The organism is Calditerrivibrio sp., assembly GCF_049968475.1.
GTDB classification, from domain to species: Bacteria; Chrysiogenota; Deferribacteres; order Deferribacterales; family Calditerrivibrionaceae; genus Calditerrivibrio; species Calditerrivibrio nitroreducens_A.
Genome location: NZ_JBMFQS010000010.1, coordinates 1 through 56296 on the forward strand (window position 1 = coordinate 1; position 56296 = coordinate 56296).

At 34.9% G+C, this 56296-nt stretch carries 61 protein-coding genes, 1 tRNA gene, 1 pseudogene and 1 riboswitch (1 of these 64 cut by a window edge); of the genes and pseudogenes, 34 read left to right on the forward strand and 29 right to left on the reverse strand.

Annotation, left to right across the window (positions count from 1 at the left end; all coding sequences use genetic code 11):
• Positions 1-169: 169 nt before the first annotated feature.
• The 17 genes and pseudogenes from ACP5Q2_RS08265 to ACP5Q2_RS08345 form a co-directional block, all read left to right on the forward strand.
• Positions 170-504: pseudogene (locus tag ACP5Q2_RS08265) on the forward strand (DEAD/DEAH box helicase family protein); the annotation flags it as partial.
• Between the two features lie 188 nt (positions 505-692).
• Entirely contained in the window at positions 693-839 is a 147-nt protein-coding gene (locus ACP5Q2_RS08270; protein ID WP_424606131.1) for a hypothetical protein, read from the forward strand.
• 110 nt (positions 840-949) lie between these two features.
• Complete coding sequence (locus ACP5Q2_RS08275) at positions 950-1135, forward strand: DEAD/DEAH box helicase family protein (RefSeq protein ID WP_428099203.1); 186 nt, start codon at positions 950-952, stop codon at positions 1133-1135.
• Between the two features lie 395 nt (positions 1136-1530).
• Positions 1531-2274, forward strand: coding sequence for a sulfite exporter TauE/SafE family protein (locus ACP5Q2_RS08280; RefSeq protein ID WP_428099088.1), 744 nt, complete (start codon positions 1531-1533; stop codon positions 2272-2274).
• A 93-nt stretch (positions 2275-2367) separates the two neighbouring features.
• The gene (locus tag ACP5Q2_RS08285) at positions 2368-2583 is read left to right on the forward strand and encodes an FmdE family protein (protein ID WP_428099090.1); all 216 of its coding nucleotides are present in this window, start codon (positions 2368-2370) and stop codon (positions 2581-2583) included.
• A gap of 110 nt (positions 2584-2693) precedes the next feature.
• Positions 2694-2783, forward strand: coding sequence for a TraR/DksA C4-type zinc finger protein (locus ACP5Q2_RS08290; protein ID WP_424606135.1), 90 nt, complete (start codon positions 2694-2696; stop codon positions 2781-2783).
• Between the two features lie 132 nt (positions 2784-2915).
• The gene (locus ACP5Q2_RS08295; RefSeq protein WP_424606136.1) at positions 2916-3326 is read left to right on the forward strand and encodes a thioredoxin family protein; all 411 of its coding nucleotides are present in this window, start codon (positions 2916-2918) and stop codon (positions 3324-3326) included.
• Positions 3323-4009: a cytochrome c biogenesis CcdA family protein gene (locus tag ACP5Q2_RS08300; RefSeq protein ID WP_428099095.1), complete on the forward strand. Its 687-nt coding sequence runs from the start codon at positions 3323-3325 to the stop codon at positions 4007-4009. Before ACP5Q2_RS08295 ends, ACP5Q2_RS08300 begins: the two co-directional genes overlap by 4 nt.
• Before the next feature lie 11 nt (positions 4010-4020).
• Positions 4021-4164 (forward strand): hypothetical protein, encoded by a 144-nt coding sequence (locus tag ACP5Q2_RS08305; protein WP_424606138.1) that lies wholly within the window; start codon positions 4021-4023, stop codon positions 4162-4164.
• Positions 4161-4382, forward strand: coding sequence for a rhodanese-like domain-containing protein (locus tag ACP5Q2_RS08310; RefSeq protein WP_428099098.1), 222 nt, complete (start codon positions 4161-4163; stop codon positions 4380-4382). Before ACP5Q2_RS08305 ends, ACP5Q2_RS08310 begins: the two co-directional genes overlap by 4 nt.
• 163 nt (positions 4383-4545) lie before the next feature.
• Entirely contained in the window at positions 4546-5832 is a 1287-nt protein-coding gene (locus ACP5Q2_RS08315; protein ID WP_428099101.1) for a TrkH family potassium uptake protein, read from the forward strand.
• A 3-nt stretch (positions 5833-5835) separates the two neighbouring features.
• Positions 5836-6483 (forward strand): potassium channel family protein, encoded by a 648-nt coding sequence (locus ACP5Q2_RS08320; RefSeq protein ID WP_424606141.1) that lies wholly within the window; start codon positions 5836-5838, stop codon positions 6481-6483.
• A gap of 54 nt (positions 6484-6537) precedes the next feature.
• A riboswitch (SAM riboswitch) is annotated at positions 6538-6642 on the forward strand.
• 59 nt (positions 6643-6701) lie between these two features.
• Entirely contained in the window at positions 6702-7832 is a 1131-nt protein-coding gene (metX, locus tag ACP5Q2_RS08325; protein ID WP_424606142.1) for a homoserine O-acetyltransferase MetX, read from the forward strand.
• The gene (locus tag ACP5Q2_RS08330; RefSeq protein ID WP_424606143.1) at positions 7813-8547 is read left to right on the forward strand and encodes a class I SAM-dependent methyltransferase; all 735 of its coding nucleotides are present in this window, start codon (positions 7813-7815) and stop codon (positions 8545-8547) included. The genes metX and ACP5Q2_RS08330 overlap by 20 nt, the downstream gene beginning before the upstream one ends.
• Positions 8544-9236 carry an ABC transporter ATP-binding protein gene (locus tag ACP5Q2_RS08335; RefSeq protein WP_428099105.1) on the forward strand — a complete coding sequence of 231 codons (693 nt, stop codon included), beginning with the start codon at positions 8544-8546 and terminating at the stop codon, positions 9234-9236. The genes ACP5Q2_RS08330 and ACP5Q2_RS08335 overlap by 4 nt, the downstream gene beginning before the upstream one ends.
• Before the next feature lie 2 nt (positions 9237-9238).
• Positions 9239-10006: an ABC transporter permease gene (locus tag ACP5Q2_RS08340; protein ID WP_428099108.1), complete on the forward strand. Its 768-nt coding sequence runs from the start codon at positions 9239-9241 to the stop codon at positions 10004-10006.
• Positions 9996-11780: a chloride channel protein gene (locus ACP5Q2_RS08345; RefSeq protein WP_428099111.1), complete on the forward strand. Its 1785-nt coding sequence runs from the start codon at positions 9996-9998 to the stop codon at positions 11778-11780. The genes ACP5Q2_RS08340 and ACP5Q2_RS08345 overlap by 11 nt, the downstream gene beginning before the upstream one ends.
• Positions 11781-11812: 32 nt before the next feature.
• On the opposite strand, the gene ACP5Q2_RS08350 is transcribed toward ACP5Q2_RS08345, so the two are convergent.
• The 4 genes from ACP5Q2_RS08350 to ACP5Q2_RS08365 all read right to left on the reverse strand — a co-directional run bounded on the left by ACP5Q2_RS08350 (position 11813) and on the right by ACP5Q2_RS08365 (position 14776).
• Positions 11813-11908 (reverse strand) — tRNA-Sec (locus ACP5Q2_RS08350).
• Positions 11909-11911: 3 nt separating this feature from the next.
• Complete coding sequence (locus ACP5Q2_RS08355) at positions 11912-13114, reverse strand: HD-GYP domain-containing protein (protein WP_428099113.1); 1203 nt, start codon at positions 13112-13114, stop codon at positions 11912-11914.
• 42 nt (positions 13115-13156) lie between these two features.
• Positions 13157-14074, reverse strand: coding sequence for a TerC family protein (locus ACP5Q2_RS08360; protein WP_428099116.1), 918 nt, complete (start codon positions 14072-14074; stop codon positions 13157-13159).
• Between the two features lie 9 nt (positions 14075-14083).
• Positions 14084-14776: a FecR family protein gene (locus ACP5Q2_RS08365; protein ID WP_428099118.1), complete on the reverse strand. Its 693-nt coding sequence runs from the start codon at positions 14774-14776 to the stop codon at positions 14084-14086.
• Positions 14777-14899: 123 nt separating this feature from the next.
• On the opposite strand from ACP5Q2_RS08365, the gene ACP5Q2_RS08370 reads away from it, so the two are divergent.
• The 9 genes from ACP5Q2_RS08370 (at position 14900) to ACP5Q2_RS08410 (ending at position 23881) form a co-directional block, all read left to right on the forward strand.
• Positions 14900-15418, forward strand: coding sequence for a hypothetical protein (locus ACP5Q2_RS08370; RefSeq protein WP_424606150.1), 519 nt, complete (start codon positions 14900-14902; stop codon positions 15416-15418).
• A gap of 13 nt (positions 15419-15431) precedes the next feature.
• On the forward strand, positions 15432-16871 hold the full coding sequence (locus ACP5Q2_RS08375; protein ID WP_428099121.1) for a hypothetical protein: 1440 nt from the start codon (positions 15432-15434) through the stop codon (positions 16869-16871).
• Positions 16872-16945: 74 nt separating this feature from the next.
• The gene (locus ACP5Q2_RS08380; RefSeq protein WP_428099124.1) at positions 16946-17527 is read left to right on the forward strand and encodes an LPP20 family lipoprotein; all 582 of its coding nucleotides are present in this window, start codon (positions 16946-16948) and stop codon (positions 17525-17527) included.
• 64 nt (positions 17528-17591) lie between these two features.
• Positions 17592-17999, forward strand: a complete 408-nt coding sequence (locus ACP5Q2_RS08385; RefSeq protein WP_428099126.1) for a hypothetical protein — start codon at positions 17592-17594, stop codon at positions 17997-17999.
• Between the two features lie 9 nt (positions 18000-18008).
• The gene (locus ACP5Q2_RS08390) at positions 18009-19151 is read left to right on the forward strand and encodes a murein transglycosylase domain-containing protein (protein WP_428099129.1); all 1143 of its coding nucleotides are present in this window, start codon (positions 18009-18011) and stop codon (positions 19149-19151) included.
• 23 nt (positions 19152-19174) lie between these two features.
• On the forward strand, positions 19175-20176 hold the full coding sequence (fbp, locus tag ACP5Q2_RS08395; RefSeq protein ID WP_424606155.1) for a class 1 fructose-bisphosphatase: 1002 nt from the start codon (positions 19175-19177) through the stop codon (positions 20174-20176).
• Between the two features lie 5 nt (positions 20177-20181).
• The gene (locus ACP5Q2_RS08400; protein WP_424606156.1) at positions 20182-21024 is read left to right on the forward strand and encodes a deoxyribonuclease IV; all 843 of its coding nucleotides are present in this window, start codon (positions 20182-20184) and stop codon (positions 21022-21024) included.
• Position 21025: 1 nt separating this feature from the next.
• Positions 21026-21328: a hypothetical protein gene (locus ACP5Q2_RS08405; RefSeq protein WP_428099133.1), complete on the forward strand. Its 303-nt coding sequence runs from the start codon at positions 21026-21028 to the stop codon at positions 21326-21328.
• Between the two features lie 102 nt (positions 21329-21430).
• Positions 21431-23881, forward strand: a complete 2451-nt coding sequence (locus ACP5Q2_RS08410) for an EAL domain-containing protein (RefSeq protein ID WP_428099136.1) — start codon at positions 21431-21433, stop codon at positions 23879-23881.
• A gap of 85 nt (positions 23882-23966) precedes the next feature.
• Here the strand turns inward: ACP5Q2_RS08410 and ACP5Q2_RS08415 are convergent, their stop codons facing one another.
• The 12 genes from ACP5Q2_RS08415 to ACP5Q2_RS08470 form a co-directional block, all read right to left on the reverse strand.
• Positions 23967-25388, reverse strand: a complete 1422-nt coding sequence (locus ACP5Q2_RS08415; protein WP_428099138.1) for a phosphomannomutase/phosphoglucomutase — start codon at positions 25386-25388, stop codon at positions 23967-23969.
• A gap of 8 nt (positions 25389-25396) precedes the next feature.
• The gene (locus ACP5Q2_RS08420) at positions 25397-26149 is read right to left on the reverse strand and encodes a DUF169 domain-containing protein (protein WP_428099141.1); all 753 of its coding nucleotides are present in this window, start codon (positions 26147-26149) and stop codon (positions 25397-25399) included.
• Complete coding sequence (gene larB, locus ACP5Q2_RS08425) at positions 26142-26903, reverse strand: nickel pincer cofactor biosynthesis protein LarB (protein WP_424606161.1); 762 nt, start codon at positions 26901-26903, stop codon at positions 26142-26144. Before larB ends, ACP5Q2_RS08420 begins: the two co-directional genes overlap by 8 nt.
• Positions 26896-27486, reverse strand: a complete 591-nt coding sequence (locus ACP5Q2_RS08430; RefSeq protein WP_424606162.1) for an RlmE family RNA methyltransferase — start codon at positions 27484-27486, stop codon at positions 26896-26898. The genes larB and ACP5Q2_RS08430 overlap by 8 nt, the downstream gene beginning before the upstream one ends.
• Positions 27486-29003, reverse strand: a complete 1518-nt coding sequence (locus ACP5Q2_RS08435) for an Rne/Rng family ribonuclease (RefSeq protein ID WP_424606163.1) — start codon at positions 29001-29003, stop codon at positions 27486-27488. The genes ACP5Q2_RS08430 and ACP5Q2_RS08435 overlap by 1 nt, the downstream gene beginning before the upstream one ends.
• Before the next feature lie 9 nt (positions 29004-29012).
• Positions 29013-29591 (reverse strand): GTP-binding protein, encoded by a 579-nt coding sequence (locus ACP5Q2_RS08440; RefSeq protein WP_424606164.1) that lies wholly within the window; start codon positions 29589-29591, stop codon positions 29013-29015.
• Between the two features lie 2 nt (positions 29592-29593).
• Positions 29594-30076, reverse strand: a complete 483-nt coding sequence (locus tag ACP5Q2_RS08445) for a roadblock/LC7 domain-containing protein (RefSeq protein ID WP_428099145.1) — start codon at positions 30074-30076, stop codon at positions 29594-29596.
• Between the two features lie 34 nt (positions 30077-30110).
• Positions 30111-30713 (reverse strand): recombination mediator RecR, encoded by a 603-nt coding sequence (recR, locus tag ACP5Q2_RS08450; protein ID WP_424606166.1) that lies wholly within the window; start codon positions 30711-30713, stop codon positions 30111-30113.
• Positions 30714-30716: 3 nt separating this feature from the next.
• Positions 30717-31031 carry a YbaB/EbfC family nucleoid-associated protein gene (locus ACP5Q2_RS08455; protein ID WP_424606167.1) on the reverse strand — a complete coding sequence of 105 codons (315 nt, stop codon included), beginning with the start codon at positions 31029-31031 and terminating at the stop codon, positions 30717-30719.
• Between the two features lie 8 nt (positions 31032-31039).
• Positions 31040-32632, reverse strand: a complete 1593-nt coding sequence (dnaX, locus tag ACP5Q2_RS08460; protein ID WP_428099152.1) for a DNA polymerase III subunit gamma/tau — start codon at positions 32630-32632, stop codon at positions 31040-31042.
• Positions 32633-32693: 61 nt separating this feature from the next.
• Positions 32694-33368: a dethiobiotin synthase gene (gene bioD / locus ACP5Q2_RS08465; protein WP_428099155.1), complete on the reverse strand. Its 675-nt coding sequence runs from the start codon at positions 33366-33368 to the stop codon at positions 32694-32696.
• Positions 33356-34285 carry an ABC transporter ATP-binding protein gene (locus ACP5Q2_RS08470; RefSeq protein WP_424606170.1) on the reverse strand — a complete coding sequence of 310 codons (930 nt, stop codon included), beginning with the start codon at positions 34283-34285 and terminating at the stop codon, positions 33356-33358. The genes bioD and ACP5Q2_RS08470 overlap by 13 nt, the downstream gene beginning before the upstream one ends.
• A gap of 49 nt (positions 34286-34334) precedes the next feature.
• Here ACP5Q2_RS08470 and dnaG point away from each other — a divergent pair, with 49 nt between their 5' ends.
• The 4 genes from dnaG to ACP5Q2_RS08490 are packed head-to-tail and all read left to right on the forward strand — an operon-like array spanning position 34335 to position 40006.
• A complete protein-coding gene (gene dnaG / locus ACP5Q2_RS08475; RefSeq protein ID WP_428099158.1) occupies positions 34335-36017 on the forward strand; it encodes a DNA primase in 1683 nt (560 codons plus the stop codon).
• A gap of 3 nt (positions 36018-36020) precedes the next feature.
• Positions 36021-37826 carry an RNA polymerase sigma factor RpoD gene (gene rpoD, locus ACP5Q2_RS08480; protein WP_428099161.1) on the forward strand — a complete coding sequence of 602 codons (1806 nt, stop codon included), beginning with the start codon at positions 36021-36023 and terminating at the stop codon, positions 37824-37826.
• 1 nt (position 37827) lies between these two features.
• Positions 37828-38931, forward strand: a complete 1104-nt coding sequence (locus tag ACP5Q2_RS08485; RefSeq protein ID WP_428099164.1) for an aminopeptidase — start codon at positions 37828-37830, stop codon at positions 38929-38931.
• Complete coding sequence (locus ACP5Q2_RS08490) at positions 38924-40006, forward strand: iron-containing alcohol dehydrogenase family protein (protein ID WP_424606174.1); 1083 nt, start codon at positions 38924-38926, stop codon at positions 40004-40006. The genes ACP5Q2_RS08485 and ACP5Q2_RS08490 overlap by 8 nt, the downstream gene beginning before the upstream one ends.
• Here the strand turns inward: ACP5Q2_RS08490 and ACP5Q2_RS08495 are convergent.
• Entirely contained in the window at positions 39957-40577 is a 621-nt protein-coding gene (locus ACP5Q2_RS08495; RefSeq protein WP_428099167.1) for a lytic transglycosylase domain-containing protein, read from the reverse strand. The two genes, ACP5Q2_RS08490 and ACP5Q2_RS08495, sit on opposite strands and share 50 nt — an antisense overlap.
• Positions 40578-40633: 56 nt before the next feature.
• Here ACP5Q2_RS08495 and metF point away from each other — a divergent pair, with 56 nt between their 5' ends.
• The 3 genes from metF to ACP5Q2_RS08510 are packed head-to-tail and all read left to right on the forward strand — an operon-like array spanning position 40634 to position 42547.
• Positions 40634-41491, forward strand: coding sequence for a methylenetetrahydrofolate reductase [NAD(P)H] (gene metF, locus ACP5Q2_RS08500; protein WP_428099170.1), 858 nt, complete (start codon positions 40634-40636; stop codon positions 41489-41491).
• On the forward strand, positions 41481-42116 hold the full coding sequence (locus tag ACP5Q2_RS08505) for a hypothetical protein (RefSeq protein ID WP_428099173.1): 636 nt from the start codon (positions 41481-41483) through the stop codon (positions 42114-42116). The genes metF and ACP5Q2_RS08505 overlap by 11 nt, the downstream gene beginning before the upstream one ends.
• 29 nt (positions 42117-42145) lie before the next feature.
• Positions 42146-42547 (forward strand): lytic transglycosylase domain-containing protein, encoded by a 402-nt coding sequence (locus ACP5Q2_RS08510; RefSeq protein ID WP_424606178.1) that lies wholly within the window; start codon positions 42146-42148, stop codon positions 42545-42547.
• On the opposite strand, the gene ACP5Q2_RS08515 is transcribed toward ACP5Q2_RS08510, so the two are convergent.
• The 3 genes from ACP5Q2_RS08515 to ACP5Q2_RS08525 all read right to left on the reverse strand — a co-directional run bounded on the left by ACP5Q2_RS08515 (position 42541) and on the right by ACP5Q2_RS08525 (position 44426).
• Positions 42541-43158, reverse strand: coding sequence for a 3'-5' exonuclease (locus tag ACP5Q2_RS08515; protein WP_428099176.1), 618 nt, complete (start codon positions 43156-43158; stop codon positions 42541-42543). The genes ACP5Q2_RS08510 and ACP5Q2_RS08515 overlap by 7 nt on opposite strands.
• Positions 43127-43858 carry an NlpC/P60 family protein gene (locus ACP5Q2_RS08520; protein WP_428099178.1) on the reverse strand — a complete coding sequence of 244 codons (732 nt, stop codon included), beginning with the start codon at positions 43856-43858 and terminating at the stop codon, positions 43127-43129. Before ACP5Q2_RS08520 ends, ACP5Q2_RS08515 begins: the two co-directional genes overlap by 32 nt.
• A 175-nt stretch (positions 43859-44033) precedes the next feature.
• Complete coding sequence (locus ACP5Q2_RS08525; RefSeq protein WP_424606181.1) at positions 44034-44426, reverse strand: acyl-CoA thioesterase; 393 nt, start codon at positions 44424-44426, stop codon at positions 44034-44036.
• A gap of 114 nt (positions 44427-44540) precedes the next feature.
• Here ACP5Q2_RS08525 and ACP5Q2_RS08530 point away from each other — a divergent pair, with 114 nt between their 5' ends.
• Positions 44541-45692, forward strand: coding sequence for an ATP-binding protein (locus ACP5Q2_RS08530; protein ID WP_428099182.1), 1152 nt, complete (start codon positions 44541-44543; stop codon positions 45690-45692).
• Between the two features lie 95 nt (positions 45693-45787).
• On the opposite strand, the gene aroF is transcribed toward ACP5Q2_RS08530, so the two are convergent.
• The 9 genes from aroF to ACP5Q2_RS08575 all read right to left on the reverse strand — a co-directional run.
• The gene (gene aroF / locus ACP5Q2_RS08535; RefSeq protein ID WP_424606183.1) at positions 45788-46801 is read right to left on the reverse strand and encodes a 3-deoxy-7-phosphoheptulonate synthase; all 1014 of its coding nucleotides are present in this window, start codon (positions 46799-46801) and stop codon (positions 45788-45790) included.
• A 343-nt stretch (positions 46802-47144) separates the two neighbouring features.
• Positions 47145-47903 carry a 3-hydroxybutyrate dehydrogenase gene (locus ACP5Q2_RS08540; protein WP_424606184.1) on the reverse strand — a complete coding sequence of 253 codons (759 nt, stop codon included), beginning with the start codon at positions 47901-47903 and terminating at the stop codon, positions 47145-47147.
• A 64-nt stretch (positions 47904-47967) separates the two neighbouring features.
• The gene (locus ACP5Q2_RS08545; protein WP_428099187.1) at positions 47968-49329 is read right to left on the reverse strand and encodes a 3-oxoacid CoA-transferase subunit B; all 1362 of its coding nucleotides are present in this window, start codon (positions 49327-49329) and stop codon (positions 47968-47970) included.
• A 10-nt stretch (positions 49330-49339) separates the two neighbouring features.
• Complete coding sequence (locus ACP5Q2_RS08550; protein ID WP_424606186.1) at positions 49340-50518, reverse strand: thiolase family protein; 1179 nt, start codon at positions 50516-50518, stop codon at positions 49340-49342.
• Positions 50519-50738: 220 nt separating this feature from the next.
• Positions 50739-52091, reverse strand: a complete 1353-nt coding sequence (locus ACP5Q2_RS08555) for a sigma-54 interaction domain-containing protein (protein ID WP_428099190.1) — start codon at positions 52089-52091, stop codon at positions 50739-50741.
• Between the two features lie 61 nt (positions 52092-52152).
• Positions 52153-53265, reverse strand: a complete 1113-nt coding sequence (locus ACP5Q2_RS08560) for a TRAP transporter large permease (protein WP_424606188.1) — start codon at positions 53263-53265, stop codon at positions 52153-52155.
• Positions 53228-53692 carry a hypothetical protein gene (locus ACP5Q2_RS08565; RefSeq protein WP_428099193.1) on the reverse strand — a complete coding sequence of 155 codons (465 nt, stop codon included), beginning with the start codon at positions 53690-53692 and terminating at the stop codon, positions 53228-53230. The genes ACP5Q2_RS08560 and ACP5Q2_RS08565 overlap by 38 nt, the downstream gene beginning before the upstream one ends.
• 16 nt (positions 53693-53708) lie before the next feature.
• Positions 53709-54953: a (Fe-S)-binding protein gene (locus tag ACP5Q2_RS08570; protein WP_428099196.1), complete on the reverse strand. Its 1245-nt coding sequence runs from the start codon at positions 54951-54953 to the stop codon at positions 53709-53711.
• Position 54954: 1 nt separating this feature from the next.
• Positions 54955-56296 carry the 3' portion of an FAD-binding oxidoreductase gene (locus ACP5Q2_RS08575; RefSeq protein WP_424606191.1) on the reverse strand. Its footprint extends 38 nt past the window's final position, so 1342 of the gene's 1380 nt are visible here — the last part of the coding sequence; its start codon lies off the right edge, out of view — the gene reads right to left on this strand; the stop codon is at positions 54955-54957.

The following is a 56296-nucleotide window of genomic DNA, read 5'->3' on the forward strand; positions in this document are numbered from 1 at the left end:
CAGGTAAAGATATTTACCTTGTGGGAATAGAATTTAGCTCTGAAGAGAAGAATATCGTAAATTTTGAGTGGGAAAAGGTAAAACGTTAGAAAGTTAAAACGTTGAACATTGGACTTATAACTTAGAACGTTGAAAAAAATACTGGGGGATTACCTAAAAAGGGTAAAGTATGTTAGGCAAAGAGGCTAAAGCAAGGATAAAAATCAATAAGCTTTTAGAAGAAGCCGGCTGGTGTTTTTTTGATACCGAACAAGGGAAAGCGAATATGCTATTAGAAAACAATGTTAAGATAACGGAAAAAAGCTCAACGAGTTTGGTAAAAATTTTGAATACACCAAAAATGGGTATATTGATTTTTTGCTACTCGATGAAAAAGCTTTTCCTCTTGTGGTACTGGAAGCCAAAGCAGAAAATGAAAATCCGCTGTTTGGGAAAGAACAAGCTAGAAAATATGCACAGACAAAAGGGTGTAGGTTTGTTATTCTTTCAAAAAGGAGCTTTTATGTCAACTGAAAGCGAATGGAAAACAAGAAAAATAAGGATTGATACAAAACTAAAAGCATTAATCCAGCTTGGGAAGTTATCCCATATAAAGAAAGTCTTGATTTTGCTTTACTAACACATCATGCCATAGAAGAGTTTCAACAGATAACGGACCGGCTGATTATGCACTTTTTGTCAAAGGAAAATTATTGGTTATTATTGAAGCAAAAAAAGTTTCTGTAGATCCTCAAAACGTATTGGGACAGGCAAAACGTTATTCCAAAGGTTGCAAAAGTATTGTTGGCGTCTGGAATTCTTTTAAAATTCCTTTTTTGTATCCTTCCAATGGTACATAAATTTGGTTTGTCGATGTTAGAGAGGACAATTATTATTCTCGTGAATTATTAAATTTCCATACAATAGATGCAATATGTAGAAGGCTAAGCAATGGCTTGTTATTAATCCTATTGATTCTAAAAGATTACGTCCTTATCGAAATGAGGCAATAAAAGCTGTAGAAAATGCTCTTATTGATAATAAAAGGAAAATGATGCTTGCTATGGCAACTGGTACAGGCAAGACATTTACCACCGTTTGTATGATATCCCTGTTGATAAAATCCAGTTATGCGGAGCGTATCCTTTGTGATTAAAATTTTTCTCACTATCAAGACTACGGAGGTGAAAAAGAGTTAAAGGATAATAAAAAGTTATAGTATAAAAGAGAATAACTAATGAACAGATAGAAAATAGTGTTCTACGTTAAATATTCTAAGTTCAACGTTCTAACGTTCCAGTTAAATTTCTATTGCATTTTTTGAATATAAATTTATATTATAATGAAAAATTAAGATTTGATACAATGAAGATAAAAGTATTAGTGACAGATTTTAGAAATTATTAGATTTAATACAAAACAACATTAGCTGCTGTAGAAGAGTTAGATATTGAATATGCAACTTTGGATATTGCATACTAAAAGGGGATAATCCCCCCCTTTTTTAGTCAAATATTTTTATATTTGTAGAAATATAGAAGGAGATCTGTTATGAATATTACAGTTAGTGTTTTGTCGTTTATCTTATCTTTTGTGTTTGCGTTGGGCGGAGTTGGATCTGCAGTAGTGCTTGTGCCAATAATGTTTTCACTTGGGATACCGATTAATGAGGCAAAACCGACAGGGTTGTTTATTAATACTACAAGCCTTGTGGCGGCAAGCTTTTCAAATATTAAACATAAAAGAGTAGATTTTAAATTGGGCATGCCGATTATCATATCGTCGATGCTTTTGGCACCTGTGGGGGCTTATTTGTCATTATTTATTAATAAAACTATTGTGATGATAATCTTTATAGTGTTTTTGCTATTTTCGAGTGCAGTGATGATCTTTTTTAATCCAAAGAAGTATGAAGATAAATTTAGAGATGATAGGCCACTTGGTTTATTGGTGTTTACTGGAATTATCGCAGGCTTACTTTCAGGGCTACTTGGAATTGGTGCTGGAGGCTTAATTTCTCCTCTGCTTGTAGTATCAGGGTTTAATCCTAAAAAGGTTGTTACAATTACCGCGTTGGTAGTTCCTTTTTCATCATTAACAGGTTTTTTGGCTTATTTGAAAATGGGGCATGTGAATATACAGTTGTTGATTTTTGCTGGTTTAGCTGCATATCTGGGAGGATACTTAGGCACACACTTTATGCATCTTAAAATGAAACCTATGACTGTTAAAAGATTTTTGGGCATTATAGTTTTTTTGATAGCCGTGGACTTAATAATAAAGTTATTTAAATAGGAGGTAGCTATGCTTAAAAGAAACAGAGAAATTGTAAACAGTATTGAAGGTTTGTAAGATCAAGAAAAAGAGTTTGTGTATTCTGCATTAAATATGCATGGACATGTTTGTGGTGGTATGCTTATGGGCTATGTGGCTGGGCTGTCAGCACTTAAGGCACTTAATGTGGAAAGAGAAAGAAATATGGACAAGATGGTAATCATTAAAGTTGGAGATAAGCATGCTGTCGGATTCTTTGCTGATGGTGTACAGTTTATGACAGAATATAGACAAAAAGGTGTCAAGACGGCTGATGTGCCGCTGAGGTAGCTGAGCCAGGATTTAAAAGACCTTTTTCACTAAAGATTGAAGAAATAATCGATGTAGAGGGTCCATTTGAATTTAAAGTACCACAAGGCAAAGCTTGCTTTAACCTAGAATTGTGTGAATCTTGTGGCGATGCTGTAGCTGAAAACTATTTAAGGGTAACTGATGTTAAGAAAATCTGCCTTGACTGTTTTCAATATTAATCAACTTATTGAGGCCTGGATATATTTTAAGGTCTCATTAATAATTTTGCAAGATTGTTTAAAAAGTAATTTTAGAGTTGACATACGTAGTTTAATTTTATATTTATAGAAATATCAATACGAGGTGCTACGATGAAAAATAAATTTATACTGTTATTTTCTTTTGTGTTGCTTTTATTTATTGGTTGTTCTAAGGAAAAGAGTATTTCTGAAAATGTTTCTGATGTAAAGAATGGATCAGATAGTCATCTAATTACTTTTATTGAGCTTGGATCGGTAAATTGTGTTCCTTGTAAGATGATGCAACCAGTTATGAAAAATATAGAAAAGAGATTTGGATCACAGGTAAAAGTTATTTTTTATGATGTATGGACAAAAGAACAAGAAGGTTATGCTAAAATTTATAATATAAATGGTATACCTACTCAAGTTTTTTTAGATAAAAATGGCAATGAGATTGCTCGACACGTAGGTTTTTATCCTGAAGAAGAGCTAGCTGATTTTCTAAAATCAAGAGGTCTCAAAGAAATAGGCACAAAATGATTGAGGCTATTTTTAACAATATTAATTATCTTGTAAGTCAGCAAATTGCCATTGCAATGGTGGCTGCTTTTGTGTGGGGGATAATAAGCGTCATTATCAGTCCATGCCACTTGAGCGGCATCCCTTTGATATGTGGCTACCTTATGAAAAGGACTGAAAACATTAAAAGTGCCTTCTGGTTATCATCTATTTTCTCTTTTGGAGTTTTAATTAGTATCGCCATAATCGGTGTAGTAACCATTTCTTTAGGGAGAATATTTGGTGATGTGGGGATTTTGGGAGATTTGTTGGTAGGTGCACTTTTTATAGTTTTTGGTGCATATCTTTTAGGTATTGTAAATCTTAACTGGAATGGTTTTCAATACAAATCTGCTAAAGTGGGCATCTTATCAGTCTTTGTTATGGGATTTGTTTTTGGTATGGGACTTGGTCCATGTACATTTGCTTACATCGCTCCTGTGGTAGGATTTACATTTAAAATGTCTTCAACAGAAATTTTAAGACCTGCTATACTGCTGTTATTTTACGCCGCTGGACACACATTAACTATTGCTATTGCAGGTGTGAGTGGGAACTTAGTTTCAAAGTTTCTGAAATTTAATGAAAAATTAAAATTTTTAAATCTATTTCAAAAAATTATCGGGATAGCTTTAATAATAATTGGTATATTTTATCTTTTTTAGGAGGTATAATTATGGAAAATTTGATCAAAGGTATGACTATGGAAAATGTATTAAAATTAAGATTAAGTACTGACAATGTGATTGAGCTTTTAAACAAAGGTGAGGCAATACTTTTGGATATCCGATACTCTTTTGAAACAGAAAATGGGGAATGAAATTTAGTTTAAATATCCCATTGAATGAGTTGCCAGATAGAATTAATGAACTTCCGAAAGATAAGGTTATAATATCTGCATGTCCGCAAGATTTTAGGTCAAATATTGCCTGTCAATTTTTAAAATTGAATGGTTTTGATGCAAAAGTTTTAGTTGGAGGACTGCTTGCTCTTGCAGATAGATTAAAGGCGATGGCTGCGAAGGATTTGATTTTATAAAATTATTGCTATTAGACATTAGTGATAATATTTTCATTACGATGTAGACAGTTTGTGACATCTGAAATTGTACTACTTGTGGCTTAATTGTATGGATAACGGTGCGACGGTAGATAGTATATTTCTGTTGACTAACTTTTTTTAAAATACTATACAATTTTTCATGAACAAAAATAATGTTTGGTCTGTATTTATCTCTACGTTTCTTTTTCTAATAGTTTCAGGGTCTATAGTTTTAATGATTCCTGGGATGTATAAAGGTAATCTACACTATATTGATGCACTTTTTACTTCAACATCTGCGGTTTGTGTTACTGGACTGGTGGTTACGAATACGTCTAATTTTACTTTGATGGGTCAAATTGTAATTATTACATTGATTCAGCTTGGAGGATTGGGTATTATGGTGCTTACTACATCTTTATTGCTTTTTCTCAGGGGGGAATTAGACCTCCAGCGTAGAGTTGTGATTACCAGTTTAATAGATGTCTATGCCCTAAACGAGGCTGAATATGTTTTAAGGTATATTGTACTGTATACTTTTTTCATAGAAATAATCGGAGCCATTTTGCTCACCATTGGTTTTTTAATGGATGGTCACAGTCTGATATCTTCTATTTTCCATGGCGTCTTTCATTCTGTTTCTGCTTTTTGTAATGCTGGGTTTTCGCCTTTTGATGATAGTATTATTGGTATGAATTGGTTAATAAAAGTTAGCATAATGCTTTTAATTATATTTGGTGGGTTAGGTTTTTATGTAATTTATGATCTGCACAACTATTTTAAAAAAAGAGACAATAAATTAAAACGTCTAAAGGTACATACAAAAATTGTATTAATTACTACAGCTTGTTTAATAATGTTTGGAGTAGTTATTTTAAGCATTTTGGAGCATGATATGTCCTTATTGGATGGTTTTTTTCAGTCGGTCTCCGCGAGGACTGCTGGATTTAATTCTGTTGACCTTACTAAATTAACGAATATAAGTAAGTTTGCGTTGATAATACTAATGATTATTGGTGCATCACCAGGTGGTACAGGTGGAGGTATAAAAACGTCTACGTTTGCAATAATGTTGTTATCTATAAAAAATATCTTGAAAGGTGACAATAGGATTCTACTTTTCAATAGAGAAGTCCACTACACAAACATTCTGAAGTCGTTTTCTATCACGGCAATGTATATATTCATATTAATAGTTGCTACTTTGCTAATGCTTTATTTTTATAATTATGATTTTATGGATATGCTATTTGAAGTGGCTTCAGCTCTTGGCACCGTAGGTTTGTCGCTGGGGATAACTATGAAAATTGGTTTGGCCGGAAAAATTATTCTTATAATATGTATGTTTGTGGGGAGAATAGGTGTCAGTGCTCTTGTACTTTCACTTGTGGGGTATGAGCATGTTTCAAATATAAGATATCCAGAAGAAAAAGTAATTTTGGGGTAAAATATGAAAAAGAGAGATGTTTTAGTTATTGGGCTTGGCATTTTTGGGTATGAACTTGCAGTGGAATTATCCAAAAAGGGTTTAAACGTTCTTGCTGTTGATAAAAATCCAAATATTATCAATAAAATCAAGGATTTTGTGTCGGAAGCAATTATTGCTGATGCGTCATCCGAAGAGACGCTGAGGGAGCTTGATGTTACAAGTTTTGATGAAATTATTTTGGGTATAAGCAGTAATTTTGAGGCATTGGTTTTATCAGCAACGATAATGCAGAAACTTGGTGTAAAAAAGATTATTGCAAAGGCAAATAGTGAGATTCAAAAGGAGGTTTTGCTAAAAATAGGTGTGAATGAAGTTATTTTACCTGAAAAAGAGGTTGCCATAAGGCTGGCTGATAAAATATCTAAACCTGGAATTCTGGATCTTTTCCATATGTATGACGATACCACAGTTGCTACGGTGAAAGTACCGGATAAGTTTGTGGGTAGATCATTAAAAGAGATAGATTTACGAAATAAATATGATGTAAATGCCGTCACAATAAGGAGAAACGGTGTTTCCAGAATAATTAAAAATCCGGATATAGTCTTTGAAGAAGGGGATGAAATAGTTGTTATTGGTGATGAGGATAAGATAAAAAATCTATTTTAGTTTTTCTTCATATCAAATTAATTGACATTTGCAAAATAAGTGGTATGATTTGATACCTTATCAAGAGTGGTTGAGGGACGGGCCCTGTGAAGCCACAGCAACCGGTTGGTATCCAATGTCAGGTGCTAAATCCCGCCTTTTTATAAGGAAAGATAAGGCTATGATAGCTATCACAGCCTCTTCTTTCTAAGAAGAGGCTTTTTTTGTGGAGGAATTTTATGGAAAAATCATCCGTTGGGATTGTAAAACCGAAAACAGTTTTCTTTAAAGATGATTTTTTTCTTGAAAGTGGACGAATACTATCCAAACTTACTGTAGCATATGAAACTTATGGGACTTTAAATAAAGAAAAAGATAACGCGATACTCATTTGCCATGCCTTGACCGGAAGTCACCATGCGGCAGGGTATTATTCTCCTGATGACCAGAAACCTGGTTGGTGGGATGATATGATAGGCCCAGGGAAGCCTTTTGATACAGATAAATATTTTATCATATGTTCAAATTTTCTTGGTTCCTGCTATGGGACAACAGGGCCGGCCTCCATCGACCCATCCACAGGCAAGCCTTACGGACTTAAATTCCCTGTTTTTACCGTAAAGGATATGGTAAAGCTCCAAAAGAAACTGATTGATCATCTTGGTATACCAAAACTATTATGTGTTGCAGGGGGGTCAATGGGTGGTATGCAGGCTCTGGAGTGGGCGGTAACTTTTCCAGAAAAGGTACATTCCATAATTCCGATTGCCACCGCAGGCAGGATAACACCTATGGCGATTGCTTTTAATACGATAGGCAGACAGGCAATAATGAAGGATCCGAATTGGCTTGGTGGTGATTACTATGGCAAAACATTCCCTAAAGATGGCCTTGCCATAGCAAGGATGGCTGGGCATATCACATTTATGTCCGATGCTTCGTTTCAGAAAAAATTTGGTAGAAAATATGCGACTTTAGAGGGTATTTATGATTTTATGGGGTATTTTGAGGTGGAAAATTATCTGAGATACAATGGTTATAAGTTTACAGAGAGATTCGATGCTAATAGTTATTTATATATCATAAAGGCTATGGATATTTTCGATCTATCGTATGGATATGGATCGTTTGAGGAGGCTGTCAGCAGAATTTCTTGCAAATCTCTTTTTATTACATTTACATCTGATTTCCTATTTCCAAACTACCAAACAGAAGAGATTGTAAGTATCTTGAAAAAATTAAACAGGGATGTGAAATGGGTTAATATTGAATCCGATTATGGTCATGATGCTTTTTTGCTTGAGTTTGATATTCAGGGTTCATCTGTTGCTAATTTTTTATGGGACGTTTATGACGAAATCAAAAAGTAGCAATGGGTTTGATAACTCTTTTGCTAATTATCTAATAAGCAGCGATCATAAATATGGCGATGATCTTGAGATTGTGAAGAATTATTTCAATAGTATAGTTTTTGAAACTGTTTTAGATGTTGCCACTGGAGCGGGTCATTTTTCGAACGTCTTTAATGCGAAAAGGAAATGCGCCGTTGACTTGAGCTTTAATATGGTGAAAACTGCTAAAGAAAAGTATAGTATAGATTTTGCTGCTGTTTGTGATTCTGGTGGTTTACCTTTTTCCGACCAGAGTTTTGATCTTGTAAGTTGTAGAATAGCATTTCATCACTTTACAATGCCTGTTTTATTTTTTGATGAGGTTTATAGAATTTTAAAAAAAAGTGGTTACTTTGTGTTGGTGGATAGTATTGTGGACATTGATGATGCATACCTCAATGCTATAGAATATATAAGAGACAACAGTCATATACGTAGTTACACCGTCAAAGAGATCATAAATTTTGGTAGCAATTTTTTTCGTTTGGAATATTTTACCAATATATATAAGAAACATAATTTTAAAGAGTGGGTCGGAAGGCTTGGGGCTGATGAGGAACATATTAAGTTTGTTGAAAATAGCTTTTTGAATCTACCTGATGATATCAAAGATGAGTTGAAGCTTGAAATAGTTGAGAATAGAATATGTAGTTATACCGATAAAAAAGGGGTATTTATATTTAAAAGATTATGAGTCTGTTGGAGATTGAAGATTTAAAAGTAAAAATTGAAAAAAGATGCCTTGTGGATATTAAAAGATTTTCATTTGAAAAGGGTTTTATTTATACTATATTTGGTAAAAGTGGAGCGGGGAAGAGTACTTTTTTAAAGGCTTTAGGCTCAATGATAAAATACGAAGGTAATATATATTTAAACGGTGAAAATCTTAAACAAAAGTATCCTTTAACAGAAATAAGAAAAAAGGTACATTACATAAGGCAGGTGCCGGAGTTTGTGCCGGGCAAGGTGATAGACAGCTTAAAGTACATTTTTTCTTTTAAGTCAAATAGAGATCTTGGCTTTGATGAAAACTACTTAAATGTATTAATTGATAAGTTTGGTCTTGATCGAAGTATACTTGGGAAAGATATAAAAAATCTCTCAGGAGGAGAAAAACAGCGTATAAGCATAATAAGGTCGCTGTTGATTAGACCGGAGTTTATATTGCTGGATGAACCTACTTCTGCCCTTGATGTATATACAGAAGATAATTTTATCACATTTTTAAATGGTATCAAAAATGAGTTTGGTGTTATCGTGGTATCCCATTCAGTAGATATGATAATATCATCTGATATAAAGCTTTTTTTTGATAAATGTAACATAAACAGAATTGAAGAAGATATCGATACGGAAAATATCCGTAAGTTGATAGGTGAATAGATATGTCTGATAGTGCAAAAGATATCAGTATTATTTCGATGGCCATTCTATATCTTTTTAGTGGTGGATTAGGTTTATTGATACATATTTTAAAGCTTGGTATCTTAAAAGATTTTATATATTCCCTGATAAGGATGTCTTTCCAGCTTTTTTTAGGTTCTTTTGTATTGATGTACATTTTCAAAATCAATACACTATGGATTGTTTTACTTTTTTTTACTTTGATGTCTGTGGTTGCTTCCCGTACGATTATTCAAAAGTCAAAGATAGGTGAGTCTTTTTTCATCTATCCGATAATTTTTTTTACAAGCTTCCTTTTGACCTTTATTTTTCAAGTGGTCATTGTGGGAACAGATACCTGGTATGATGCAAGATATTTCATTACTATTAGTGGGATGATTATGGGCAACTCCATGAATGCCTGTGCAGTTGCTTTGGATCGATTCAACAATGATTTGAAAGAGAATTATGATCTCATTGAGACGCTTTTTAGCTTTGGTGCTTCAAATTTTGAGGCGGTGTCAATATTTTTTAAAAAATCATTACGTTCAGCCCTTATGCCGATAATTACGAATATGAGTAGTGTGGGGATTGTTTTCTTCCCTGGTATGATGACAGGTCAGATTCTGGCTGGGTCCAACCCTACAGTGGCGGTAAAATATCAGATTGCAATTATGATTACAATTGCAATATCTGTGCTTATTTCCACGATGCTTAATTTATATTTTAATATGAAAATAACTTTGAGGAAATTTTTGGATGGCGTATAATATTGTAAAAAAATATAATCTGCCTATTGTGGGAAAATGGTTTATCTTAGGTACAATTGTTGGGATTGTGGCTGGAATTTCTGCAATTATATTTTACACGCTTTTACAGCTTACAAGCCAATTCTTTTTACAATATCTCGCAGGTTATATCCCACCAGAAGCAACAGGTGATGTTACAATCTTCCATTTTCCAGCAGGGGAGTTTAATCGCTTTCTTCTTATAGGGATGCCGGTGGTAGGTGCACTTATATCGGCTATATTAATTTTAAAATTTGCTCCGGAAACGGAAGGTGCCGGCCTTGATGCTGCAATATCTTCTATCCATAAGAATAAAGGTTTGATAAGATGGCAGGTGCCTGTGATAAAAACGCTCACATCTTCCATAACTATCGGATCTGGGGGTTCTGGTGGTGGTGAGGGCCCTATATCACATATAGGAGCAGGTGTGGGATCTGTATTATCGCAGATATTTCACCTTACGGAAAAAGAGAGAAGAATTCTGACGGCAGCTGGAATGGGGGCTGGGGTTGGGGCAATTTTCCGTTCTCCTCTTTCGGGTGCAATATTTGCTGCAGAGGTTTTGTATTCTAGTTCGGATATGGAATATGAGGCGCTTCTACCTTCTACAATCACCTCCATAATTGCTTACTCTGTTTTTTGTAGTATGTTTGGATGGAGCCCACTTTTTTACAGCTTAAATGCAAGTTTTTCCAATCCTTTGGAGCTTATTGGGTATACTATTTTGATCATCGGTTGCATCTTTGTGGGGCATTTTTATACCAAAGTTTATCATAAGGTTAAGTCATACTTTGATGTTTTAAAATTGAAGAAGCTTTATAAAATGCTTTTTGGTGCTTTACTTACAGGATTAATAGGTTTTTTAGTCCCTGATGTTATGGGGGCAGGTTATTCCATAATAGATAGAGCGATACAATCAGATTTATCTGTAAATATACTTTTGGTAATTATTCTTGCCAAAATCTTTGCCACAGCTTTTACCATTGGCAGTGGTGGTAGTGCAGGAACATTCGCTCCAACAATGGTGATTGGTGCTTCAACAGGAGGGGTAATAGGATTATTAATCAATAAATATTTTCCATTGCTGGCACCAATGCCAGGTGCATATGCTATAGTTGGGATGGCAGGGTTCCTTTCCGGGCTGGCCAAGACACCTCTTTCGGCGATTATTATGGTAAGTGAGCTGACTGGTAATTATCAGCTGATTGTTCCAGCTATGTGGGTAAGTACAATTACATTCCTGTCTTTAAGAAAGGTTAAGTTTTACAAAAGCCAAATGCAGTTTAGAAGTGATTCCCCCATACATAAGAATGAGTATTTTCTTATGGTATTACAGGAGATAAAGGTAAAGGATATTATGAAAAAAGATCCGATTGTCATAAAAGAGGATATGAAATTTGATGATATTATACATTTTATACCTACCACAAAGCACAATAGTTTCCCGGTGGTTGATAATGAAAATCGATTGGTGGGGGTACTTAGATTTGAAGAGATTAGGGAGTTTGTTTTTGAGGAGGGGCTGGAAGAACTTGTGGTGGCTAGCGAAATATGCGATAAGGATGCCCCCACAGTTATAAAGGAAAACAATCTGGCGGAGGCCATTGAATTAATTGGGACAAGAAATGTTGAGCTTTTACCTGTAGTGGATGAAGAGAACAGAGTTATCGGTATAGTAACAAGAAGGGATATAATAGCAACCTATAATAAAGAGATGCTCAAACAGAAAAAGCAGACAGAAGAGACTATCTTTTAAAAAAATAGATTAGATAATAGTTTTATAATATATGGCGGAAGTGTGAAGGAATCGAACCTTCCTCTCACTTTTGGTGAGACAGCCGAGGTTTGAAGCCTCCGGAGGGCACCAGCCACTCAACCACTTCCTTTTTAGTTCTGTTCATTAATTCTTTCTATTATATCGTAGATTTCTTTATCTATATTTATTTTTTCAGGATTTACGGGTCCGATGATCTTTTTGCTTAAAACAGATTTTTTTGACAAGTCCACCATGTATACGGGGATATCTTCACCTTTAGGATTTTTGAAAACTGCAACAATAGGTGAAGTGGGATTATCAGTAATTTTTGCTACAATAGCTAATTCATTTGTATTTAGAAGTACCAATGTCCCAACTGGGTATATCCCTATATGAGTTATGAAAAACTCAAAAATTTTTTTATTGATATGAGAGTCAGTCCATTTAAACATCATTTTAAGTGCTGAAGGAGGCTCCATCCCTTTGTGGTAAACTCTATCACTGGTGATGGCATCGTAAATATCCACCACTGCTCCAATTTTACCAAAAAGAGAGATGTCGGGATCTTTTAAGCCGTAAGGATACCCACTGCCATCGTATCTTTCGTGATGTTCAATTACTATTTTTAGCTCTGATGGATCTAATCCATTTTTGATCAAATAATCGTATCCGGCAGGGACATGATTCTTCATAATTTTAAATTCTTCATCGGTAAGTTTTCCAGGTTTGTTTAAGATCTCCTTTGGTACAAGCATCTTTCCCACATCATGCAAAAGTGCACTTGCAGATAACATATTCAATTCTTTTATCGGTATATTCATCAATTTCCCGAGGGAGGTGGCAAAAACTGAAACGTTTACACTGTGTTGAAATGTATAATCATCGTAGCTCTTTAGCTTTGCAACGCTTGATAGTAGATCACCTTTTTTTACAGTTAATTCTGTGATCTTGTCAGCTATTATCCTAACTCCTGTGTCATCAAAAAGCTTACCTGATCTGATATCTTCCATAACAGATCTTATTATTTTAACAGATTCTTCGTATATTTCTGATGCTTTTGTGAGGGATTGAAAGTCTATGTAATGTTTGGGCAATTCTTCGTATTGAACATTTTCCAATAAATCTTTGTTTTCTTCAATAACTTCTTTTATAGAAACCTCATCATTTCTTGGCTCAATAAATACATATTCTATACCATGTTTTTTCAATTTGTTGATATCGCTGATATCTTTTATTTTGAATTTATGTGATAAAAAGGGAGTTTCAAGCCAACTGGCGTCAAGCTTTAGTACCCTATCACCAATTTTAAGTTCATTTACATGTATTTTCTGCATCTGCTTAAAATATTAAATTAACGGTAATAAGTCAACCAATATTTATTTTTTATCTTTTGGTAATATAAGGGATAGAAATATTGAAACAGATAATACTCCTATAATTATTATCAATGATAGTATAGTGGGGATCTTGATGATGTCTATCAGGATCATTTTCAAACCCACATATCCTAAAACTATAGATAACCCATATTTGAGAAAGTGGAATATTGCTACAATACCCGAAATGGCAAAATAAAGAGATCTGAGCCCTAGGATGGCAAATATATTAGAAGTAAAAACTATAAAGGAGTCGGTGGTTATTGCGAATATTGCAGGTATTGAATCTATGGCAAATATTAAATCTGTAAATTCGATTGTAAAAAGGGCTAATAGTAGAGGTGTGATATGTCTTTTGTTGTCTATCATTATAAGAAACTTACCATTTTCCCGATCACTTGTAACCGGATAGAATTTTTTTAACAATTTTATATACCACTTACTATCAAAATCTATTGATTCATCTTCTTTTTTGAAAGCCATTTTCACTGCACTATAAATAAGAAGTAGCCCAAATATGTAGAATATCCAGTGGAATTTTTCTATTAAAGCTATCCCTAAAAAGATCATCACCCCCCTCATAACAATAGCCCCGAGGATACCCCAAAAGAGTATTTTATGCTGAAATTGTGGGGGGATTTGAAAGACATTGAAGATCATTATCATTACAAATATGTTATCTACACTTAACGCTTTTTCCACGATGTAACCTGTTAAAAACTCAACTGCCTGTTGTTCACCATTGAAAAAATAAATCCCTATATTAAACGCAAAAGCTACAGCTATCCATATTGCACTTGTAAAAACAGCTTCTTTAATTGATATAACGTGTGCTTTTTTATTAAATACACCAAGATCGAGTATTAGCAAGAATATAACAATAGTAGAAAATACCACCCATCCAATTGTGTGGTGCATAGAACAATCCTAAAATTTATTCAGTAATTCGAATTCATCGTCGAATTCTTTTGTATCTTTTATATCTCTTACTTCTTTACCCTTGATACTTATTGCCATTTCATCTTTCATGGTAAATTCCTTTACAAACTCCACAAATTCTTCCTGTACTTTTTTCTTGTAGTCTTCGTAGTCCTGTTTTGTATCCTGAGCAAATTTGTTGAAATCTTCCTCCTCTTTCTGTAGATACCTTTTGAATTCACCTTTTATGGCTGACACGGTGATTTCACCCTCTTTGAGTATAACATCCACTTCATCTTTATTAACATTTATTAAAAATTTCGTGCCTTTTACCCCTATTATGGCAGTTTTGGTAGCTATCTTTATCCCCTGTTTATCATCCTGCTTTTGAATTTCGAAAACGACTTTGCCATTCTTTAAGTTTAGATTTTGAATGTCTTTGATATAAAGGATTGAATTTTCATTTAAAACGATTTTGGATTTATCTATGAATTTTATAAATGCGGTTGATTTTTGAAAGGCTCTTATGGAGTCTTTTACCTTAAACTCGAGATTATTTTTGGCTGCTATTCCTCTTACGCTACCAGATGGATAAAGTATTACCTTTCCTTCAAATTTTTCTATATGTCCAGCCACCTGCTGCGCAAAACCTGTAATACTTATACCCAAAACCAAAACTATTGATATAATGAATTTTTTCATCACTGCCTCCGTAAAAGGAAATTTCCTGCTTTTATTATATTATTATAAAAATTTTTTTCAACATAAAGTTGCTTTTTTTAAATTTAGCCATATAATGATATTATAAAACCTAAGGGGGTTTTTATGTTTCTTGAAGCAATAGGACTATCATTAGTAAAAGCTCTATCCTCATTTCTTTTTTCCAAAATGCTCGTATACTCAGATATTAACATTCAGGGGGCACCCACATGGTTTCAAAAGCCTGAATCTGCTTACATCTGTATTTCCACTTACCATGAAGGGGATCTTGGATCTGTGGAGATTGCAAAAGATAAAGCTAAAAAACAGATGATTAATAAACTGAATGAGATAATGGAGATTGTTGTGTATGATAATTATAGAAATCTGGAGGACAAGTCCGAGAAAGCCTTTGTGAAAAGCTTTTTAAATGATGAGGATCTACCTGTATTTGTGAATAAAAATATTGAATTTAAAAATATTGAGTATGTGAAAAAGGTGAATACTACATTTGTTCGGGGGTGTATTAGCAAGGATACCGTTATAGAGTATGAAAAAGAGCGGATTGAGCTAATAAGGAAAAAATTGACTCACAAAAGGGCAGATAATGCATTTGAAGAGCTTGATAATTCATCTGCCAAATAATCTGGAGAAAGTTATGAAAAAGCTAATGTTTATATTCTTTATATTTTCATACACGCTAGTTGCATTTGCTGATGGAAATTTCGATCAATTTTTATCCAAAGAGATGGGTGGCTTTAATGAATTTAAAAGTGACTCTGATAAAGGTTTTTATGAATATCTTAAAACAGGTTGGGAAGAGTTTAAGGCTTTTTCTGCCATCAAAAGGGATGAGAAACCGAAGATTACTAAGCCTCCTGTTGTCAGTGTTAATGAAAAAAAGATTAATTTTGAAAAAAATACAAAGTTGTCAAATGATATTGTAATTGATAGAGGTAATCCTGAGAACATTAAAGATCAAAACCCTATTAAATTGGGTGAACAGATGGAAAATCATGCCACCAATCAGAGTGTGGAAGATCTTTATAGGATTGATCTGGATTTAAGTAAGTATTCTAAATTGTCTCTTATAGATAAACCTATAAAAGCGGAAAAAATTGCAGAAGTATGGAAAAAAATGGCCACAGGAAATTATGACATATTAGTTGAAGAAATTCATAAAAAAGGGAAAAAAATCGGTTTTGATGATTGGGGATATTTTAAGATAGTGAAAAAAACTGCAGATTTTATATATCCAAATGCTTATAACTCAAGGATTTTGCTTTCGTGGTATATGTTGATGAAACTGGGGTATGATGTTAAATTAGGATATAATAATGATGCTGTTTATCTTTTGGTTCCATCAAATCAGCAGATCTATGGCGCTCCATTTTTTAATTTTAGTGGTATCAGATACTATATTATATGGACTGATGGTAGAGATATAAAAACTTTGTATAGTTACACGGGTAAATATCCTGAAGCGGAGCATACATTTGCATTCAAGATAGAGTCATTTATGATGCCATTAGATATAAAAAGTAGATCAGTAAAGTTTACATATGCAGGAAAGCAGTATCTATTCAATGTCTATTATAATATATCTAATGTAGATTTTTATAGAGATTTTCCTCAGGTAGATCTTTCTGTATATCATAAGGCAGATGTTTCTAAAATGGTTGCAGAATCAGTTTTTAATGGACTCAGGGATGCTATAGCTGGTAAAAGTGAGGTGGAGGCTGTTAATATAATATTGCGATTTGTGCAGACAGCCTTTGATTATAAGACAGATCAGGATCAGTTCGGTTATGAAAAATATCTCTTGCCTGATGAAACAGTATTCTATAAATATTCAGATTGTGAAGATAGATCGATCCTATTTTCATATTTAGTGAGAAAATTAATGGGTCTTGAGGTAGTTCTTTTAGAATATCCGGGACATATAGCAACTGGGGTGAAATTTAATACAAATTTCAATGGTGATAAGATAAGATACGGTGATAAGATATATGTAATTTGTGATCCTACGTATATCAATGCTGATGTGGGGATGGCTATGCCTCAATTTAAAAATACCAATCCTAAAATAATTTTTTAAAAAGAGTTGACAATTGGCAAAGTAAGATTAAAATAAAAAAAAGAGGTTGCCAATAAAAAAGTGGAGGGACACTTATGAGGAAAAAAATTTTGCTTTTGGTATCATTGGTTTTGACAGCAATTTTGGTATTATCCGGTTGTGGTGAAAAGAAACCACAAAAACTGGCCAACCCATGTTTTGAAGGTGCTCCAAACTGGGTGATCGATCCTACTATGGAAGGTGGTATCACAGGTTTAGGATCTGCTAAGATCGGACCAGCTGGTATCTCGTTTGCTCGTCAGGAAGCTACTGCTGCGGCAAGGGATGAAATGGCAAGAAACATAAGCGTGAAGGTAAACAACATGTTCAAAAGCTTTACTCAAACCACAGGTATTGGGGATGCCCAGACAGTTGACAAAGTTGCCAGCAATGTTTCTAAGCAGGTTGCAAGCCAGTTGATCGAAGGCAGTAAAGTAAAAAATCAGTGGATCTCTCCTGCATGTAATGAGCTCTTTGTACTTGTCGTCCAGGATCCAAATATTGCTAAACAGGCTGTGAAACAGGCAGTTAACACCAGCTTGAAAAATGAACAGGCTCTGTGGCAGCTCTATCAGGCCAAAAAAGCCACAGAAGAAATGGATAAAGAGATCGAAAAAGAATTTGGAGCTAATAAGTAGCGATTTCAGCACAATCTATTTAGGGTAGCCATCACAGGCTGCCCTATTTTTTTACGGAGTTATTATGAAAAAAATAGTTGTACTTATTTTTTCGATTTTTGTTTTATCGTGTTATCACGAAGCTAAATATAACAATAGTGAGTATTCTGGTACTCCGGATTGGGTTTACGGTAATGCCCCTTCTGATAAAGTATGTTATGTCGGTAGTGCCATGCCACATGTGAGTGGTAAACCATACCAGAGGGCACTTGCAGTTTCAAGGGCCATTGAAGGTATTGCAAGGCAAAAGAATGTTAAGGTAAATGTAGAAGTGGAAAGCTTTATGACCGGGACTAGTCAATCGGCAAGTACCTCTATGAATGTTTATAGTGTGCAAACCACAGAAGGTGCAACTGTAAGTGCCAAGATTGAAAAGGTCTGGATCAATCCTAATAACGATGAGATCTTTATTTTGATGTGTGAGGGAAAGTAGAGGTAAAGATTGAAAAAGTTAGCGTGGTTATTTATCATTTCAATACTGCTTTTTTTAAATAGTATTGTTTTTGCAGATGACTACTTAAAAGAGATTGATGATTTTGAAAAGTACAAAAAACAGGTAAATGATGATTTTGCAAAGTACCTAGAGATTGTAAATAGAGAGTTTGATAATTTTAAAAAAGAGGTATACAAAGAGTGGGGGGATTACCTTATACCATCCAAAACTAAATGGGTTGAATATTCATCTGATTTTAAAGTGAGAAGCATTGTGGATTTTGAAAAAAATAGATTAACAATCCAGGTAAAAACCGATACAAAATCTGACGGAAAAGATTTAATAAAAAAACAGGTGGAAAAGGTCGCAAATGAAACCATAAAAGATGCATTTTATGGTAGTAAGCCGCTTGTAAATATTGAAAAGAAATCAAAGGAACAGTTTAAAGGATCTTCATCTTCAACATTGCCAGATAATAAGATCGTTGGCGATTTCATTAAAGAAAGTGATGGTAATAAATCTGTTGACAATATCTTGCAGAACGGAAGTTTTAGCTATTCCTATGACAAAAAAGGTAACAAAATTGCCACGTTTAGTGTTCAAATTAAAGCTTCAGATAGAGAAAAAGCTTTAAAATTTAAAGCTTTTGTGGATGAACACGCCAGAAGATACAACCTTGAGCCATCTTTGATATATGCAGTTATCCATACAGAAAGCTATTTCAATCCTATGGCCACATCTCCTGCTCCAGCGTATGGATTGATGCAGATTATACCAACTCAGGCGGGAAAAGATGCAGCCAGAATACTTTTTGGTTCCCCATTAATCTTATTGCCATCTTTTCTCTACAATCCGGAAAACAATATCAATGTTGGGGCAATATATATTAATCTAATAAAAGAAAATTACATTAAAGAGATAAAAGATGATAAAAGCAGATTGTATGTGGCTATAGTAGGTTATAATGTGGGTTTAAGAAATGTTTACAGAGTTTTCTCTCCTGATGGTGACCCAAAAAAGGCTTTTTACGAAATTAATAGGTTGTCATCTGAAGAAGTTTATGCTAAAATCTCGAAAAATCTACCCCAGAGAGGTGGTGTGGATTACCTAATAAAAATTTTATCCAGAATGGATTATTACAAGGATTTATAAAATAAATTTATTAAGGAGATTTTATGGCTATTAGAAAAGGCGTGACAAATTTATCAAGATTTCTTCTGGAGGAGCAGAGGAATTTTCCGGAAGCCACAGGGGATTTTACTCTCATTCTTGAACAGATAGCTTTTGCTGCTAAAATTATAAGCAGAGAGGTTAATAAGGCAGGTATTGTAAACATTCTGGGGAAAGCCGACTCATCAAATATTCATGGGGAGCAGCAGCAGAAATTGGATGTCTTTGCAAATGAAAAGATGATACAGGCCCTTGATCACACTGGTAAGATATGTGCTATGGCTTCCGAAGAGGTAGATGATATCATAAATATACCAAGTAAATACCCTAAAGGTAAGTATCTTGTTGTATTTGATCCTCTGGATGGATCAAGTAATATAGATGTAAATATTAGTATTGGTACGATATTTGGGGTTTATAAGAGGGTTTCTTCCGAAGGGGATGGTTTTAGACAGGACTTTATACAGCCTGGGAGAAATCTTGTGGCGGCTGGATATGTGATTTATGGTTCCAGTACGATGTTTGTCTATACCACAGGTAGAGGGGTAAACGGCTTCACACTTGATCCAAGTGTTGGGGAGTTTTTGTTGTCTCATGAAAATATGGTCACACCAGAATTTGGATCTATTTATAGTATAAATGAGGCTAATTATCATAAATGGGATGAAAGGATTAGAAATTATGTTGAACACCTCAAAAACTTAAAAGAAAGACAGTATACTTCAAGGTACATAGGTTCTTTAGTGGCGGATTTTCATAGAAATCTATTGAAAGGTGGCGTCTTTTTGTACCCAGGTGATAATAAAAATCCGAGGGGTAAGCTAAGACTTCTTTATGAAGCATGTCCTCTTGCTTTTATTGTTGAGCAGGCTGGCGGGTTGGCTGTGGATGGAGATAATAATATTCTGGATATTATACCTGAAAATTTACACCAGAAAACTCCTTTGATTATAGGGTCAAAATTCGAAGTGGAGCTTTTTAAAAAATACTGGAGTAAAGAGCTTTAAACATTATGATCCTGGGTGCACATGAATCTATAGCCGGTGGAATTTACAATAGTATAAAAAGAGGATTTGATGATGGTGCAGAATCTCTCCAGATCTTCGTAAAAAGCTCAAATCGATGGTTTGACAAACCTTTAAAAGAGTCTGATGTCGAAAAATATTTTACTTCACTATCTAAATATGGTTTTCTGAATACAAATGTTTGTGCTCATAGCTCTTATCTGATAAATTTGGCTTCTGAAGGGGAAACGTATGAGAAATCATACAATTCGATGAAGGATGAGCTTATTAGATGTGATGTACTCAAGATACCTTATTACATCATTCATCCAGGTTCACATCTGGGAGTTGGTGTGGAAGAAGGTCTTAAAAGGGTGATAAAATTTGTCGATAAATTGTATGAGGAGAATGGATTTAGGGTAATGACGCTATTTGAGACTACGGCGGGTCAGGGAACAAACCTTGGGTCAAGACTTGAAGAGATTGAGTATCTAATAGAAAACTCAAGATTTTCTGCAAAACTGGGGATTTGTTTGGATAGCTGTCATCTTTATTCTGCTGGGTATGACATTTTAAATAATTATGATGGTGTGTTTGATGATATATTGAAGAGATTTGGAGATAAAGTTAAAGTTTTTCATATAAACGATACAAAAAAAGGTTTAGGGAGTAGGGTTGATAGGCATGAACTCATAGGAAAGGGTTTGTTGGGATTGGAGTTTTTTAGGAAGTTGGTAAACGATAAAAGATTCGATAATATGTTGGGTATCCTCGAAACTCCTGTCTCAGACATCCATACGTATAAAAATGAGCTTGAGATTTTAAAAACTTTAATAGATAATGGAGGCTGATATGGATCCGATAACAGTTAATATCGTAGGACAAAATGAGGTTTCGATAAAAGGGAACCTATCCTCACTGGAGGATTATACAAAAATAAGAGATACAATAAATGAGCTTGTGGCAAATGGCGTTAAGGATATCTGTGTGGATTTCATTGACTCCAAGACCATTATGTCATCCCTTTTAGGTTTTTTTATGAAGCTGGTAAACTATGATAAAGTTTTTGTGCATATTAAAGTTGGTTCTCCTGAGCTCTATAAGAGTTTGCAAACCATGCATCTCTTAGAAATATTTGATGTAAAGATGAGGTAGCAAACGTTTAATTTTAAGCGGTTTAAGAGTATTAATTTTTTAATCTGGTTTGGTACTTTTTTCATATCTTTTGCAGGATTCAGTATAGGTGTAGGTGTCTCTTTGTTTCTCTGCTATAACCTTTCTCTGAAGAATTTTTTTGTAACATCTGATGTTATCTCTACAAATCTAAATAGATCAATTATTGATGTTATGAATAAAGATTTCAAACAGGAGGAGTTGAAACGTTTTGTGAAAGAGTATGATGGTAGTAAGTATGGTTACCCTTATACTCTTGAAATCTATGGTGTTAAAAAGAAAGGAAAAACGTTTAAATACTATGAATCTTCCGAAGCTGCAACTTTTGCTTATAAAAATTCTGAAAAATATTTTATGAAAGGAAAAGATTATCTTGTCTATGCTTACCCACTAAAGCTTACTGAAAACTGTATGTCCTGTCACCAAAATGAAAAAGTAGGAGATATACTGGCCATTTTGACAATTAATTATGATTTGAAGCCTTTATTTAAAGAATTTAATAGAAAGATGATATTTTACTTTTTTATCCTCTTCCCGATACCTTTGATTTTCGCATTCTTTTTATCCAGGTATATTTCTAAAAAACTCAGAATGAAATTCAATAGATTGGCTACGATTGTTGAAAATGTTAATACTGTAAAAGATTTAAAGAAAGTATCAGTGGAGCCCATAGATTTTGGATTTGTTGAGTTTAATAAAGTTGTGGAGCATATTAACAATCTTACCCAAAAAATAAGAAATTTTGCTGTTGATAAAGATATCCTTGAATTTGAGATCAAAATCCTTGAAAAGTTTATTATCACATCTGAGGTTATAAAAGACTGGAAAGAAACTGTAAAAAATTTACTTTTGGAAGTTAACAAGTTGATGGAAACGTATGCAATATTTTCCCTTTTTAAGGTTGATGATGAGATGTTGTCACTTGAGATATTCTGGCTTAAAAAGCCGTCTTTAAATACAATAGAATTGACTGAAAAATTTATAACTAAGAAGATTAAGGAAAACGTTAGCTTTTTTAGTGATGTGACTGACTTGAGGTTGGAGCATAATATCGCTGATAATAATTCTTACCTAAAAGAGCTTACTGAGGAAGATATAGCTATACAGACTAAATCTCTCATTCTGGATGCACCCAGAATTGGTGGGGTTGTGGGGATTGGTGTACACTCTGAAATGGCAATGGATAATATACATGGATTAGTCATTGAAGGTATTCTTGCCACTCTTATGAATGTGGTTGGATCTGTGAAAGCAATGGCGAAATATACCAAACAGCTTGAGTACTACACAACAAGAGACCCCCTCACAAACCTTTTCAATCAAAGGGTATTCTGGGAAGTTTTGGGGTATGAGGTAGGTAGGGCTTCCCGAAATAATTATAAGTTTTCGATTCTTCTGGTGGACATAGATAATTTTAAGTCCATAAACGATTCTTACGGACATTCTATTGGTGATTACATCATTTCTGAGATGGCTGGTATTATAAGGCAATGTCTTAGAAAAGGGGATATTCTTGCAAGATATAGTGGGGATCAATTTGTGGCAATTCTTCCAGATGCTGGTGAAGAGCAGGCTTTTAATGTGGGTAAAAGGATTCAGGATACAGTATTTGCCCATACTTTCAAATCGGTTGATGATAAGGATATAAGGTTAACTATTTCTGCTGGGATAGCTATATATCCAGATCATGCAGATAATGCCAAAGATCTTTTTATCTTTGCCGATAACGTCCTAAAAAGAGCCAAAGATGAGGGTAAAAACCTTGTGGTTATACCTACACAGGAAGAGGTCTATGAGGTTTTTAAAGCTATTACTGAGAAGACGATAATTGTAACAAAGGCGGTGAACGAAAGAAGAATCTTACCATATTTCCAGCCTATCATAAGAAATTCCACTGGGGTAATAGAATGCTGTGAAGTGTTAAGCAGAATTGATACTCCGGAAGGTATTTTAAATGCCTATGAATTTATAGAGATTGCTGAAAAAATAAACCTTATTTCAAGATTGGATATAATTCTACTTGAGAATGCCATAATAGAAGTTGTAAAATCTAATTTTAAGGGTTTGCTGTTTGTAAATCTATCCCCAAGATCTCTTGTGATGAGTGAATTTATACCTGAAGTGATGCGGATAACAAAAGAGTATAATTTTGATAGATCACGAATAGTTTTCGAGATCACCGAGCGTGAGACTGTAAAGAATCTATCCTTGCTGGAGAAGTTTATTGCCAATCTCAGAGTGGAAGGTTTTAAATTTGCTATAGATGATTTTGGGTCAGGTTTCTGCTCTTTTCAATATCTTAGAAGGTTTCCCGTAGATTTTATAAAAATAGAAGGGGAATTTGTAAGAAATATACTAAACGATAGAAAAGATCATATACTGGTAAAAACATTGAGTATAATAGCAAGAGAGTTTGACATAAAAACAATTGCAGAGTATGTTGAGAGTAAGGAACTCTTAGACGAGATGACAAATCTTGGGATAACTTATTCACAGGGGTACTTCATCGGTAAACCATCACCAAATCTGCCTTAGATTTTAGATAAAAGTTGTGAATTTTATAATATATTGATGATAAAAGTACTCAGAGCTTTGGATATTAGCCCTGAGTAGATTTGGACTATATATTTATTTTAGTAAGCTCATCTTCAAAAATCTTTTTATATCTGTTCATAGCTTTTGTATTTTCTGCTTCAAAACGCATCACAAGAACCGGCTGAGTATTGCTCGCCCTGATGAGCCCCCAACCTTTGTCAAAATTTACACGGACCCCATCTATCGATATAATCGATTTTATCCCAAACTTGCCATTTTTTAAATAGTCATTAAAATTTTCTGATAATTTATCCACGATTTTAAATTTTTTATCATCATCACATTCAAATCTTATTTCTGGGGTGTTGTATACTTTTGGAAGATCTTTTATCAAATCAGAGCATTTTTCTAATTTTCTTTCTAATTTATTATTTACATAGGCTTCAAGAAATCTCACAGCAGCATAGATTGCATCATCAAAACCGAAAAATCGATCTTTAAAAAATATGTGTCCACTCATTTCTCCGGCAAGTTCGGCACCTGTCTCTCTTAATTTCTGTTTTATCAAAGAGTGACCTGTTTTCCACATTATCCCTTCTGCACCTATCCTATTAAGCATATCGAATAGTAATTTTGATGATTTTACATCAGCTATAATCTTAGGTTTTTCGTATCTTTTGTTTAATTCCATGGCGTAAATAAAAAGAAGGATATCCCCCCATATAATATTGCCAGACTCATCTAAAACTCCTATTCTATCGGCATCACCATCGAATGCAACTGCAAAATCTGCTTTATGTATTTTTACAGCTCTCTTTGCATCCTCAAGGTTTTCCTCCACCGTCGGATCAGGGTGATGATTGGGGAATCTACCATCCGGATCACAGTATAGTTTTACCACATCTACACCGAGTAGGTTAAAAATTTCAGGAGCCACAAGGGATGCGGCACCATTTCCAGCATCGATTACGACCTTTACACCTTTAATTGAATTGATCTTTTCTTTTAATTCGCCAAAGTTTTCTTCGTAAAACTGTATATAATCTGAAATGATGTCGTAATCTTTTATATTTCCTTTTTTATCAGAAATTAGATATTTTCCATTGATGATATCATTGTACAAATCTGTAATTCCTTCTGAGTGTACAGTATCTTTACCTATTCCAAATTTTAATCCATTATATTCTGGTGGGTTGTGGCTTCCTGTGATCATCATAAAGGCATCTGTGTGTAGTTTGAATGACGAAAAATATGTCACAGGTGTGGGGACAATGCCTAAATTTATCACATTGCAGCCGGCATCGGTAATTCCCGCTGTAAGTCCTTTGAAAAGATCATTTGAGGATAATCTTACATCCCTTCCCACAGATACGACCGGTACTTTGTTTAGTTCTTTTTTCAACTTTTGTCCAAATGTGTTACCGATAATTTTTAAAATATCTGCATTAAATTGATCAGGTACAATTCCTCTTATGTCGTATTGTCGGAATATCTTTTTTTCTATCATAAATTCTCCTATAAATCTTTGCTGTCAGTTATGTAATCATGAGGTAAATCAGATATTTCAGGTAATTGGAAGGGTATTGGATACCTTATACCACTTTTGTGGGTAGCTTCTAGACCTTCCACCAGTTCATCAATATAATCAAAGGGGAAAGATACGATAATTTCATAATCTTGTGCCATAGCAAATCGTCTATCCCCCAGACAGGGTATTTCGATATTAGGTCTATTGGTATTATAAACCTCTGCCACTCCCCTCGAACATACGCCAGCATCTCCGGAGGATTTGAATGTGAATTCTCCACCTTCTTTATAAAGGAATGCCTGTATAAATCTCATTGTCTGGGCGGAGTTTGTATAAAGTACTATAATATCCGGCTTTACCCCTTCTAATGGTCTTGTTATCGGATAAGTTAAAACCTGAATCGTTCCATAGTCTATCCGGGGCATAGATGCCTGCATTTTTTTCGCAGCATTGAGATCTTTCTGATATATTGAGCAGTTTACCTCACCATTTAAAACCCTTTCTGGGGTTTTTATAAGACCGCTACAGGATGCTCCAAGGACGCAAAAACTATTTTCCTTTGTTGCAAGGGTAGACCATCCATAGTATCTGGCGTAGGCAATTTGCTGGCAGATCGTCATCTTTTTATTTGTAATTTTTATTTTTGGAAGTTCTATAGCTTCCTTTATTATTTTCACCGCCACTGGGGAAGTTTGTGGTATTATGGTTCTGTTTAGGGTAGAAATAAGTTTTTCAAACATCTGTATCCTCCCGGTATTTATTTTGTAATATTCTAAAGGCTGCCATGGCAGCACCAAAACCGTTGTTTATATTTACCACTGTCACACCATTGGCGCAGCTGGTAAGCATAGCAAATAGAGCCGTAAAACCGTTTAATGCTGTTCCATAACCAATGGATGTGGGGACAGCAATGATCGGTTGAGGGAATAAGCCAGCCACGAGGGAAGGTAGTGCCCCCTCCATTCCAGCAACTACAATTAAAACGTCGTAAGAGTATAGTTGTTCTTTTATATTAAAAAAACGGTGGACGCCAGCTACACCCACATCTGCAAAAATTTTTGATTTTATTCCGCAACTATCAAGGGTAAACATGGCTTCTTTTGCTATAGGGATATCGGATGAACCTGCTGTGACAATTGCCACTTCCCCTTTTTGTGTTGATGGTGGTGTGAAAAAATATCTGACCATGCCGGCTTCTGGTATAGCTTCCACTTCTGGAAATCTTTTTAAAATTGTGTCTATTTTTTCATCGCTAAGTTTAGTACAAATAAATGGCGATCCATTTTTTTTCAGTGAACTTATTATCTCTATAAGCTGGTTTATAGTTTTAGATTCGCCGAATATAAATTCATGAAATCCCAACCTTAATTTACGATTCGTATCAAATTTAAATTCATCAGAAAAAATACCTGTTAGATGGGTAATAAACTGATCTTTTGAAATGTCACTTTTTAACAATTTATCGATTAACGAATTTAAATAATCTCTATCCAAGTTTATACCCTTTACATAAAATATATATCTCGAATGAATTTTTTCGAGTGGCATCAGGCCTTATAATCTTTATATCTTCAAATAATTCTTTCAGGTCTTTCACAAGTAACTCCCTCTCTTCACCATCAAAAAGCTTAAACAGAAGTATACCATTTTTTTTAAGAGTTTTTCTGGTAAAATTGATAACTATCTTTATAAGATTAATACTATTTTGGTGATCAACAAATTTTTGACCTGTTGTGTTGGGTGCGATGTCTGAAATTACTACATCAAACGAACTGGCATGTTTTGATATCTCTAATAGAGTATTTTCATCTCTTAGATCCCCTTTTATAAAGTGAAATCGCTTATCATTTATAGGAGTTAGATCCAATATATCAACAGCCACCAGTATACCTTTTTCCCCCAGCAATTGAAGTGCCACCTGACTCCAGCCGCCTGGGGCGGCTCCCACATCAAGCACAGCATCATTTTTTTTAAATAGTTTATATTTCTGGTTTAATTCCAGAAGCTTATAGGATGCCCTTGATCTATACCCTTCCTGTTTTGCTTTTTTGTAAAATGAATCTTTTCTATTGTACATCAAGCTTTCTCTAATGGTATTACTTCGTAATGCTCCATATGGTATCTTGAGTTGGGCTTTATTTCTATGGATAATTGGAACATCACTTCGATTTCATCTATATTTTCTCTTTCATTATTTAAAATTATATCCGCCACATCCGGATGTGCTTCAACGAAAATCTTTTTATTGGAGAAATAAGGAGCTAATCTTCTGATCTCCCTTAGAATATCATAACAAATTGTCAATTTTGATTTTACGACGCCTCTGCCATCACAGTAGGGGCAAGGTTCGGTAAGCATTTTGTTCAGGCTATCCTGAACTCTTTTGCGTGTTATTTCAAATAGACCAAGAGGTGATATATTAACCACCGATGCTTTAGCACGGTCTTTTTTCATTTCCTGCAGAAGAGTTTGAAGAACTTTCTCCTTATGTTCCTCTTTTTCCATATCTATGAAATCCACGATGATAATACCACCTAAATTCCTCAGTCTCATCTGCCAGGCTATCTCTTTTGCAGCTTCGATATTGGTTTTTAATATCGTTTCATCAAAGTTTCTCTTTCCCACAAATTTTCCTGTGTTTACATCAATTACCGTCAGTGCTTCGGTTTGGTCAATTACTATATAACCCCCGGATTTCAGCCAGACACGCCTTTCAAGGAGTCTGCTTATTTCTATCTCTATGTTGTAATAATCAAAAATAGGCATGTCATTTTCGTAGAGTTCTATTGTTATATGATTGTTGGATAAATACTCTTTTACGAATGACTTAATGCGTAGATAATCCGATTTGGTGTCTACAATGATTTTTCTCACTTCGTCATTTGCAAGATCCCTAACCGTTCTGAAAAGAAGATCCAGCTCTTCATATATCAGCTTTGGAGCACCAGGTTCTTTTGATTTTGTGGATACCTTTTCCCAGGTTTTCAAAAGGTAATTTAAGTCGGCTTTGAGATCTTCCTCACTGGAATTTTCGCAAACAGTTCTTGCTATAAGCCCAACATTTGCAGGCTTTATATTTAAAAGTATATTTTTCAGCCTTTCCCTTTCTTTATCGTCTTCGATTTTTCTCGAAATTCCCACGTGGTTATAGGAAGGCATCAGCACTAAATATCTACCCGGTATGGTAATGTGGGTGGTGAGTCTTGCACCCTTCTGTCCTATGGGCTCTTTTGCAACCTGTACGATGATCTCCTGTCCCTCCTGTATCAAATCCTCTATCGGGACATAGATCTTATTGCCATTTTCAAGATCTAAATCTTCCACTTCAGCAATTCTATCTTCCAGAAGAGAAAAGTTTTCAGAATCATCGATATATAGATCGCCGGCGTGTAAGAATGCTGCCCTTTCATGCCCTATATCTATAAAAGCAGACTGCATTCCGGGTAAAACTTTTACCACTTTACCCTTGTATATATTCCCTGCGATCCCTTTATTTTTTGCCCTTTCTAAGAATATTTCCGAAAGGCTATTGTTTTCTAAAACTGCGACTCTTGTTTCATTTGGAGTGGAATTTATTATTATCTCTCTTGCCACTATCTCTCCTTATTTCATTTTCATCATAACTGCCTTGGAGATCGATTTTAATGTTTCAAATACTCCAATACCTTTTATTGCGACAGCTTCAAACGACTCCACTTTCCGTTTGTTTAACATCTCTTCCATAACCTCTACAGATTCAATATCCGGTAAATCCCTTTTATTCCACTGCATTACAAGGGGAATGGTATTGTAATCAAACCCGTTTTCTCTCAGGTTGTCTATAAGATTTTCAAGGCTGTCAAGATTTGCATCCATTCTATCTTTCTGTGAATCAGCCACAAATACTACACCATCTGCCCCTTTTAGGATCAATTTTCTACTTGCATCATAAAAGATCTGGCCAGGTACTGTATATAGATGAAGTCTTACTTTAAAACCTTTTATTTCCCCCAATTTAAGGGGCATAAAGTCAAAAAATAGCGTTCTTTCTGTTTCTGTAGAAAGGGAGATCATTTTTCCCTTTTGAGTGGGATCAGTTTGATCATAGATATATTGAAGATTTGTTGTTTTTCCACAAAGCCCTGGACCATAATACACAATTTTAAAATTGATTTCTTTGGTGGCATAGTTTATAAAAGACATATTTACGACCCCTTACGAAACATTTTTTCGATATCTTCATCGGTAATGTCACTGAAGATATCCTGATGGATTGAATTATTGGGGCTTGATTCATTTAGAATATCTGCAATAATTTTTACATACTTTTTCATTTTTAGCCTCACAAGCCCTAAAGATGTGCTATCATCAAACAATACCACCAATATAAGTTTTCCATCCACAAGAGTAATATTGAGATGTTCGTTTTCCCCTTCATGAAAAAGAACCGAAAATTCTTTTTCCCCAAGAAGCTTAGCTATACCATCAGTAGCTGCAACATTACCAGCCACTAAAGCAGCTAGAGATGTGGCATCAAATTCATTAGAATCCCCTGAGGTTGCCACCATCTGACCACTTTTATCAATCAAAAATGTTGCCTTTGAATTAGCCTCCAGCTTAAGCTGTTCGATCTTATTCTGGAGTCTTTTTATTATTTCACCATCGTTTAACCATAAAAAATCTTGCATAAATGACACCCCATAAGGGAACTTATAACATATTTTACAACATCTCTCTTCTATTCTCAAGTGATTTTAATATAGTAATTTCGTCAGTATATTCAAGATAACCACCAATCGGAACACCGGTGGCTATCCTAGTGATTTTAATATTAAAATTTTTACTTATCAACTTTTTTAAGAATATTGCCGTAGTATCCCCCTCTACGTCAGGGTTTGTGGCCAGAATAACCTCTTTTACATTATCTTCTCTTATTCTTTCAAGAAGCTCTTTTATCCTCAAATCATCAGGGTTTATACCATCAAGGGGGGCAAGTCTACCTCCTAATACATGATATACACCGTTGTACTTACCGGATACTTCGATTAAAAAAACATCTTTTGCCTCTTCCACAACACAAATGATCTGCTTATCACGGTTGTTATCGGTGCAAATCGGGCATACTTCCCCCTCCGCCATTGCACCACATCTGATACAGAATCTTGTATTTTTTTTAAGATCTATGATGGCGTTTGCGATATCCTCAACATCTTTTTGATTCATCTTTAAAAGTTGCATGGATAGGCGTAAAGCTGTCTTTTTCCCTATGCCAGGTAATTTTGATAGCTCTTTTATACATCTGTCAAAAGATTTGGAATAGATCATTAATTAAAACATGCCCGGAAAATTAATTCCTAAACCACCTGTAAGTTTTGACATCCTTTCGCTTAATAGATTTTGTGCCTTTTTTATACCTTCATTTACAGCAGCAACAATTAAATCCTGAAGCATCTCAACATCCTCAGGGTTTACCACATCTTTATCGATAGTTATCCCTATTAATTCTGCTTTTCCGTTGAATACTGCCTTAACCATTCCACCACCAGCTGTAGCCTCAACTGTTTCTTTTGCCACTTCCGACTGAACTTCTTCCATCTTTTTTTGCATTATTTTTGCCTGTTTCATTATAGCCTGGATATTCATCTTTCCTCCTATTTATTTTTATTATCAATTTGTTCTATTTTCTCAATCTCTGCATCAAAAACCTGTATAAATTTTTTAATCACTGGATTGTTTTCCACCTCTTTCTTCAGGAGTTCATCTTGAAAAGATCTGATCTCAGATTCAGTTTTTACCAGACTTTTTTTTTCTATATTATTTTCTAATACAATTGAGATGTCTTTATCATTACCAAAATAGCTTTTAAAATTTTTTTCTAAAATCTGCTTCTTTTCAGGCTTTGTCAGCATGTTGTAGTAAAATTTGTCTTTTTCAGAAAATGACAGAATGTATTTGTTATTCATCTCTGATATTGATCCATAACCGCATTGGGCTGCAATTGCGGGGTTTATTGTTTCAAGATGTTTTATAAAACCTTTCCATGTTTTCTGAATGTCGGAAAGGGCTGGGGGGTGAGCTGCTGACGGTTTGTTTACATTATATTCAGATTTATCAGGTTCTCTAACTGTAATCGTTGGTATCTGATCTGTAGGGATTAATTTATCAATATTTGCAGCTTTGAATACTCCAAATTCGAAGATATATTTTTCCATCTGTAGATAACGCATTTCTGATAGTGTTTTCTGGAAGATCTGAAATATCCCAAATAACTTATTAAGATTAAGCTTTGGTTTTAGTCCTTCGTAAAAATCTATTTCATCTCTGGTTAAAGTTTTATCTGAAAATCCGCCTGTTAGACCATGTAGTAGATTACGTGTGTGGGTTATGAAAGTTTCCAATGCAAATTGATAATCAATCCCTTTTCTGGAAAATTCGTCGATAAGGTCAAAAAGATTATTTGTGTCGCCATTTACAATTCCTTCGAAGATGTCATCGGCTAACTTTTGCTCTGAAAGGTCAAGGATTTCGCTGGTATTTTCATAGGTTATATTGCCACCTGTAAATGCCACCAGCTGATCAATTAGAGATAGTGCATCCCTCATACACCCATCTGAGTTTCTTATTATCAAATTTAGGGAGTCATTGTCGCAGCTTATCCCTTCTTTTTCCATTATAGACAAAAGGTAATCCCTCATGTAGTTGTTTGGAATTTTTTTAAAATCGTACTTTTGACATCTGGATAGGATGGTCATAGGGATTTTGTGGGCGTCTGTTGTGGCAAGGATGAATATTACGTAATCAGGAGGCTCTTCTAATGTTTTTAAAAGAGCATTAAACGCCTCTTCGGTGAGCATATGAACTTCATCTATAATATATACTTTGTATTTGTTGTTTATGGGGAGTATTCGGACATTTTCCCTTATATTTCTCGCTTCTTCCACTTTTCTGTTGGATGCACCGTCTATTTCAATAACATCCACTGATGTTCCATTATTAATCTCAATGCAATTGCTACATTGATTACAGGGGTTTACACCAATAGGGTTAAGACAGTTTACAGCTTTGGCAAAAACTCTCGCCGCCGTAGTTTTTCCGATACCTCTTGGACCTGTAAAGAGGTATGCATGGGAGATCCTACCAAGTTCAATGGCATTTTTTAACGTCTTAACTACAAATTCCTGACCTACAATTTCGTCAAAATTTTGTGGTCTGTATTTTCTTGCCAGTGCTTTATATCTCTGCATGGGCTAAAGAATAATATGTTTTCTGATATAATTCAAGTGAAAAGTTGATAAGCTCATTTGCTTAAATGGTTACTTTTTTGTTATTTGAAATAACACTAAAAAACGGATCTTCTATTTCTTTGAAGAATTTGAAAATTGGGATTCCTCTATGGAACTGTTTTATTGTATCTAATGTATTGTCTGTTATTGTTTGGCCTAAGTTGTAAAAAAGATTGTAAAGGATAGCTATTATTTTTATATTTCTACTTGTCAGGGCCTCAATGGATAAAAGGGTGTGATTGATGCTACCTAATTTTGGCGTTGATACTAATATCGTGTCAGCATTTATCTTTTTTATTAAGTCTATCATCAAAAAACTGTCATTTATTGGTACCATCAGTCCACCCGCACCTTCAATAAGTATATAATCAAAGTTGTTTTGTAATAGTTCAATGTTTTTTACAATAACGTTTATATCGATCTTTTTGTTTTCAAGCTTTGCCGATAGGTGCGGGGATGCCGGGTATTTGAAGATGTATGGGGATGTTATTTTATCTAGATCATATGGTGTTAATTCTGATCCAGATAATTTTCTATGTTCAATAATATCTTCTGAAAAATTATCGCAGCCCGTCTGGATAGGTTTCATTGTGATTGTTTTAAATCCCATATTAATAAGGCCTTTTGCTATTAAACCTGTTGCATAAGTTTTACCCACTCCAGTGTCTATGCCAGTTATAAAAATTAGCTTTGACATAATGGGAAATGGCACCTAACATTATTTTGAAAATCTGGTTTTTTTATTTGGCAAAGTTCCTTTACATAGGGGCATCTTGTGTGAAAAATACATGAATTATCAAAACAATCTGTGTTTTTAGGTATATACCCTTCAACTACTTTTAGAAAATCGACATCTTCCTTGATATTGGGGACAGATTTTTTAAGTAGATAGGTATATGGATGTTTTATTATATTTTTATAAAGGTCATCTCCGGACAGATCTTCTAAAATTTCACCTGCATATAGTATCACAATTCTATCTGCGATTGATTGTAATAACTTCAGGTCATGGGAGATGAATATAATTGATAGTTTCTGATCTCTGTTGAGCTTCAGCAATAGTTTTATTATCTCATTTTGTATTGTTACGTCAAGGGCTGTGGTGGGCTCATCTGCTATTAATAGTTTTGGATTGGAGGCAAGTGCCATGGCTATCATGACCCTCTGGTTCATACCGCCACTTAGATTGTGGGGGTAGCTATTAAGCCTATGCTCGGGGTTATCAATTTCCACAGCTTTCAAAAGTTCCACCGCTTTACTTTTATAGTCAATACCCCTGTTGTAAAGCTTAATTGTTTCAATCAGTTGATCACCAATTGTTAAAACAGGGTTTAAAGAAGTGGTGGGGTTCTGAAATATCATCGATACCATTCTACCCCGCAATTTCTCCTTAGATTTAACGCTACTATAATCCACACTTTCAAATAGCATTTTTTCAGAAATTATCTCAAAGGGGTATCCCAATAATCCTAAAATATATTTAGCCAATACGGTTTTTCCGGATCCAGATTCGCCAGCTATACCTAAAATCTCACCAGGTTTTATTTCCATCGATAGATCTCTGAGTATGAAATTTTTTTCAATCTTTATTGTAAGGTTTTTAATCTGTAACATGAAAAAAATATATTTGAAAAATTTTTTTTTGTCTATATTATATTTCTATATGAATGATGTCAGAGATACAATTTTAGATAGAATAGATATTGCAGATTATATATCCCAGTATGTAGATCTAAAAAGATATGGTAGTTATTACAAGGGGTTATGTCCTTTTCATAATGAAAAAACACCATCTTTTATAGTGACTCCATCCAAGAGATTGTTCCACTGTTTTGGCTGTGGTGCGGCAGGAAATCTGATTACTTTTGTTATGAAATACAACAACTTAAGTTATGTTGATGCGTTAAGAATGCTTGCCGCAAAAGCCGGAATCGATTTTGAAAAAACAGAAAAGGTTGATAAATCTTTGGTATTTTTAAAGCAACTTCATCTGGATATCCAACTCCTATCACAAAAATATCTCTTTGAAGAACCTGGAAAATTTTGTCTTGAATATGTCTTAAAAAGGGGATTTTCTGAGTTAGAGATAACTGAATTTGGGCTTGGGATAATACCTAAAGGGTGTAACCTTGATTCCATTTTAAAAAAATATAGCATTGATGTGATTAAAAAATCTGGACTTTTCTATTATAGAGATGGTAAAAATATTTTTAAGATGGCTGGAAGACTTTTATTCCCCATAAAAGATCAGTTTGGTGAGGTGATAGCCTTTTCCGGAAGAGATTTAGTTGGTGAAGATCCCAAATATATAAATTCTCCTGAGACTCCGATATTTAAAAAAGGGTCGCTTTTATACAATCTGGACAAAGCAAAAGAATTTGCCTTATCCCAGAAAAGTCTATTTGTGGTGGAAGGGTATTTTGATGTTATCCGGATGTGGAGTAAGGGTTATAAAAATGTTGTATCTTCGATGGGGACAGCGTTTACTATTGAACAGGCTATGCTAATAAAGAGATATGCCGAAAACCCGATTGTTGTCTTTGATGGGGATCAGGCGGGGATAAATGCTGCCTATAAGACTATAGAACCTTTTGTGGCAATAAATACAATACCTGAGGTTGTTTTTTTGCCAAAAGGGGAAGATCCTGATAGCTTGCTATTGAAAGATAAAGAGATATTTGATGATTGTATTTCAAAGAGGAAAGATCTTTTGATACTTATGGCGGAAATTTATTCTAAAAAAGAGGGATCTCTGTCTGTCAGAGCCTCAAATTTCAAATCTCTTATTAAAAAACTGGATAATTTTCCGGAAGCAAATCTAAAAAACATCTATCTTACTAAGATTAAAGATATTTTTAATATAGATTTTGAAATTATATATAAAAATAAGAACATAAAAAAATTGCAAAATAACCAAAAAAGTATAAAATATATTTATGAGGATGATTTTCTCTCTGCCCTTATGCAAATAAATGATGAAGAAGTTGTATCCGGTGTTATAGATGGAATAGAAAAAGAATACTTTCTTCAAGACGATAGACGGCGAATTTTTGAAAAGATTGTTGACAATTTGAATAATTCTGGTAATATTGATGCCCTTTTCAACGACGATGAGGTGGGTGAGTTGATCAGCTATCTTGTATCGTGTAGAGTTTTTGAAGAGCCTTACAAGGTGGCTATAATTAACAAAGAGAAGCTCATATATAATTACAAGTCTAATGAAATAAAAAAGCTACGTGATGAATTATCAAAATCTGCCGGTGATACTTCAAAGTCGTTGGACATTCTTAAGAAGATAGATAAGCTAACAAAAGATTTAAGTAAATACAACATATTGGAGGCATGATTGATGTCTAAGAAAGTTAAGCTGCCTGATTTAAAACCTCTTATTGCTTTAGGGAAGGAAAAAGGTTTTCTTACATTTGATGAGATCAATGAGATGATTCCTGAAGATGTACTTTTACCCGATATACTTGAGGAGATTTTGGTCAGGTTAAAACAGCTTAAAATAGATGTTATTGATAATAGAAATTCCGCTGCTCCTGTGATAGCTGCTCCGATCATTGAAGAGGAGGAGGTGGAGCTTGATGATTTGGAGTCAGACGAGATTATGATTGACGAAAATCTCGAAGAGGGGCTTTCTTTTGATGATCCGGTTAAACTTTATCTAAGGGAGATGGGGAATATTCCTCTTCTGAGTAGAGAGGAGGAGACGGAGGTTGCTAAAGAGATTGAAAATGGCCAAAGGGAAGTTATTATTAATACTCTATCATTTATCTATGCAGCTGAAAAGTTTTTGACTATAGTTGAAGATATCAAAAATGGTAATTTTAAGCTTAAAGATTTGGTGGATTTTGAAGATATAAATGTGGAAGATGAGATCGATATTGATGAAGTGGACGAGGAAGAGTTAAAGAGATTAAAAGATGAAAGGGATCTTAAAATTAGAGATGAATACCTATCCATTCTTGATGATACATGTTTAAAGATCTCTGAGGCCATTAAGACGTGTAAAAAGATCCGCACGATGAAAAAACAGGAAAGGATAGAAGCAACAAAAAAACAGATGATTGAAATTTTAGACGACGTTGCAAGGCAGCTCTTAAAGATAAAAGTGAATTATTCACTGATATGCAACCTTGCCAAAGAGATTTCTACTACGTATGAGGAGCTTAATCAGTATGAAAAAGATCTCAAAAAGATTGCCGATATATTTAAATACAGAGAAGAGAATATAGATTATATCCATTTAGATCCTAAAAAGCTTGAGGCTTGTGAAGTTAGACATCTTTCCCAAAGGGATATCCAGAATCTCATAGCAAAATTTAAAAGCATACAACTAAAAGCCCAAAAAAATATAAAACTTTTGGGTTATAGCCGTAGTGAATTGGACGCCTTACATGAAATGTTAACAAACAATATGACAAAGACCGAGCTGTATAAAACAAAGCTTATACAGTCAAACTTAAGACTTGTGGTAAGCATTGCAAAGAAATATACGAATAGGGGGCTGCAGTTTTTGGATCTCATTCAGGAAGGGAATATTGGTCTTATGAAGGCTGTTGAGAAATTTGAATATCAGAGGGGTTATAAATTTTCTACATATGCCACCTGGTGGATCAGACAGGCAATTACAAGGGCCATTGCAGACCAGGCCAGAACCATTAGAATTCCTGTTCACATGATAGAGACCATAAATAAAATGATGAAGATATCAAGACAGCTGCAGGTGGATCTTGGCAGGGAGCCCACACCTGAAGAGATATCTGAAAAGATGGATGTACCTGTGGAAAAGGTAAAAAAAGTTCTTAGAATTGCCAAAGAACCGGTATCACTTGAAACACCCATTGGGGAAGATGAGGATAGCTCTTTGGGTGATTTTATTGAAGATAAAAAATCAAGGAATCCACTTGATGAGGTTGTATATCTTAAATTGAGTGAACATACAAAACAGATACTAGACACCCTCTCACCAAGGGAGGCTTCTGTGTTGAGGCTTCGTTTTGGTATAGATTGTTCATCAGATCATACGCTTGAAGAAGTGGGGAAAAAGTTTAACGTCACTAGAGAGCGTATAAGACAGATTGAGGCTAAAGCCCTCAGAAAATTAAGACATCCCACAAGAAGTAGAATTCTAAAAACCTTTGGAGAATAATATGTTTGGTTTTGAAGAGAAGCTGGCAAGACTTGTTTGTGACTATAGCCTTCAGATAAAAGAAGGTGATGTTGTGGAGATAAGGGGTGAAAGCTGCGCTGAACCCTTTATAAAAGTATTGTATAAATATATCTTAATGAAGAAGGCTTACCCTCTTCTTAGAATGAGCTTTAATGAGCAGCTTTACACATTTTATAAATACGCCGATAAAAGTATATTGGAGATGCTACCAGAAATAATGCTTACAACATCGAAGACGCTGAATGCTGTTATCCATATCGATTCTGAAGCAAATACCAAACAATTGAGTAATGTGGACCCTACAAAGGTAGCTATCCACAAAAAAACCACCAAAGTATTAAAAGATATAATGTTTGAAAGGGAAGCCAGAGGGGAATTTAGATGGGTAATTGCCCCTTATCCAACATATGCAATGGCTCAGGATGCAGAGATGAGTCTTGATGATTATGCTGACTTTATAAAGATGGCCTGTAAGTTGGATGAGGAAGATCCGGTGGAAGCCTGGAAAGAGGTTGACAGTATACAGAAGAAGATAGTTGAACTTATGTCTGATACCGTTGAGCTAAGAATCATTGGTGAAAAAACCGATTTTGTATTAAGAACCGAAGGTAGAAAATGGATAAATTGCAGCGGAAGACACAATCTACCAGATGGAGAGGTATTTACAAGTCCAGTTGAGGATAGTGCAAATGGTGAGATATATTTTGATATCCCAACTTCATTTATGGGGGTGGAAGTTTCTGGTGTATATCTTAAATTTGAAAAGGGTAAAGTTGTAAAAGCCAGCGCCGAAAAAGGTGATCAGTTTTTGCAGAAGATGTTGGATACAGATGAAGGCTCAAGATATGTGGGGGAGATAGCTTTTGGTTTAAATGAGTCGATAACATTCCCCAGTAAAAATATACTGTTTGATGAAAAAATAGGTAAGTCAATACATCTTGCCATTGGCTCTTCTTATCCTGAGGCTGGTGGGAAAAATCAGTCGGGTTTGCATTGGGATCTGATAAAGAGTATGAAACATGGTGGGGAAGTTTATAAAAATGGTAAACTTATATATAAAAACGGTAATTTTTTAGATGTCTGAATCTTTCTTCTTCCATAGCCCGGTTAAGGTTTTTGTTGAAAAAGATCCTTACGAAGTATTATCCGATTTTCTATCGGATTCCTGTCGTATAGGGGTTGTGTCCGGTAAAGTGGCAATTTTAAAAACTGGCTTTAAGGAATTTCTTTTAAAAAGATTTCCAGATAAAGAGTTCTTTTTTTATGATGATATTAGTGAAAATCCTAGGATCAATGAAGTTATCAAAGGTGGTAGATTTTTAAGGGATTCAAAGGTTGAGAAAGTTATTGCTTTTGGTGGTGGAAGTGCACTGGATGCAGGTAAAGCCTGCTCCATCTTTGCCACAAATAATAGGCCCTTTTATGAGCTTATGGCTGACAATAACTATGAAAAACCTATACCGCTTCTTGCAGTACCCACCACCTGTGGTACAGGTTCTGAAATGAATCATTACAGTATAATAACAGATCTTGAAAAAATGGATAAAGTGAATTTTAAGAAGCCGGATCTTTTTCCTAAGTATGCTATGTTGTGGTCGGAATATTTAAAATCGTTGGATGAGACATTATTGTTATGGACAGTTTACGATGCTTTCAGCCATGCAATGGAAGGGTATCTTTCCAAAAGATCAAATCCATTCTCAGATATTCTTGCTATTGAGGCTATGAGGCTTATCCTGACTAACCTTAAGAGCTATTCAAACTCAAAAAAGTTGAATCTAAGCAAGCTTCTATTTGCATCTTCCCTTTCTGGTGCTGTTATCTTGCATACAGGGACCACGATACTACACGCTCTTGGGTATTATCTTACCAACGTACATGGGATTCAACATGGTCTTGCCAATGCGTTGCTTATCCCTCGATATTTGATGATGTGTGAGGGTAAAGGTGTTGAAAAGATAGATGTAATAAGAAATATAGAAAAAGAGCTTCATTTTTCTATCGTCGATTCAATCAAAGACGTTTTGGGGGACAGGCTAATAAAGCTTCTCTCTGGTGTTGATACAGAAAAAATGGTGGATTATGCTTCGAATAAGCCGAACAGTTTATCTACTCCGTTTGTTGTAACAAAAGATTATATTCTAAGGCATTTTTCCTGATTTTAGAGTATCTTTCTATTATTGTTTTTACATAGTATTCCGTTTCGCCGATTTTTGGAATGGCCATAACCTTTGACACCTTAGTTGGTCCAGCATTATACGCAGATAAGGCTAGATCGAGCCTTTTGAATCGTTTGACCTGCAGGGATAGATATTTAATTCCGGCTTCAAGATTTTGGTCAATGTCAAAAGGTTTGTCAAAACCCATTTCAAAAAAAGTAGTTGGCATTACCTGCATTAATCCCACAGCACCAGTTCTTGAAATGGCATATTTTTTATATTTTGATTCCACTTCGATTACAATCTTTACCAATTCGGGATCTATTTTGTATTTTTTTGATAACTGGTGTATCTTCTTATTTAGTTCATCATAAGATGGTAACGGAATCAAAACCCCAGTTTCAAAAACGATGTAATGAAGTAGATGGAAAACACTAATTGTTCTTGATTTTATAAAAAAAGGATTTATAATGGATTTTGGGTTTAGTGTCGTGAAAAAAGTGATGGTATTTATAAAAATAACATGAACTATAAATGTATACAGTATTAACTTGTAAATTTTGGTTACCATCTGATAAGTATTTCATAAATTATTTTTATAGTCAATAATATTTGTGGGAGTATTTGATGAAAATATGCGATAAGTTGAATATTAAGAAAAGAGTTTTGTCCTTTGAATTTTTCCCTCCCAAAAAAGTGGAGAATGAACATATATTATTTGAAACCTTAGATGAACTAATAAATTTTAATCCAGATTTTGTGTCAATTACGTATGGTGCTGGGGGGAGTACTAAGGATAAAACCTTAGAATGGACGTTAAAGATAAAAAATGATTACAAACTCACAGTGATGATGCATCTTACATGCATTACTTCTGATAAAGAAGAAATAGATGAATTGTTGGATAATCTCAAAAAAAACGGCATAGAAAATATTTTAGCACTCAGGGGAGATATTCCTAAGGATGGCTTGAATTACCATATTAGCAATGATTTTAAGTATGCTTCAGATCTAGTTGGTTTTATAAAACAGAAAGATTTTTGTATAGGGGTTGCGGGTTATCCGGAGGGGCACCTGGAGGCCAATAGTATCGAAGAGGATATCTTGAATTTGAAAAAAAAGATTGAAGCTGGTGGAGATTTCATCATAACCCAATTATTTTTTGATAATAGATTATTTTACAAATATCTTGAATTGCTTGCTAAAAACGATATAAATACACATGTCCTGGCGGGAATAATGCCTATAACTTCATTTGCACAGGTGGATAAATTTAAAAAGATGTGCGGTGTTTATATCCCTGAGGAGTTTATCAATCGAATTACAGATAAGGATGACGATTATGTTTTCAATGCCGGACTGGAATATACCATAAAGCAGTGTGAAGATCTTTTGTCGAATGGTGTCAAAGGATTGCATTTTTATACACTTAATAAGTCTGAAGCTACTAAAAAGATTTTAAACAATCTAAAATATGAAGTATAATAGGGCATTGCTTTTTCCTACTTTAAAAGAGGCTTCATACGTTTTTAAAAAACCTTTTACAGAACAGAATGGTATCTTAACATTTTCTACGGCTAATACCGCTGTATTCATAGTGGGGGTGGGGAAAAGTTTATCTGCTTTAAATAGTTTCAAGCTTTTTCAGAACGATGTTGCCAGGTGCTATTTTTTAATGGGGATATGTGGTGCATATAGAAATTCTGGTTTGAATATCGGAGATGTTGTCACGATCTTTGAAGATTACTTTGCTGATGAGGGGGTGTTTTTAGGTGAAAAAATTTTAGGTACAGACGAAATCGGTTTTTCTATATGCGAAAAAAATAGAGTCTTTTTCGATATATGGGATAACCTTAAGATTGTCAACAGTAACACAGTGTCCCTTTGTAGTGGTATCAATTTTTACTCAGATCTTTTACGCAGCAGGACAAATGCAGATGTTGAAACTATGGAAGGGGCTTCGGTGGGGCTTGCTGCTAAAAAATTTAATAAACAAATTTACCATATCAGGGCTGTTTCCAACTACACCGGAGATAGGAAAGATCAGGAATGGAACTTTAAGCTGGCAATGGATAATTTAAGTAGTTTCATTTACAGGGAATTACTATGAGAAAAATTTTATGTTTACTTTTATTCTTCATGAGTAGTTTTGCTTATCCCTACTGTTTTGATGAGGCTGAGAAAATCTATAATGTCAATAAAGAGCTTTTGATAGCCATCGCAAAGGTGGAAAGTAATATGAGACCAGATGCCATAAACTGGAACAGAAATGGTACCTTTGATTATGGAGTGATGCAGATAAATAGTGCGTGGTATTATGAACTTGGGGAAGAGAAATGGCATAAACTTGCAGACCCCTGTGAAAACGTTAAGACCGGAGCTATGATTTTATCAAAGTGTATAAAAAAGTATGGGTTTAACTGGAAAGCTGTGGATTGCTACAATAAAGGTTCAAAGGCGAGTGATTTTAGTAGTTATGTATTAAAGGTGTATAAAAAGCTCGTGGCTTCCCCTAAGAATAAAAAGGGGATTGATCAGTAATCTTTTGTTTTGGTTTTTAATATTATTTTATAAATTTTCAAACAGATCCAGGCATCTGTGGCAGCATAAAGCATCTGTTTTGGTGAGAGGGGATGTTTATCCCAATTCGATGTCTGGGATGATTTAATTATTCTTTTGTTTAAAAAGTAAGCTGACAAAAATCTCAGATTTGTCCTTGGAAGATTCATCTGTTTTGCTATAAATTGCAAGTCCACAAATGAATTTTTTAATATCTCAATATTGGAGATTTCATTGATCTTTTTGATGTCATCGGCTATTCCTGCACCAATTTTGGTTATCTCAGGATTATTGAGGTATTTAATGATTATACTTTTGTCTTTAATTTGTTTTAAATGGAAAAGAAATGCTTTATTTTCAGTTGCGATCTGTATGAGGGATAGATGATTTTTGATATTCTTCTTAAAAGATGGCTTGGTTTCTGTATCAAACCCCACTAATTCGTCGTTAGGTAGTTTGATGTTTTTTAGTTTCTCATCGCTATCGATATATAAAATCTCACCTTCAAAAGATATTACTTCTAAGTTGTTTATATCTTCAGTTGAAAGCAGATTGTAATGATTATCTGCTTGCAGTTGTGAAATCAGGGTCATTTAGATAAGTTTTGGCTCCCACATATCTTTTTTTGTAGTATGGTAGTTCAAGAGATTCCACCCTTACTTTTTGCCCAACTCTGGGGGCATGTATAAATTTTCCATCACCGATGTAGATACCTACGTGTGAAATTGAACGACCATTTATTTTAAAAAATACCAGATCTCCTCTTTGCAGGTCATCCTTAATGGAATAACCTCTTTTATACTGGTCAAGAGATGACCTTGGAAGATCTATCCCATTCATTCTGAAAACTGTCTGGACAAAACCGCTGCAGTCGAATCCATCTTCATTATTCCCACCTTTTATATACGGAGTTCCCAGATAATTAAATGCTGTATTGACAATCTTCTCCCTTAAATCGTTATCATTTTTTGTAATCTTATAGCTATCAGGCGATACTATTAAATATTCATTTATTATGCCTTCCTCTTTTAGTTTTTCAGCAGTATATATCGCCGCATCCTGCGTATAGAAATTGCCAAATCTCACCTTATATATATTACCATCTTTATAGTAATACGGATCCAATCCTTTTTGTGACAGTTTATCCATGAATCGCTGTACATTGTCAAAATCTGAAAAAGCACCCGCTTGAATGGTGTATTGAATCATGTCGGATCGCACAAGCCCCTTGGTGGAACAACCAAACATTGCAAATGTTAACATAAACAAAAATAAAAAAAATATTTTTTTCAACAGCAACCTCACTTATTTTATAAAAAATCCCGGCCAGCTTCTTGGAGGGGAGGGTGAAGCGTAGATATAGCCGGGCTACAAAACTAATATAACAATATTTTATTTTAAACGCAAGAGCTTTTTTGTAACCTATTATTGTAATTGAATATTTTATGATATGTTTTGATGGAGTATATCAGCTAAATTTACTTAGTATTAAATCCGGTAATGGGACAGCTTTTTTTCTATTGTTATCGTAGGATACCAGTGTAGTTTGAGCAGTGGCATACTCTAAACCGGATCCATTGTGGATGGAATAGGTAAGCGTGAAGGATGTTCTTTTGAGTTCTTTTAAATTAAAAGACACTATTACTTTATCTCCTAAATGGATTGGGTGTTTGAAATCACATGAGGCACTTACGATGATCAAGTAAATACCTTGTGTTATTAGTTCATTGAATTCATCAAGGAATACTTTTGTTCTTACAGTTTCAAGATAGGTAAAATATGTGGCGTGGTTTACGTGTCCATATGCATCTAAATCGGAATATCTTACCTCAATTTCTCCAGAAAAAGACATCTCTTTCATAGAAAATAAATAAAAAGAAAATATAATTTTGTCAATTATTTTTTTTATGTGAAAAAATTAATATATTCTTTACAACACTAAAAATCTTATTATAATATGATTTGGGGGTAATATATGGACTGGTATATCGAAGAAGAACCGAAAAATTTTGATACTCATTTTGCTTCACCAAATAGGTCTACAATGCCAGAGCTTATTTCTGAGCTTGAGATTCTCTCCAAGAGCAAAATTGTGGATGCTTTGATGGTAACAACGGGTGGTCTTTTAGCGATTTTAAATAAAAATCGACAGGTATTGATGATCAATAACAATTTTTTAAAAATGCTAGGGATATCCAATCCTGTTGATGCTTTTGGGTTAAGGCCAGGTGAGCTTGTGGGATGTGTTCATTCAAAAGATATGAAAGCTGGATGTGGAACATCTGAATATTGTAAAACATGTGGGGCAGTTATTTCTATAATCACTGCATTGGAAACAAATGAGCCAGTTGAAAAAAAATGTATTATAGATACTGATAAAAATACTCTTGTACTAAATGTTCGTACTGTTCCAATTGTTGTGGATGGGTTGAAAGTTTTATTGCTTTTTGCAGATGATATATCAGAAAAGGAGTATTGTAAGGCTGCAAATGTCTATATGTGTAACGAATTGAAACGTAACCTCGAAAGTATTATTTCTAATGTTGATTTCTTAAGAATCCACTTACCTTTAGGTTCCTTTGCTATTATTTCTAATGTGGAGGACCTTTTCTTCCTTGCAAAAAAAATCTATAAGGATTTAGATTTTTATAAGACAATAGTAACAGAAAATATTTATGATATTCGCCCATCTGTGAAAAAGGTGAATCTATCGGCCTTACTGGATGATGTTCGGATATGCTTTAATAAGCATTATCATGAGTCCCACAAAGAGCTTAAAATTGATTGGAATTTTAAAAATATTGATTTATTGACGGATGAACTACTTTTTTTAAAGGTAATTTCTCTCTTGTTGGAGAATGCTGTGGAGCATACGGATAAAATTGTTAAGTTATGGGTAGATGTTAATGAGAAATCTGTTGTTTGTCATATATGGAATGAAAAAAAGATAGAATCTGATGTGGCCAAAAGGGTTTTTCAGAAATTTTTTACCACAAAGTCTGAGTTGGGACACGGGTTTGGAACATTTATGGCAAAATTTATTGCCGAAAAGGTTCTGTTAGGGAAATTGACTTTTACGACTGTAGATAATGGCACTACTTTTTCTTTTGAGCATCCATTGAGATAACTTGCGATTTTTTGATGTTTCTTGGTAAAACAATTTGTTTTCAATTGGTGGGAGGATGTGTGATTAAGCCTCCCACATAAGAGACATTGTTTGTGTTACATATATCTTCCCACGGCTAATGCGATAGCTTTTAGTTCACCCATTAACCTTAGGAATTGATCAGGTCTCAGGGATTGGGCGCCATCACTGAGGGCTTTTTCCGGTTCTGGATGTACTTCTATGATAAGTCCATCTGCACCAGCAGCTATTGCGGCTTTGGATAGAGACGGTACATAATGCCAATGCCCTGCTGCATGGCTTGGGTCTATAATTATAGGCAGATGTGATTTATCTTTCACTACCGGAACACAGCTTATGTCAAGAGTATTCCTGGTGGATGTTTCAAAAGTTCTGATACCTCTTTCACATAAAACAACATTTCTATTCCCTTCTGCAAGTATGTATTCAGCTGCAAGTAGGAATTCTTCAATGGTTGTGGCCATTCCTCTTTTTAATAAAACTGGCTTACCAACTTGACCTAACAGGCTCAAAAGCGCAAAGTTTTGTATGTTTCTCGCACCCACCTGAAACATATCGGTGTATTTATTTACCAAATCCACATCCCTTGGATTTACAACTTCCGTTACGACTGGTAAACCTGTGACCTCCCTTGCTTTTGCAAGAAGTTTTAGCCCCTCTTCACCTAAGCCCTGGAAAGCGTATGGGGATGTTCTGGGTTTGAATGCCCCACCCCGAAGCATTTTTGCACCGGCTGCTTTTACATATTCGGCCGTTTTTATGATCTGCTCTTCATTTTCTACGGAGCAGGGACCTGCTATTACGGTAATCTCTTCACCTCCAAATTTGACTCCACAAACCTCAACGATGCTTGGTTCTTTTTTTACCTCTTTGCTGGAGAGCTTGTATGGTTTTGTAATTGGAACTACTCTGTCTACTCCCGGCATATCTTCTATGACGCCTATGTTATCTCTGTCTCCTAAGCCAACTAATCCTATTACGTTTCTCTCTTTCCCATAAATTATATGGGGAGTAAATCCAAGACTTTCGGCTTTTTTGCATACCTCCTGAAGTTCATTTTCTTTTGAACCAATTTGCATTACAACAATCATATAATTACCTCCTATAAGTTTATAGATATAAAAAAAGGAGCCGCAAGAGGGGATCGCCCGCCTGCGGCTCCTGTTTTTACTATTTAAAAACAGGTTTCACCTCAAGCGGCAACCTCCAAAAAAGAAAAAGCAAAAAAAGAAGAAAGAAAAAATTACGAATATATTTTTGGATTTTACTTCAGATATCTTTATGAAACTTGTCAGAGCGTTTTTGTTATCCATAGAAGAGATCTAATTTAAAACTATTCAAAAGTCAAGTAAAATTTTGTTTTTTTAATTATTTATAGTAAAATGGTAACAATAAGTTCTAAGTGGGGTGTATTATCCCCACTTTTATAAAGTTTTAAGATGCAGTCCATCCACAATCTATTGTTATCATCGACCCTGTAATACACTGGGCGGCATCTGAGCATAGGTACAGTACCATACTGCCCACTTCTGATGGTTCAATGAGTCTTTTTACATAGGCTTTTTTGAGCATTATTTCTTCTATTACTTTTTCTCTCGGGATACCATGAGTCTTTGCCTGTGCATCTATCTGATTGTCCACAAGGGGAGTTCTTACATAGGCGGGGCATATCGAATTGACCGTAATTCCATATTTTCCCCCTTCAAGTGCAGTTGTTTTTGTAAGACCTGATAAACCATGTTTGGCTGAGATATACGCAGATTTAAATTCTGATGCCCTTAATCCATGTACCGAATTGATGTTTATAATCCTTCCCCATTTTTTTTCTTTCATGTAGTTCCATGAGTATTTTGTTAAAAGAAATGGGGCAGTTAACATAAGACTGATCATAAAATCCCACTTGTCTTCTGGAAAATCTTCAATTGGTGAAACATGCTGTATACCGGCATTGTTTACCAAAATATCAACTGAACCAAAAGTATTTCCGGCAAAATTTATAAGATCTCTACAGTCAGATCTTTTGGATAAGTCCGCCTGAAAAAATTTTGCATTAATTCTCTTTGCTTCTTCTATTCCTTTCTCCTTGTTTATATCTGCCATAACGACCTTGCAGCCTGCTTTTGATAATTGTTCTGCAATTGCCAAACCAATACCACTTGAGGCACCAGTTACTACTGCTACTTTATCTTGCATCAACTTCCTCCTGATTTTTTTATATATGGATAGTAGCTATTATAAGCCACTACCCAGGCTTTTTTTATTTTAAATTATCTGATATTTTAAATGGAACACCTGTAGTTCTTTTTATGTCATCAAAATCTGAATAAGGAGAAATCTCTATAAGCGTTAATCCTTTATCTGGGTCTACTGTGAAAACTCCCTTTTCTGTTACTATCATTGATACCACATTCTTACCTGTAATTGGGTAGGTACATTCATTTACAATTTTAGGTTGACCATCTTTTGTGGTATGTTCCATCATTACTATCAATTTCTTCACTCCATTTACCAGATCCATTGCTCCACCAGGTCCTTTTACCATTTTACCTGGTATCATCCAGTTTGCAAGATCTCCATATTGGCTTACCTCCATACCTCCCAATACCGAAATATCTATATGTCCCCCCCTAACCATTGCAAAAGATTCTGATGAATCAAAGAACGTTGCACCTTTTTTGTAAGTAATGGTTTGTTTCCCTGCATTTATTAGATCGGGATCTTCTTCTCCAGGTTTTGGAAATGGTCCAACACCTAAAAGTCCATTTTCCGAATGGAGTGTTATATCCATATCTTCTGGTATATAATTAGCTACGAGTGTGGGCATACCTATTCCAAGATTGATATAATATCCATCTTTAAATTCTTTAACTATCCTTTTTGCCATCCATTCTTTCTGCTCATTGAATCCTTTAGCTTTTATAGTCCCATCAGAAACGGTTCTTTGCTCAATCGGTTTTTCGTAATCTTTTCCGACAACTATCCTGTCAACATATATCCCTGGCAGGTGAATTGACATTGGATCAAGTTCACCAACCTCCACAATCTCTTCAACTTCCACTACTGTTATTTTACCAGCTTTTGCACAGGCTTCATTGAAATTATTTGCTGTATATCTGAAGATTACGTTACCGGATTTATCAGCCTTCCATCCTTTAACAATTGATATATCTGTAACTATACTTTCTTCAAGAACGTATTCTTTTCCATTAAAACTCTTTATTTCTTTGTTTTCACACAATACTGTTCCAAAGCCTGTTCGGGTATAGAATGCAGGTATACCAGCTCCGCCAGCCCTGAGTTTTTCCGCAAGGGTACCCTGGGGTGTTAGCTCCACTTCGAGTTCACCATTAAGAAACTGTTTTTCAAATATGGAATTTTCACCAACATATGAAGATATCATCTTTTTTATCTGTTTGGTTTGTAGTAAAAGACCAAGTCCAAAGTTATCCACGCCAGCATTGTTACTGACAAATGTTAGATTTTTAACGCCACTATCTCTTATTGCTAATATAAGCTTTTCGGGAATTCCGCAGAGCCCGAAACCTCCTGCAGCTATTGTCATATTATCTTTCAAAAGATCTTTAATTGCCTCTTTTGCATCATAAAAAATAGGTTTCATATCCTATCTCCTAATTGATTTTTTCAATTAAAACTGCAACTGCTTCGCCTCCACCAATGCATAAAGTGGCAATGCCATATTTTTTGTTTTTCTGGATCATCTCTCTTGCAAGGGTGATAAGTAGCCTCGCACCGCTCGCACCAACTGGGTGTCCAAAAGCGACCGCTCCTCCATTAACATTAACTTTATTGATGTCTAATTTTAGTTTTTTAATTGCCATAAGAGGTACGGCAGCAAAAGCTTCATTTATTTCAAAAAGGTCTATCTGATCTAAGTTTAGCTTAGCTTTTTCTATTACCTTTTCAATTGCTCCTATTGGTGCTTCACCAAAATCGTTTGGATGAATACTATTTGTTGAGTAAGCCACAATTCTTATTTTTGGCTGAAACCCATATTTTTTCACTGCATCATCATCCGCTATTAATGTAATTGCTGCACCATCGTTTATCTTTGATGCATTTCCTGCTGTGATACTTCCATCTTTTGCAAAAACAGGTTTTAGGGATCCGAGTTTTGCTACATCCCCTTTGAATGGATCTTCATCTTTATCAATAATATGTTCACCTTTTTTGGTCTTTTTTATTACTGGAAGGATTTCCGAACTGATTGTTCCATTTTCGATAGCAGTTTGGGCAAGTGTGTAACTTCTGATGGCATAGTTATCCTGATCTTCCCTTGTTATACCATTTTTCTTTATACTTTCTTCTGTTATCTCCCCCATATGTTTTCCGGAATATGGATCCTGCAAAGCATCATATATCATAAGGTCAAAAAATGTTGAGTGTCCCATTCTATAACCAAATCGTGCTTTATCCATAGCAAATGGTGCCATTGACATATTTTCCATTCCTCCAGCATACACGAGGGACGAATCACCCAAAAGTATAGACTGAGTTGCAAGCATTACTGATTTCAAACCACTACCGCAAACTTTGTTTATCGTCATAGCATGCACAGAATCCGAAAGACCTGCCAATCTCATCGCCTGTCTTGCGGGAGCCTGTCTTGAACCACCCTGGATTACCTGACCAATGATAACCTCATTAGCGGCATCAGAAGGTAGATTGTATCTCTGCTGAAGTTCTTTAATCAAAAAAGATGCTAACTCTGGTGCAGGTATGTCAGATAGGGCACCACCAAAGCTGCCGAATGGTGTCCTTATTCCATCGATTAGATATACATTTTTCATAGACTCTCCTTTAGATTTTTTATAATAAATAAACAAATATCGTGCCAAATAAAATAAATAGTCAATAAGAGAAGATTAATTTTTTGCTTCTCAATTTACGAGTAATAATGTTCTTTGATTTAGAAGTGGATTAAGAAGAATTTTTCTTATATCTGATTCTTTTTTAAATCAAAAATGTTTTAAATCAGGTTTATTGGGGGTTTTTTGATTTGAAAATAAATCAATGATTCATTCTTGCATCAGAAATGTTGTGCTTTTTAAAAAGCCTCACCACCTTGGATTGACTTATTCCAAGGGATTTTGCTATTTCTCTGGTTGTCTTACCACTTTTCTTTTCGTTAAGGAGGATCTGCTTTTCAATAGAATTTAGAGTGGACATTAAATTTCCACTTTTATGTATCTCTTTTATTGTTTGATTAAATTCTATATTGTTTAAATCATCAATTGTGATTAAGTTTGCCTTTGATAGCAGAATGAGTCGCTCTATTACATTTTCAAGCTCTCTAATATTCCCTTCCCAGTGGAATTTAGTGAAATACTCGATTACATCATAAGCGATCATTTTGTTGAATTTATACTTCAAGTTGTATTTTTCCAGAAAATATTTTGTCAACAATGGGATATCTTCGATTCTTTCCCTTAAAGGTGGAATATGTAAGCTTACTACATTTAGTCTGTAAAAAAGATCTTCTCTGAATTTACCTTCTTTTGATAAAGTGTATAGATCTTTGTTTGAAGCAGATATGATTCTGACATCTGCTTTTAAATGTTTTTGTCCACCTACCTTTATAAACTCTTTATCCTGTATAAAAGTCAATAGCTTTGATTGTGTGTTGTAGGGTAATTCAGATATCTCGTCTAAAAATAATGTCCCACCGTTTGCTATTTCTATTAGCCCTTTTTTCCCTTTTGAGCTTGCTCCGGTAAAAGCTCCAGATTCATACCCAAAAAGTTCTGATTCTATTAGATTCTCCGGGATAGCTCCACAGTTTATCTTTATAAAGGGTCCATTTTTTCTTGTACTCAATTTATGAATTACTTCAGCGATAAGAGATTTACCAACTCCAGTTTCTCCTGTAATGAGTATAGTACAATCTGTTGGAGCGATTTTTATGGCAATGTTTATTACTTCATTCATTCTTTTATTTGAAGATATTAAATTTTGTTGATCTAATTTGAAATTACTGACGGTATCAAGATCTATAGTACTATTGTAAATGATATTCGTTAGATCCCAAATTGTATTCACTACATATATAATTTCACCTTTTTCATTGAAGATAGGTTTTCCTTTTACTAAAAAATTTTTATTGGTTATTGTCCTATAGGTGGCGGTAGCTTCCTTTTTTGTCTGAAGGACTATTAAAGTGGCAGAACCAGTGAAATATTTATATTTGTATACAAGGTCATGTAGATTTTTCCCTTTTATCTCTTCAAATGGTATTTCAGCCATGTTTTCAAATGTTTTGTTTACATAAAGTGTTTTTCCCTCGCTATCGGCGAGATAAACGCCATTGAAGAGATTGTCCAGGATAAGCTCCAATTGCTCAACGCTCAACTTGTTATTTTCCATAAAGCTACTTTTAGTTATTATTAAGAAAAAGTCAATAAACAAAGCAGGGGAGATCCCTGCTTTATTTCATAATGGCATCTGGTAAAAATGTTATAATTGAAGGGAAAATGATGCAAAGAATTAATCCAATCATTTGTAATATAACAAACGGAACGATACCTTTATATATATCTTTCAGATCTGTTCCTGCTGGAGCTATACCTCTGTAGTAAAATAGGGAATAACCAAAAGGTGGTGTCAGAAATGACATCTGAAGATTTACAGCGACAAGCATTGTAAACCATAGTGTGTCGAAACCTAATTTCTCAATTATTGGTATAAAAATAGGCATTGTTAATAGTAAAATTCCAAGCCAATCCACAAACATACCCAGAATAAATAATATAAACATCATAATCCCAAGGATTACCCATCTATTTTCACTAATCATAAATAGTAATTTTGTGAATGTTTCCCCTCCGCCTAATCCCATAAAAACAGATGTGTAAAGGTTAGCACCAATGAATATAAACATTACCATGCAGGTTATCTTTAATGTTGCAACCCCTGCATCTATTAAAAGTTTTACATCAAATCTTTTGTTTGCAATAGCAAGTATCATTGCGCCAAGACATCCCATACCGGCAGCTTCAGTTGGTGTTGCTATACCGAAGGCGATAGTTCCAAGTACTGCAAATATTAAAAATAATGTGGGGAGCATAGATTTTAAAGTGAGTGTTACTTTTTGTTTTAATGTATGAGTTCTTTCCTCTTTAGGTAGTGGAGGTCCTACTTCAGGTTTTAGAAGAGCATATACAAAAATGTATATAAGATAAAGGAAAGATAGAAGGAACCCAGGCATGAATGCTGCTAAGAAGAGTTTCCCCACTGATATCCCCACAAGTCCGCCCATTACCACAAGCATTATGGATGGAGGGATGAGAATGCCGAGGGTTCCCCCAGCGATGACTGTGCCGGCGACTAATCTTTTATCATACCCTTTTTTAACCATTGAAGGTGCCGCCAGAAGACCCATTGATACCACTGAAGCTCCAACTATACCGGTAGTTGCTGCAAAAAGTGTGGCAACTACTGTAGTGGCGAGTGCAAGACCACCCCGCACAGGCCCAAAAACTATATACATAGCTTCGAAAAGTTCATCTGCGACACCAGATTTGTCCAAAAATTGTGCCATTAAAATAAAAAGTGGAATGGCCACAAGCACATAATTTTCCGTAGAGTTCTTCTGCAAGTTTCATCCCCTCATGTTCCAGCCAAATTGTGTATTCCAGTGAATTCATTCCAAAAGGTACAGATGCAAATGCCACAAAAGCTTCATCTTTACCCTTCCAATAGCCTGGCCAGTCGTGTCCCATCTGAGCCACATTGTTTCTGACTGCATCGAAAACCTGAAATGCAGGTACTATTGCACCGTCAGGATAAACTTTGATGATAAACTCGCCGTTGCTTAGTTCTTTAACAACCTCAGCAAAATGCTCTGCTGCCCTTTGAAAACTAATGCTGTTTGACCATGTGGTGACCATTTTCCATTCTACTTTTGTTGCAAAAACTGAAGATACCATAAAAATTGATACAGCTAATGTTAAAAATAGTTTTTTCATAAAACCTCCTTTTTATTTATTGGCTCTTATTACCTTTTTTAAATATTGCATCGTAGACCAACTCTATCGGATGTGTTATCTCCACATCCAATAGATTTTCTCCATAAATAGAATCTGTAAGCTGCATTACGCAGCCGGGGCATGGACTTAAAACCTTTTTATAACCTTTTTCCATCACCTCCTCAGCTTTTGTTTTTCCAATCTGCCTGGAGTTTTTATAATTTTTCATGTTAAAGGTGCCTCCAAATCCGCAGCAATTTCTGTTTTCCATTGGTGCAAAATTTGTGCCAAGTTTTTTTATAACATTGTTTAATTTTGGCTCTTTGGATTGATCGTAATGACATGGTAAATGAAGGGTGATTTTTTCATCAGTTATAGATTCTAATTCTATTCCTAAAACCTCTTCAATAAATATCATAATATCGTAATACTTCTTTTTTACATATTCTCTGGTGATCTTTTCTCCCATTTCATGTAAGCCGTATTGACAGGTGGGGCATGCTGTAATTATATATTCTGCATCAATTGTGTTGAAAAATTTATAATTTTCTATGATCATATTTTTGTAGATACCAATTTCCCCAAGTGTGGCAGCTGGAATTCCACAACATCTGTTAACCTCGGGTGTATATACTGATACTCCATAATGATTTAATATTTCGATTATTTTTCTTCCCCAATCCGTGAATATCATATTGATGGCACATCCCGGATAAAAGATTGCCCTTAATTTTTCTTCTTTTGCTTTGTGGAATCCTCCAAATTCACTACAAAACGGTTTGCTCTTAATAGGGTAAACATTTCTCTCAGAAAATGAACTTATCAGTGGTTTTAATATATTTTTCTTTATCTTTTTAGAACCAAAACGCTGGCCTATATGAATGAGTGGAGAAAGTTTTGCAAGTAGCTCTGGTTTTTCGATAACAATTTTTAAGACAAGTTTGCCCCATGTCGGAAGCTTTTCTATTTTCCTTAAGATAGCTTTTGCTTTAAGAAAGATTTCATCGGTTTTTACTCCACTGGGGCAATTTATTTTACATCTACCACAGAGAAGGCAATAGTCCAGATGTTTTAAAATTGAAGAGGCTTTTTCAATTCTTCCTTCAAAGACTGCTTCAATAAGTGCTATTTTACCTCTTGCAACGGTAGTTTCTTCAAGGTCTTTTTGATAAAGGGGGCAGTGAGCCTGACATGTACCGCATTTCATGCATTGTATAGTTAGTTCTTCAAGTTCTTTGAGTTCATTTATAATATCATCCATCTTATAGTCCCATTTTGTGAGGGTTTAATATATTTTTGGGGTCTGTTCCATTTTTAAGTTTTTTCATGTAAATAATAGTCCCTTTGCCGACCTCTTTTTCCAGATATTTTGCTTTTGCAGTTCCCACACCATGTTCACCGCTCAAAGTGCCTTCTAATTCGAGGGCTGCTTCGAAAATCTCGTCGATAGCCTTTTCTACCCTTTCCATTTCTGCTTTGTTTCTTCTATCTGTCAAAATTGTTGGATGAAGGTTTCCATCCCCAGCATGTCCAAATGTACCAATGGTGAGATCATACTTTTTGGTTATAGCCTGAATCCGTCTCATCATTTCAGGTATTCTACTTCTTGGTACAGTTGCATCTTCCAAAATCAAAGTTGGTTTGAGTCTTGCTAAACTGCTGAGGGCTTTTCTGCGGGCTTCCCAGATTTTATTTCTCTCTTCTAAACTACTTGCAACTTTAAGCTCACCACCCATTTTTTGAGATATTTCTAAAATTTTTGAAAACTCCTCTTCCACCTGCCCTTCATATCCATCCACCTCAATAAGCAATAAGGCACCCGCGTCTGTAGGAAGACCTATTTTGCTTGCCTCTTCAACAGTATTAATTGTAAAATTATCAAGAAATTCGAGTGTAGCTGGCACTATTTTGGCTGCAATTATTGCAGATACCATTTCACATGCAGTGATCATATCTTTGAATAATACCAACATAGACCTGGACGTTTTTGGCTTTGGAATAAGTTTTAGTGTGATATCTGTCATTACCCCAAGCATCCCTTCAGACGACACCATTAATCCCTGAAGATTGAAACCTGTTACCAGTTTTACCGTTTTTCCTCCACTTTTTACATAATTTCCTTCCGGACAGAAAAAATTGATGCCCATTACGTAATCTTTAGTGACTCCGTATTTCAAACCTCTAAGTCCACCGGCATTTTCAGCCACATTGCCACCAATGGTTGATATATTCATGCTACCAGGATCTGGTGGATAGAATAACCCTTTCGACTCCACAGCTTTTGCAAGATTTGCAGTTACCACACCTGATTGTACCACCGCATATAGGTCATTTTCGTTGATTTCTAATATTTTATTAAAGCCAGTTGTCAAAAGAACGCAACCACCAGTTTTAGGTACAGTTCCCCCGCTTAAATTTGTGCCTGCTCCTCTTGTTATTAATGGGATATTGGCATCGTTGCATAATTTTATTATTTTTTCTATCTGTTCATAGTTTGACGGCTTTACTACTATATCCGGAAGAACGGGTATTTCAGCGTAAGCATCGTAACTGTAGCAGGCCAGTTGATCCTCTTCTGTAAAAATCGTACCATTTTCTTTTATT

What these genes read in the sequence shown, in the direction of transcription:
- ACP5Q2_RS08495 (WP_428099167.1), bottom strand. Translation starts at nt 40,577, where the DNA reads ATGGTAACCAAAATTTACAAGTTAATACTGTATACATTTATAGTTCAT.
- ACP5Q2_RS08365 (WP_428099118.1), bottom strand. Translation starts at nt 14,776, where the DNA reads ATGAAAAAATTCATTATATCAATAGTTTTGGTTTTGGGTATAAGTATT.
- ACP5Q2_RS08550 (WP_424606186.1), bottom strand. Translation starts at nt 50,518, where the DNA reads ATGAAAAATGTATATCTAATCGATGGAATAAGGACACCATTCGGCAGC.
- ACP5Q2_RS08385 (WP_428099126.1), top strand. Translation starts at nt 17,592, where the DNA reads ATGAAAAAAATAGTTGTACTTATTTTTTCGATTTTTGTTTTATCGTGT.
- ACP5Q2_RS08555 (WP_428099190.1), bottom strand. Translation starts at nt 52,091, where the DNA reads ATGGAAAATAACAAGTTGAGCGTTGAGCAATTGGAGCTTATCCTGGAC.
- ACP5Q2_RS08405 (WP_428099133.1), top strand. Translation starts at nt 21,026, where the DNA reads ATGGATCCGATAACAGTTAATATCGTAGGACAAAATGAGGTTTCGATA.
- ACP5Q2_RS08420 (WP_428099141.1), bottom strand. Translation starts at nt 26,149, where the DNA reads ATGTTTGAAAAACTTATTTCTACCCTAAACAGAACCATAATACCACAA.
- ACP5Q2_RS08440 (WP_424606164.1), bottom strand. Translation starts at nt 29,591, where the DNA reads ATGTCTTTTATAAACTATGCCACCAAAGAAATCAATTTTAAAATTGTG.
- rpoD (WP_428099161.1), top strand. Translation starts at nt 36,021, where the DNA reads ATGTCTAAGAAAGTTAAGCTGCCTGATTTAAAACCTCTTATTGCTTTA.
- ACP5Q2_RS08335 (WP_428099105.1), top strand. Translation starts at nt 8,544, where the DNA reads ATGAGTCTGTTGGAGATTGAAGATTTAAAAGTAAAAATTGAAAAAAGA.
- ACP5Q2_RS08280 (WP_428099088.1), top strand. Translation starts at nt 1,531, where the DNA reads ATGAATATTACAGTTAGTGTTTTGTCGTTTATCTTATCTTTTGTGTTT.
- ACP5Q2_RS08455 (WP_424606167.1), bottom strand. Translation starts at nt 31,031, where the DNA reads ATGAATATCCAGGCTATAATGAAACAGGCAAAAATAATGCAAAAAAAG.
- fbp (WP_424606155.1), top strand. Translation starts at nt 19,175, where the DNA reads ATGGCTATTAGAAAAGGCGTGACAAATTTATCAAGATTTCTTCTGGAG.
- ACP5Q2_RS08380 (WP_428099124.1), top strand. Translation starts at nt 16,946, where the DNA reads ATGAGGAAAAAAATTTTGCTTTTGGTATCATTGGTTTTGACAGCAATT.
- ACP5Q2_RS08295 (WP_424606136.1), top strand. Translation starts at nt 2,916, where the DNA reads ATGAAAAATAAATTTATACTGTTATTTTCTTTTGTGTTGCTTTTATTT.
- ACP5Q2_RS08540 (WP_424606184.1), bottom strand. Translation starts at nt 47,903, where the DNA reads ATGCAAGATAAAGTAGCAGTAGTAACTGGTGCCTCAAGTGGTATTGGT.
- ACP5Q2_RS08300 (WP_428099095.1), top strand. Translation starts at nt 3,323, where the DNA reads ATGATTGAGGCTATTTTTAACAATATTAATTATCTTGTAAGTCAGCAA.
- ACP5Q2_RS08430 (WP_424606162.1), bottom strand. Translation starts at nt 27,486, where the DNA reads ATGTACAATAGAAAAGATTCATTTTACAAAAAAGCAAAACAGGAAGGG.
- ACP5Q2_RS08560 (WP_424606188.1), bottom strand. Translation starts at nt 53,265, where the DNA reads ATGGCACAATTTTTGGACAAATCTGGTGTCGCAGATGAACTTTTCGAA.
- ACP5Q2_RS08545 (WP_428099187.1), bottom strand. Translation starts at nt 49,329, where the DNA reads ATGAAACCTATTTTTTATGATGCAAAAGAGGCAATTAAAGATCTTTTG.
- ACP5Q2_RS08515 (WP_428099176.1), bottom strand. Translation starts at nt 43,158, where the DNA reads ATGACCCTGATTTCACAACTGCAAGCAGATAATCATTACAATCTGCTT.
- ACP5Q2_RS08315 (WP_428099101.1), top strand. Translation starts at nt 4,546, where the DNA reads ATGAACAAAAATAATGTTTGGTCTGTATTTATCTCTACGTTTCTTTTT.
- ACP5Q2_RS08360 (WP_428099116.1), bottom strand. Translation starts at nt 14,074, where the DNA reads ATGCACCACACAATTGGATGGGTGGTATTTTCTACTATTGTTATATTC.
- ACP5Q2_RS08345 (WP_428099111.1), top strand. Translation starts at nt 9,996, where the DNA reads ATGGCGTATAATATTGTAAAAAAATATAATCTGCCTATTGTGGGAAAA.
- ACP5Q2_RS08285 (WP_428099090.1), top strand. Translation starts at nt 2,368, where the DNA reads ATGCATGGACATGTTTGTGGTGGTATGCTTATGGGCTATGTGGCTGGG.
- ACP5Q2_RS08445 (WP_428099145.1), bottom strand. Translation starts at nt 30,076, where the DNA reads ATGCAAGATTTTTTATGGTTAAACGATGGTGAAATAATAAAAAGACTC.
- ACP5Q2_RS08340 (WP_428099108.1), top strand. Translation starts at nt 9,239, where the DNA reads ATGTCTGATAGTGCAAAAGATATCAGTATTATTTCGATGGCCATTCTA.
- aroF (WP_424606183.1), bottom strand. Translation starts at nt 46,801, where the DNA reads ATGATTGTTGTAATGCAAATTGGTTCAAAAGAAAATGAACTTCAGGAG.
- metF (WP_428099170.1), top strand. Translation starts at nt 40,634, where the DNA reads ATGAAAATATGCGATAAGTTGAATATTAAGAAAAGAGTTTTGTCCTTT.
- ACP5Q2_RS08470 (WP_424606170.1), bottom strand. Translation starts at nt 34,285, where the DNA reads ATGTTACAGATTAAAAACCTTACAATAAAGATTGAAAAAAATTTCATA.
- ACP5Q2_RS08310 (WP_428099098.1), top strand. Translation starts at nt 4,161, where the DNA reads ATGAAATTTAGTTTAAATATCCCATTGAATGAGTTGCCAGATAGAATT.
- ACP5Q2_RS08530 (WP_428099182.1), top strand. Translation starts at nt 44,541, where the DNA reads ATGGACTGGTATATCGAAGAAGAACCGAAAAATTTTGATACTCATTTT.
- recR (WP_424606166.1), bottom strand. Translation starts at nt 30,713, where the DNA reads ATGATCTATTCCAAATCTTTTGACAGATGTATAAAAGAGCTATCAAAA.
- ACP5Q2_RS08565 (WP_428099193.1), bottom strand. Translation starts at nt 53,692, where the DNA reads ATGAAAAAACTATTTTTAACATTAGCTGTATCAATTTTTATGGTATCT.
- dnaG (WP_428099158.1), top strand. Translation starts at nt 34,335, where the DNA reads ATGAATGATGTCAGAGATACAATTTTAGATAGAATAGATATTGCAGAT.
- ACP5Q2_RS08355 (WP_428099113.1), bottom strand. Translation starts at nt 13,114, where the DNA reads ATGCAGAAAATACATGTAAATGAACTTAAAATTGGTGATAGGGTACTA.
- ACP5Q2_RS08510 (WP_424606178.1), top strand. Translation starts at nt 42,146, where the DNA reads ATGAGTAGTTTTGCTTATCCCTACTGTTTTGATGAGGCTGAGAAAATC.
- bioD (WP_428099155.1), bottom strand. Translation starts at nt 33,368, where the DNA reads ATGTCAAAGCTAATTTTTATAACTGGCATAGACACTGGAGTGGGTAAA.
- metX (WP_424606142.1), top strand. Translation starts at nt 6,702, where the DNA reads ATGGAAAAATCATCCGTTGGGATTGTAAAACCGAAAACAGTTTTCTTT.
- ACP5Q2_RS08505 (WP_428099173.1), top strand. Translation starts at nt 41,481, where the DNA reads ATGAAGTATAATAGGGCATTGCTTTTTCCTACTTTAAAAGAGGCTTCA.
- ACP5Q2_RS08330 (WP_424606143.1), top strand. Translation starts at nt 7,813, where the DNA reads ATGACGAAATCAAAAAGTAGCAATGGGTTTGATAACTCTTTTGCTAAT.
- ACP5Q2_RS08370 (WP_424606150.1), top strand. Translation starts at nt 14,900, where the DNA reads ATGTTTCTTGAAGCAATAGGACTATCATTAGTAAAAGCTCTATCCTCA.
- ACP5Q2_RS08305 (WP_424606138.1), top strand. Translation starts at nt 4,021, where the DNA reads ATGGAAAATTTGATCAAAGGTATGACTATGGAAAATGTATTAAAATTA.
- ACP5Q2_RS08375 (WP_428099121.1), top strand. Translation starts at nt 15,432, where the DNA reads ATGAAAAAGCTAATGTTTATATTCTTTATATTTTCATACACGCTAGTT.
- ACP5Q2_RS08525 (WP_424606181.1), bottom strand. Translation starts at nt 44,426, where the DNA reads ATGAAAGAGATGTCTTTTTCTGGAGAAATTGAGGTAAGATATTCCGAT.
- ACP5Q2_RS08570 (WP_428099196.1), bottom strand. Translation starts at nt 54,953, where the DNA reads ATGGATGATATTATAAATGAACTCAAAGAACTTGAAGAACTAACTATA.
- ACP5Q2_RS08415 (WP_428099138.1), bottom strand. Translation starts at nt 25,388, where the DNA reads ATGATAGAAAAAAAGATATTCCGACAATACGACATAAGAGGAATTGTA.
- ACP5Q2_RS08320 (WP_424606141.1), top strand. Translation starts at nt 5,836, where the DNA reads ATGAAAAAGAGAGATGTTTTAGTTATTGGGCTTGGCATTTTTGGGTAT.
- ACP5Q2_RS08400 (WP_424606156.1), top strand. Translation starts at nt 20,182, where the DNA reads ATGATCCTGGGTGCACATGAATCTATAGCCGGTGGAATTTACAATAGT.
- ACP5Q2_RS08485 (WP_428099164.1), top strand. Translation starts at nt 37,828, where the DNA reads ATGTTTGGTTTTGAAGAGAAGCTGGCAAGACTTGTTTGTGACTATAGC.
- ACP5Q2_RS08490 (WP_424606174.1), top strand. Translation starts at nt 38,924, where the DNA reads ATGTCTGAATCTTTCTTCTTCCATAGCCCGGTTAAGGTTTTTGTTGAA.
- dnaX (WP_428099152.1), bottom strand. Translation starts at nt 32,632, where the DNA reads ATGCAGAGATATAAAGCACTGGCAAGAAAATACAGACCACAAAATTTT.